General features: G+C 47.1%; 54 protein-coding genes and 1 tRNA gene (1 of these 55 running past the window's edge). 21 read left to right on the top strand and 34 right to left on the bottom strand.

All coding sequences use genetic code 11. From position 1 onward, the window contains the following. The 5 genes in view from urtE to UXZ23_RS14170 are tightly spaced (at most 23 nt apart) and all read left to right on the top strand, a layout consistent with a single transcriptional unit that may run on beyond the window. Nucleotides 1-307, top strand: the end of a protein-coding gene (gene urtE, locus UXZ23_RS14190; protein WP_320821208.1) for an urea ABC transporter ATP-binding subunit UrtE. The gene continues 383 nt to the left of window position 1, outside the view; the window shows 307 of its 690 coding nt (coding positions 384-690); the start codon falls outside the window, past its left edge; its stop codon occupies nt 305-307. Nucleotides 308-330: 23 nt separating this feature from the next. Next, nucleotides 331-1,377, top strand: coding sequence for an aliphatic amidase (locus tag UXZ23_RS14185; protein ID WP_320821207.1), 1,047 nt, complete (start codon nt 331-333; stop codon nt 1,375-1,377). Between the two features lie 16 nt (nt 1,378-1,393). After that, nucleotides 1,394-2,467, top strand: a complete 1,074-nt coding sequence (locus UXZ23_RS14180; protein ID WP_320821206.1) for an AAA family ATPase — start codon at nt 1,394-1,396, stop codon at nt 2,465-2,467. After that, on the top strand, nt 2,460-3,692 hold the full coding sequence (gene fmdA, locus UXZ23_RS14175; RefSeq protein ID WP_015487792.1) for a formamidase: 1,233 nt from the start codon (nt 2,460-2,462) through the stop codon (nt 3,690-3,692). The genes UXZ23_RS14180 and fmdA overlap by 8 nt, the downstream gene beginning before the upstream one ends. 15 nt (nt 3,693-3,707) lie before the next feature. Next, nucleotides 3,708-4,082: an FmdB family zinc ribbon protein gene (locus UXZ23_RS14170; protein WP_025264921.1), complete on the top strand. Its 375-nt coding sequence runs from the start codon at nt 3,708-3,710 to the stop codon at nt 4,080-4,082. Between the two features lie 366 nt (nt 4,083-4,448). Here UXZ23_RS14170 and UXZ23_RS14165 read toward each other — a convergent pair whose 3' ends face one another. Then, on the bottom strand, nt 4,449-6,332 hold the full coding sequence (locus UXZ23_RS14165; protein WP_320821205.1) for a DEAD/DEAH box helicase: 1,884 nt from the start codon (nt 6,330-6,332) through the stop codon (nt 4,449-4,451). A 247-nt stretch (nt 6,333-6,579) separates the two neighbouring features. Between UXZ23_RS14165 and UXZ23_RS14160 the strand changes: the two genes are divergently transcribed. Next, nucleotides 6,580-6,861, top strand: a complete 282-nt coding sequence (locus tag UXZ23_RS14160) for a pyrimidine/purine nucleoside phosphorylase (protein WP_015487795.1) — start codon at nt 6,580-6,582, stop codon at nt 6,859-6,861. A 24-nt stretch (nt 6,862-6,885) separates the two neighbouring features. Here UXZ23_RS14160 and UXZ23_RS14155 read toward each other — a convergent pair whose 3' ends face one another. Further along, on the bottom strand, nt 6,886-9,558 hold the full coding sequence (locus UXZ23_RS14155) for a putative bifunctional diguanylate cyclase/phosphodiesterase (protein WP_320821204.1): 2,673 nt from the start codon (nt 9,556-9,558) through the stop codon (nt 6,886-6,888). Nucleotides 9,559-9,857: 299 nt separating this feature from the next. Here UXZ23_RS14155 and UXZ23_RS14150 point away from each other — a divergent pair, with 299 nt between their 5' ends. Together UXZ23_RS14150 and UXZ23_RS14145 are read left to right on the top strand one after the other, a co-directional pair. Beyond that, nucleotides 9,858-10,115 (top strand): DUF3820 family protein, encoded by a 258-nt coding sequence (locus UXZ23_RS14150; protein ID WP_320821203.1) that lies wholly within the window; start codon nt 9,858-9,860, stop codon nt 10,113-10,115. Next, entirely contained in the window at nt 10,115-10,843 is a 729-nt protein-coding gene (locus tag UXZ23_RS14145; protein ID WP_320821202.1) for a glutamine amidotransferase-related protein, read from the top strand. Before UXZ23_RS14150 ends, UXZ23_RS14145 begins: the two co-directional genes overlap by 1 nt. A 71-nt stretch (nt 10,844-10,914) precedes the next feature. On the opposite strand, the gene UXZ23_RS14140 is transcribed toward UXZ23_RS14145, so the two are convergent. After that, entirely contained in the window at nt 10,915-11,160 is a 246-nt protein-coding gene (locus UXZ23_RS14140; RefSeq protein WP_320821201.1) for a GNAT family N-acetyltransferase, read from the bottom strand. A gap of 31 nt (nt 11,161-11,191) precedes the next feature. After that, the gene (locus UXZ23_RS14135) at nt 11,192-11,503 is read right to left on the bottom strand and encodes a DUF3301 domain-containing protein (protein ID WP_320821200.1); all 312 of its coding nucleotides are present in this window, start codon (nt 11,501-11,503) and stop codon (nt 11,192-11,194) included. A gap of 115 nt (nt 11,504-11,618) precedes the next feature. Here UXZ23_RS14135 and UXZ23_RS14130 point away from each other — a divergent pair, with 115 nt between their 5' ends. Beyond that, a complete protein-coding gene (locus UXZ23_RS14130) occupies nt 11,619-11,900 on the top strand; it encodes a peptidylprolyl isomerase (protein ID WP_015487801.1) in 282 nt (93 codons plus the stop codon). Nucleotides 11,901-12,098: 198 nt separating this feature from the next. On the opposite strand, the gene UXZ23_RS14125 is transcribed toward UXZ23_RS14130, so the two are convergent. Genes UXZ23_RS14125 through UXZ23_RS14115 form a run of 3 tightly spaced genes read right to left on the bottom strand, consistent with a single transcriptional unit; the run spans nt 12,099 to nt 15,352 of the window. Then, nucleotides 12,099-13,271 carry a sodium ion-translocating decarboxylase subunit beta gene (locus UXZ23_RS14125; RefSeq protein WP_320821199.1) on the bottom strand — a complete coding sequence of 391 codons (1,173 nt, stop codon included), beginning with the start codon at nt 13,269-13,271 and terminating at the stop codon, nt 12,099-12,101. A gap of 9 nt (nt 13,272-13,280) precedes the next feature. Continuing rightward, the gene (oadA, locus tag UXZ23_RS14120; RefSeq protein ID WP_320821198.1) at nt 13,281-15,047 is read right to left on the bottom strand and encodes a sodium-extruding oxaloacetate decarboxylase subunit alpha; all 1,767 of its coding nucleotides are present in this window, start codon (nt 15,045-15,047) and stop codon (nt 13,281-13,283) included. Nucleotides 15,048-15,106: 59 nt separating this feature from the next. Continuing rightward, nucleotides 15,107-15,352 (bottom strand): OadG family protein, encoded by a 246-nt coding sequence (locus tag UXZ23_RS14115; protein ID WP_025264914.1) that lies wholly within the window; start codon nt 15,350-15,352, stop codon nt 15,107-15,109. 234 nt (nt 15,353-15,586) lie between these two features. On the opposite strand from UXZ23_RS14115, the gene UXZ23_RS14110 reads away from it, so the two are divergent. Continuing rightward, complete coding sequence (locus UXZ23_RS14110; protein ID WP_320821197.1) at nt 15,587-16,564, top strand: tRNA dihydrouridine synthase; 978 nt, start codon at nt 15,587-15,589, stop codon at nt 16,562-16,564. Here UXZ23_RS14110 and cmoB read toward each other — a convergent pair whose 3' ends face one another. The 6 genes from cmoB to rpe form a co-directional block, all read right to left on the bottom strand. After that, a complete protein-coding gene (gene cmoB / locus UXZ23_RS14105; protein ID WP_320821196.1) occupies nt 16,565-17,593 on the bottom strand; it encodes a tRNA 5-methoxyuridine(34)/uridine 5-oxyacetic acid(34) synthase CmoB in 1,029 nt (342 codons plus the stop codon). A gap of 6 nt (nt 17,594-17,599) precedes the next feature. Then, nucleotides 17,600-18,325: a carboxy-S-adenosyl-L-methionine synthase CmoA gene (gene cmoA, locus UXZ23_RS14100; protein ID WP_320821195.1), complete on the bottom strand. Its 726-nt coding sequence runs from the start codon at nt 18,323-18,325 to the stop codon at nt 17,600-17,602. A gap of 80 nt (nt 18,326-18,405) precedes the next feature. After that, complete coding sequence (locus UXZ23_RS14095) at nt 18,406-20,199, bottom strand: GGDEF domain-containing protein (RefSeq protein WP_320821194.1); 1,794 nt, start codon at nt 20,197-20,199, stop codon at nt 18,406-18,408. Between the two features lie 248 nt (nt 20,200-20,447). Beyond that, a complete protein-coding gene (locus UXZ23_RS14090; protein WP_320821193.1) occupies nt 20,448-21,974 on the bottom strand; it encodes a DNA recombination protein RmuC in 1,527 nt (508 codons plus the stop codon). Next, the gene (gene gph, locus UXZ23_RS14085; RefSeq protein ID WP_320821192.1) at nt 21,967-22,692 is read right to left on the bottom strand and encodes a phosphoglycolate phosphatase; all 726 of its coding nucleotides are present in this window, start codon (nt 22,690-22,692) and stop codon (nt 21,967-21,969) included. Before gph ends, UXZ23_RS14090 begins: the two co-directional genes overlap by 8 nt. Further along, entirely contained in the window at nt 22,685-23,359 is a 675-nt protein-coding gene (gene rpe / locus UXZ23_RS14080; protein ID WP_320821191.1) for a ribulose-phosphate 3-epimerase, read from the bottom strand. Before rpe ends, gph begins: the two co-directional genes overlap by 8 nt. A gap of 132 nt (nt 23,360-23,491) precedes the next feature. On the opposite strand from rpe, the gene UXZ23_RS14075 reads away from it, so the two are divergent. Together UXZ23_RS14075 and UXZ23_RS14070 are read left to right on the top strand one after the other, a co-directional pair. Next, nucleotides 23,492-24,745: an alpha/beta hydrolase family protein gene (locus UXZ23_RS14075; protein WP_320821190.1), complete on the top strand. Its 1,254-nt coding sequence runs from the start codon at nt 23,492-23,494 to the stop codon at nt 24,743-24,745. A 145-nt stretch (nt 24,746-24,890) separates the two neighbouring features. Continuing rightward, the gene (locus UXZ23_RS14070) at nt 24,891-25,379 is read left to right on the top strand and encodes a hypothetical protein (RefSeq protein ID WP_320821189.1); all 489 of its coding nucleotides are present in this window, start codon (nt 24,891-24,893) and stop codon (nt 25,377-25,379) included. 51 nt (nt 25,380-25,430) lie between these two features. Here the strand turns inward: UXZ23_RS14070 and UXZ23_RS14065 are convergent, their stop codons facing one another. From UXZ23_RS14065 to UXZ23_RS14055, 3 genes are read right to left on the bottom strand one after another with little or no spacing between them, the layout of a single operon-like run. Beyond that, nucleotides 25,431-27,875, bottom strand: coding sequence for a xylulose 5-phosphate 3-epimerase (locus UXZ23_RS14065; RefSeq protein WP_320821188.1), 2,445 nt, complete (start codon nt 27,873-27,875; stop codon nt 25,431-25,433). After that, nucleotides 27,872-28,765, bottom strand: coding sequence for a ribose-phosphate diphosphokinase (locus tag UXZ23_RS14060; protein WP_320821187.1), 894 nt, complete (start codon nt 28,763-28,765; stop codon nt 27,872-27,874). Before UXZ23_RS14060 ends, UXZ23_RS14065 begins: the two co-directional genes overlap by 4 nt. Beyond that, nucleotides 28,765-30,282 carry a thymidine phosphorylase family protein gene (locus tag UXZ23_RS14055; protein WP_320821186.1) on the bottom strand — a complete coding sequence of 506 codons (1,518 nt, stop codon included), beginning with the start codon at nt 30,280-30,282 and terminating at the stop codon, nt 28,765-28,767. The genes UXZ23_RS14060 and UXZ23_RS14055 overlap by 1 nt, the downstream gene beginning before the upstream one ends. Nucleotides 30,283-30,425: 143 nt before the next feature. Between UXZ23_RS14055 and UXZ23_RS14050 the strand changes: the two genes are divergently transcribed. The 3 genes from UXZ23_RS14050 to UXZ23_RS14040 all read left to right on the top strand — a co-directional run bounded on the left by UXZ23_RS14050 (nt 30,426) and on the right by UXZ23_RS14040 (nt 33,071). Beyond that, nucleotides 30,426-31,796, top strand: coding sequence for an MBL fold metallo-hydrolase (locus UXZ23_RS14050; RefSeq protein WP_320821185.1), 1,371 nt, complete (start codon nt 30,426-30,428; stop codon nt 31,794-31,796). A 90-nt stretch (nt 31,797-31,886) separates the two neighbouring features. Beyond that, nucleotides 31,887-32,708: a PhzF family phenazine biosynthesis protein gene (locus UXZ23_RS14045; protein WP_320821184.1), complete on the top strand. Its 822-nt coding sequence runs from the start codon at nt 31,887-31,889 to the stop codon at nt 32,706-32,708. Between the two features lie 66 nt (nt 32,709-32,774). After that, nucleotides 32,775-33,071 carry a hypothetical protein gene (locus tag UXZ23_RS14040; RefSeq protein WP_320821183.1) on the top strand — a complete coding sequence of 99 codons (297 nt, stop codon included), beginning with the start codon at nt 32,775-32,777 and terminating at the stop codon, nt 33,069-33,071. Here UXZ23_RS14040 and UXZ23_RS14035 read toward each other — a convergent pair. Next, entirely contained in the window at nt 33,068-34,021 is a 954-nt protein-coding gene (locus UXZ23_RS14035) for a hypothetical protein (protein ID WP_320821182.1), read from the bottom strand. The two genes, UXZ23_RS14040 and UXZ23_RS14035, sit on opposite strands and share 4 nt — an antisense overlap. Nucleotides 34,022-34,494: 473 nt before the next feature. Here UXZ23_RS14035 and UXZ23_RS14030 point away from each other — a divergent pair, with 473 nt between their 5' ends. Both UXZ23_RS14030 and UXZ23_RS14025 read left to right on the top strand, forming a co-directional pair. Beyond that, on the top strand, nt 34,495-36,183 hold the full coding sequence (locus tag UXZ23_RS14030; protein WP_320821181.1) for a S8 family serine peptidase: 1,689 nt from the start codon (nt 34,495-34,497) through the stop codon (nt 36,181-36,183). Nucleotides 36,184-36,298: 115 nt separating this feature from the next. Continuing rightward, nucleotides 36,299-37,396, top strand: a complete 1,098-nt coding sequence (locus UXZ23_RS14025) for a TauD/TfdA family dioxygenase (protein WP_320821180.1) — start codon at nt 36,299-36,301, stop codon at nt 37,394-37,396. Between the two features lie 72 nt (nt 37,397-37,468). Here UXZ23_RS14025 and pnp read toward each other — a convergent pair whose 3' ends face one another. From pnp to rlmE, 14 genes are all read right to left on the bottom strand, one after another. Further along, the gene (pnp, locus tag UXZ23_RS14020; protein ID WP_320821179.1) at nt 37,469-39,571 is read right to left on the bottom strand and encodes a polyribonucleotide nucleotidyltransferase; all 2,103 of its coding nucleotides are present in this window, start codon (nt 39,569-39,571) and stop codon (nt 37,469-37,471) included. Nucleotides 39,572-39,772: 201 nt separating this feature from the next. Next, nucleotides 39,773-40,042 (bottom strand): 30S ribosomal protein S15, encoded by a 270-nt coding sequence (gene rpsO, locus UXZ23_RS14015; RefSeq protein WP_015487826.1) that lies wholly within the window; start codon nt 40,040-40,042, stop codon nt 39,773-39,775. 84 nt (nt 40,043-40,126) lie between these two features. Continuing rightward, nucleotides 40,127-41,101 (bottom strand): tRNA pseudouridine(55) synthase TruB, encoded by a 975-nt coding sequence (truB, locus tag UXZ23_RS14010; RefSeq protein WP_320821178.1) that lies wholly within the window; start codon nt 41,099-41,101, stop codon nt 40,127-40,129. Nucleotides 41,102-41,122: 21 nt separating this feature from the next. Next, nucleotides 41,123-41,521, bottom strand: coding sequence for a 30S ribosome-binding factor RbfA (gene rbfA / locus UXZ23_RS14005; protein WP_015487828.1), 399 nt, complete (start codon nt 41,519-41,521; stop codon nt 41,123-41,125). 88 nt (nt 41,522-41,609) lie between these two features. After that, nucleotides 41,610-44,147, bottom strand: coding sequence for a translation initiation factor IF-2 (gene infB / locus UXZ23_RS14000; protein ID WP_320821177.1), 2,538 nt, complete (start codon nt 44,145-44,147; stop codon nt 41,610-41,612). A 26-nt stretch (nt 44,148-44,173) separates the two neighbouring features. After that, on the bottom strand, nt 44,174-45,670 hold the full coding sequence (gene nusA, locus UXZ23_RS13995) for a transcription termination factor NusA (protein WP_320821176.1): 1,497 nt from the start codon (nt 45,668-45,670) through the stop codon (nt 44,174-44,176). Between the two features lie 22 nt (nt 45,671-45,692). After that, a complete protein-coding gene (rimP, locus tag UXZ23_RS13990; RefSeq protein WP_320821175.1) occupies nt 45,693-46,151 on the bottom strand; it encodes a ribosome maturation factor RimP in 459 nt (152 codons plus the stop codon). 268 nt (nt 46,152-46,419) lie between these two features. Further along, nucleotides 46,420-46,505 (bottom strand) — tRNA-Leu (locus tag UXZ23_RS13985). A gap of 20 nt (nt 46,506-46,525) precedes the next feature. After that, nucleotides 46,526-46,924 carry a preprotein translocase subunit SecG gene (secG, locus tag UXZ23_RS13980; RefSeq protein WP_015487832.1) on the bottom strand — a complete coding sequence of 133 codons (399 nt, stop codon included), beginning with the start codon at nt 46,922-46,924 and terminating at the stop codon, nt 46,526-46,528. A gap of 27 nt (nt 46,925-46,951) precedes the next feature. Then, nucleotides 46,952-47,695 (bottom strand): triose-phosphate isomerase, encoded by a 744-nt coding sequence (gene tpiA, locus UXZ23_RS13975; RefSeq protein ID WP_320821174.1) that lies wholly within the window; start codon nt 47,693-47,695, stop codon nt 46,952-46,954. Nucleotides 47,696-47,792: 97 nt separating this feature from the next. Further along, complete coding sequence (gene glmM / locus UXZ23_RS13970) at nt 47,793-49,127, bottom strand: phosphoglucosamine mutase (RefSeq protein WP_320821173.1); 1,335 nt, start codon at nt 49,125-49,127, stop codon at nt 47,793-47,795. Next, nucleotides 49,120-49,962, bottom strand: coding sequence for a dihydropteroate synthase (gene folP / locus UXZ23_RS13965; RefSeq protein WP_320821172.1), 843 nt, complete (start codon nt 49,960-49,962; stop codon nt 49,120-49,122). Before folP ends, glmM begins: the two co-directional genes overlap by 8 nt. Nucleotides 49,963-50,069: 107 nt before the next feature. Next, complete coding sequence (gene ftsH, locus UXZ23_RS13960) at nt 50,070-51,992, bottom strand: ATP-dependent zinc metalloprotease FtsH (protein WP_320821171.1); 1,923 nt, start codon at nt 51,990-51,992, stop codon at nt 50,070-50,072. A gap of 73 nt (nt 51,993-52,065) precedes the next feature. Further along, the gene (gene rlmE, locus UXZ23_RS13955) at nt 52,066-52,686 is read right to left on the bottom strand and encodes a 23S rRNA (uridine(2552)-2'-O)-methyltransferase RlmE (RefSeq protein WP_320821170.1); all 621 of its coding nucleotides are present in this window, start codon (nt 52,684-52,686) and stop codon (nt 52,066-52,068) included. A 98-nt stretch (nt 52,687-52,784) separates the two neighbouring features. Here rlmE and UXZ23_RS13950 point away from each other — a divergent pair, with 98 nt between their 5' ends. The 3 genes from UXZ23_RS13950 (at nt 52,785) to UXZ23_RS13940 (ending at nt 55,012) form a co-directional block, all read left to right on the top strand. After that, nucleotides 52,785-53,090, top strand: coding sequence for a YhbY family RNA-binding protein (locus UXZ23_RS13950; protein ID WP_320821169.1), 306 nt, complete (start codon nt 52,785-52,787; stop codon nt 53,088-53,090). Nucleotides 53,091-53,243: 153 nt separating this feature from the next. After that, nucleotides 53,244-54,362, top strand: a complete 1,119-nt coding sequence (locus UXZ23_RS13945) for a beta-ketoacyl-ACP synthase III (protein ID WP_320821168.1) — start codon at nt 53,244-53,246, stop codon at nt 54,360-54,362. 155 nt (nt 54,363-54,517) lie between these two features. Further along, entirely contained in the window at nt 54,518-55,012 is a 495-nt protein-coding gene (locus tag UXZ23_RS13940; RefSeq protein ID WP_320821278.1) for an acyl-CoA thioesterase, read from the top strand. Between the two features lie 14 nt (nt 55,013-55,026). Here UXZ23_RS13940 and UXZ23_RS13935 read toward each other — a convergent pair whose 3' ends face one another. Beyond that, nucleotides 55,027-55,254, bottom strand: coding sequence for a hypothetical protein (locus tag UXZ23_RS13935; RefSeq protein WP_320821167.1), 228 nt, complete (start codon nt 55,252-55,254; stop codon nt 55,027-55,029). On the opposite strand from UXZ23_RS13935, the gene UXZ23_RS15645 reads away from it, so the two are divergent. Continuing rightward, a complete protein-coding gene (locus tag UXZ23_RS15645) occupies nt 55,194-55,418 on the top strand; it encodes a fatty acid desaturase (protein ID WP_414491477.1) in 225 nt (74 codons plus the stop codon). The genes UXZ23_RS13935 and UXZ23_RS15645 overlap by 61 nt on opposite strands. A 78-nt stretch (nt 55,419-55,496) precedes the next feature. Here UXZ23_RS15645 and greA read toward each other — a convergent pair whose 3' ends face one another. Beyond that, nucleotides 55,497-55,973, bottom strand: a complete 477-nt coding sequence (gene greA / locus UXZ23_RS13930; RefSeq protein ID WP_320821166.1) for a transcription elongation factor GreA — start codon at nt 55,971-55,973, stop codon at nt 55,497-55,499. 32 nt (nt 55,974-56,005) lie between these two features. Next, nucleotides 56,006-57,671: carbamoyl-phosphate synthase large subunit (gene carB / locus UXZ23_RS13925; RefSeq protein WP_320821165.1), on the bottom strand; the 1,666-nt coding region annotated here is incomplete at its 5' end.

The following is a 57,671-nucleotide window of genomic DNA, read 5'->3' as shown; positions in this document are numbered from 1 at the left end:
CGGTAACCTTTCTGGTGGTCAACAACAGCAGCTGGCGATTGCACGTGCTTTAGCGAGTAACCCGAGCGTGTTGCTACTAGATGAACCAACCGAAGGTATTCAACCATCGATCATTAAAGAAATGGCACGAACTCTTAAAAAGATTCGCGATCAACGCAATTTATCCATTTTAGTATCTGAACAGGTACTGAGTTTTGCCCTTGATATTGCTGATCGCATTTTGGTCATCGAAAAAGGAAAAATTGTACACGACGTACCGATTGCCGAGGCTGACCACGCCAGTATTGCTAAGTATTTATCCGTTTAATTATTTACTTTTAGGAGCCCATCATGAGACACGGTGATATTTCTAGTAGTCCGGATACCGTAGGTGTTGCAGTTGTTAACTATAAGATGCCACGCCTACATACCAAGGAAGAAGTATTAGCCAACGCTGCCAATATTGCCGACATGATTGTCGGCATCAAGCAGGGGTTACCTGGCATGGACCTAATTGTATTTCCCGAATACAGCACGATGGGCATAATGTACGACCATGATGAAATGATGGCGACCGCAGCCACTATTCCTGGCGATGAAACGGCGATATTTTCTGCGGCCTGTAAAAAAGCTAATACGTGGGGGATTTTTTCGCTGACTGGCGAACGTCACGAAGAACACCCTCACAAAGCACCTTACAACACTCTAATTCTGATTAATAACGAAGGCGAAATCGTTCAAAAATATCGTAAGTGCATACCTTGGTGCCCAATTGAAGGTTGGTATCCAGGTGATCGCACTTACGTAAGCGAAGGCCCTAAAGGCATGAAAATCAGCCTTATTATTTGCGACGATGGTAACTATCCTGAGATTTGGCGCGACTGTGCGATGCGCGGTGCCGAATTAATTGTGCGCTGCCAAGGCTATATGTACCCCGCCAAAGAACAGCAAGTCATGATGGCAAAAACGATGGCTTGGGCTAATAACTGCTACGTTGCAGTTGCTAATGCCACCGGTTTTGATGGTGTATATAGTTACTTTGGCCACTCGGCCTTAATAGGATTTGATGGTCGTACTTTAGGTGAGTGTGGCGAAGAAGATATGGGCGTGCAGTATGCTCAACTTTCAGTGTCACAAATTCGCGACGCGCGTAAAAACGACCAATCACAAAACCATTTATTCAAATTACTGCATCGTGGTTATAGCGGCGTGCATGCCTCCGGTGATGGCGATAAAGGCATCGCCGACTGCCCATTTGAGTTTTATCGCACTTGGGTAATGGATGCAGAAAAAGCCCAGCGCGACGTCGAAGCGATGACCCGTGACACCATTGGCGTAGCTGACTGTCCCGTCGGAAACCTACCCGTAAGCGAGCGTGAGCAGGAGGCTGGCGAGTAATCGCCGGACGAGAGCCGTGGTATTTATCACCGATAAACTCGAACAAAATCGGCGTGCACAACCTTTGTGTACGTCGCGTTTTGTATTCGATCCTAGTGAGATCGAAGGCGCGCTGCGCGCTAGAATTATCGGCCAAGATGAAACCATCGCTCGCTTTAAACGTCAGCTCAGCGTGGTTAAAGCAGGACTTCAAGATGATCGCAAGCCACTATTAAGCACCCTATTTTTAGGCTCGACTGGTGTGGGAAAAACGGAATTTGTCCGCACCGTAGCTAAAGCCATTCATGGTAATAGCGAGGCTTTTTGTCGCATTGATATGAATACCCTATCGCAAAGCCATTACAGCGCAGCGATCACCGGTGCGCCCCCAGGTTATGTCGGCAGTAAAGAAAATTATTCATTATTTAATGAAGACCACATTGCCGGTACGAGTACCCGTCCCGGCATCGTTTTGTTCGATGAAATCGAGAAAGCAAGTGCCGAAGTGGTTCGTAGCTTAATGAATATATTAGATTCTGGCTCACTCACTCTCGCATCCGGTCAAAAAACGCTGAAATTCAATAATACTTTGATTTTCATGACCAGTAATATTGGCGCGAGCAAAACTAAGACATTCGTATCCAAAGCACGACAAAGCTTTTCTCAAAAGTCTAGAAAGGCAACTTTTATTAGAGCGTTAGAGCGTCATTTCGATCCTGAGTTTATCAATCGAATTGGCAGTGTTAATTGCTTTAACGACCTCAGCATGACATCCATTCCGGATATCATTGAAAACTTAGAAGCCGAACTTAATCAGCGCTTAAAAGTTCGTAATATTGCTATCGAACTTGACTCATCTGCGCGCACCTTAGTGTGTTCTGCTGGATTTAACAAACGCTATGGAGCACGAGATATTCAACGCCAGTTCCAAGCGTTTGTATTAGAGCCACTCGCTCAATTTTTACTCAGCACTGAAGAAGATCAATGTCGATTTATCTTCGGTACTGCTACAGCCAATAAAATTACGTTTCAACCGACCTTACTCAACGAATCTTCACGTACGAGTAAACCAGTGGCCTCTCGGCCGTCACAGGAGAAGACCCATGACTGATACCATTATTAAAATCGATTTAAGTAAATCAGCGTACGATCACGATAATGTTCACAATCGCTGGCACCCTGACATTCCTATGGTTGCTAAAGTGAAACCCGGTGATGACTTTATAGTCGAATGCTTTGACTGGACAGGTGGACAGATCAAGAACGACGACGATGCTTCTGACGTTCGTGATGTCGATTTATCTCAGGTTCACTTTTTATCCGGTCCTATTGCTGTTGAAGGCGCACAGCCAGGTGATTTATTAGAAGTCGATATTTTAGATATCGGTGCATTTACTGAACAGCAATGGGGCTTTAACGGCTTCTTTTCTAAAAAGAACGGCGGTGGATTTTTAGACGAACACTTCCCAGAAGCACAAAAATCCATTTGGGATTTTAATGGTATTTACACCAGTTCACGTCACGTACCGGGCGTTGAGTTTGCCGGTATTTTACACCCAGGCCTAATCGGTTGTTTGCCATCACGCGATATGCTGGATAAGTGGAACACGCGTGAAAAAGAATTGTTCGATACCGATCCAGATCGTACCCCAACACTTGCTTGCTTACCGTACGCACCCACCGCTCACATGGGTCGAATGCAAGGCGATGACAAAGCGGCAGCGGCTGCTGAAGGCGCTCGCACTGTACCGCCACGCGAGCATGGTGGTAACTGTGACATTAAAGACTTAACCCGTGGCGCAAAAATCTACTTCCCAGTATACGTAGATGAAGCCGGTCTATCAGTTGGCGATTTACACTTTAGCCAAGGCGACGGTGAAATCACCTTCTGTGGCGCGATTGAAATGGCAGGTTGGATTCACATGCGTGTGAATTTAATTAAAGACGGTATGGCCAAATATCAAGTTAAAAACCCAATCTTTAAACCAAGCCCGTTAGTACCTAAGTATGACGATTATTTAATCTTCGAAGGTATTTCTGTTGATGAAAATGGCAAACAACACTTCCTCGATACCACTGTTGCGTATCGCCAAGCCTGTTTGAACGCCATTAACTACATGGAGCTATTCGGATTCTCGCGTGCTCAGGCTTACGCCATTATTGGTTGTGCGCCGATCCAAGGTCACATTAGCGGCGTGGTCGACGTACCGAACTCATGTGCCACCCTCTGGTTACCAACGGATATCTTTAAATTCGATATTAAACCTAACGCTAATGGCCCGACCAAATTCCTCGACGGTTCGGTCGATATTCCACTAGCGCCTGATTTAGATTAATACGGGAGAATCACAATGCCTTTATACGATTATAAATGCACACAGCATGGGGTTTTCCAAGAGCTTGCGTCAATGGAACATCACGATCATCCGGCTAAATGCCCGCAATGCGCGCAGCTATCTGCGCGTGTTGTGATGATCCCACCGCATATTGCGGCCATGATTAAAGAGAAAAAAGAAGCCATGGAGCGTAATGAAAAAGCGCAACATGAACCCGATTTCATGACCTCAGCACAATTTCATGAACGGGAAAAAGAAAAGCAGGAACGCGCCGCGCACGGCAAACACAAAGGTTGTGGTTGTGCGCCGAAACGTCCGAGCAATTTATTGTGGACCGCTGACGGCAATAAAATGTTTCCGTCTATGCGCCCGTGGATGATAAGTCATTAATGTCTAGGGATTAGACATACCCCGCAATGCCCTTTGCCTCGGTTCGCCGGGGCTTTTTTGTTTTTTGCGGCTAACGCCGTAGGTTTTTTTTCCCGAGAGCAAGCCCAATATGAATAGAAAATGTATTCTTTTCTGTAGGAGTCACTCAGGGAGCGCCAGCGAGCAGTGACGAATTAATACGCGGAAAATTACATCGCGACTACGAACAAAAAGCGTTCGTTGAATCGCTCCTACAAATCAAAAATCCGCTTCGAATTCATCAAGCTTCAAGCATATCGTCTCGTGCGTCTGCGCCAGCAGCTAAAAAACCATAAACAGCACCCACAAAAAAGCGGCCCGAAGGCCGCTTAATTTAATTCACTCAAATTACGCTTCGCGACGCTTACGCTGCGGAGGGCGTGAATCACTACGCGAATCATTGCTGCTACGTGGCTTACCACGACCACCGGCACCACCAGGCTTGCCTGGACCACCCGCACGACGCGGTGGAGCAGAACGACCTGTAGACTCAGGAATTTCGCTTTCTTTGTAGGTTTTGATGCTCAAAGGACGACCACACACACGTGCTTTACGCAAAGTGTTCATCACTGGCTCTGGCATGCCCGCAGGTAAATCAATCACTGAGTAATTTTCGAAAATTTCAATGTGACCAATAAAACGGCTTTCTAAATCCGCTTCGTTCGCGATAGCGCCAACAAGGTTACCTGGCTTCAAGCCATCGTCGTAGCCAATGCCAACCATGTAACGTGCCATCGCCATATCAGGGTTACCTTTTAATGGCATAGGCGCAGCGCTGGCTGGCATTTTGCTACGTGGAGCACCACGTTCGCGTTCACCGCTGCGCTCACGACGCTCGCCACGTTCTGGACGGTCGCGTGATTCACGGCTATTTTGTTCTTGCGCACGTTTTTGTGCACGTGCATCTTCTTGTTCGTCGATGAACAATGGCTTATCGCCTTGCACCATTCGAGCAATCGCTGCTGCAACATCCATCGCATCCACTGGGTGTTCGCTTAAGATCTTTTCGATCATTTCGCGATACACTTTGTTTTTCTCTGGGTGCAGACTATCTAAAACGCGTGCTTGGAACATAACACGACGTTTTTCGTTAACCATTTCTGCCGATGGTAATGGCATTTCTTCAATAGGCTGACGAGTAGCACGTTCGATATCACGCAACATACGCTTTTCACGGCCACGAACGAATACAATGGCTTCACCATTACGACCAGCACGACCAGTACGGCCAATACGGTGAACGTAAGATTCGGTATCTTGTGGAATATCGTAGTTAATAACGTGGCTGATACGCTCAACGTCCAAACCACGAGCGGCAACGTCGGTCGCAATAATAATATCCAACTGACCCGCTTTTAAGCGTTCTACCGCTTTTTCGCGTTGTGCTTGTGGAATATCACCGTTTAATGGTGAACATTTAAAGCCGTTACTGACCATAAACTCTGCAACTTCTTCTGTTGCTTGTTTGGTACGTACGAACACCATCATGGCGTCAAATTCTTCGGTTTCAGCAATACGCAATAACGCATCATTTTTATGCGCGCCACCGACAAACCAATAACGCTGACGAATTTTATCGTTGGTCGTGGTTTTGGTTTCGATTTTTACTTGTACTGGATTATTCAGGTGAGTTTCAGCAACACGCTGAATCTCACGCGGCATAGTCGCAGAGAATAAAGCAACCTGACGGCTGGCTGGGGTTTGTTCCAGAATCCAGTTTACGTCGTCGATAAAGCCCATGCGCAGCATTTCGTCAGCTTCGTCTAGAACAACGGCTTTAATATCAGCCAAGCTCAGAGTACCGCGACGTAAGTGATCCATTACACGGCCTGGAGTACCAACAACCCATTGTGGGCCACGCTTTAAATCACGTAGCTGGCTGCCGTAATCGGCACCACCATAGATAGCAGTTACTTCAATACCCGGCATGTGACGGCTATAGGTTTTAACGGCTTCAGCCACCTGTTGCGCCAATTCACGCGTTGGTGCTAACACCAATACTTGTGGGCTTTTAAAGTCGGCTTGAGTGCGAGCCAAGATAGGCAGTGCGAACGCGGCCGTTTTACCGGTACCGGTTTGCGCCATACCCAGTACGTCTTTGCCTTCAAGCAATGGCGGAATACTGTGTTCTTGGATAGCAGAAGGAGTTTCGTAACCCAACTCTTCTAGAGTGCGAAGAATAGGAAAAGGAAGGCCCAGGCTTGCGAAGCCTGTGCTGATTGTATCGGTCATATTGTCACCTGTGTGCAGACGGGTAAGGGCTTTGCCGCTAACTGGTTAGCTCTGCTAACACGCTGCTGACACGGGTGAGCCCGACTCATCATTGTTCAAAAGGGCGCAAAGTATATAGGAAATTTTACGCCACTGCCCATGTTTTTTTCATGTAAACGAAATATTTACGTGATAACCCTACTCTGCCTCTCTGCAAAGCACTGCAGGATGCGTATAATCGCGACCTCACTTAATAGGAGTACGTATCGTGCTGAAAGTTAATGAATATTTTGACGGCAAAGTAAAATCAATCGCTCTGCAAACCGCTACTCTACCGGCCACTGTCGGCGTAATGGAAGCGGGTGATTATGAATTTGGCACGAGCCAGAAAGAAGTAATGACGGTTGTTTCAGGTTCAATGGATGCTTTGTTGCCAGGTGCCACTGAATGGGCAACCTTCAACCAAGGCGACTCATTTGAAGTTGCCGCCAACGTAAAATTCCAAGTACGTATGGCTGGTCAAACAGCTTACTTCTGCACTTACGAATAAGTAGTGTAAAAAACTAAAGGCTATTTAATGGCCTTTAGTTTTTTCTAACTTTAACTCTGTTACAGGCACGGGTTTACTAAAATAAAATCCTTGGTAACTTTCGCAACCATTGTCACGCAAGAAGTTCAATTGAGCTTCTGTCTCCACACCTTCTGCTAAGACCTGCAACCCGAGACCTTTTGCCATATGAATAATGGTTGTAGTAATGACGCGACCTTCGTCTTCGTCCTCGACGCTTTGCACAAAACTACGGTCGATTTTTAATTTATCAACACGATAACGATGCAGATACGCTAACGAAGAATAGCCCGTACCAAAATCATCAACGGCCAACATCACTCCAAGCTCTTTTAACCCATTAATAGTGTCGAGAACTTGAGTGCTTGGCTCTAGTAACGCTCCCTCGGTAATTTCAAGTTCCAGCCAACTAGGATCAATTTTCGTATCATCTAATAAACGTCGTAAGCGCTCTACCAAACCACCCGCGACAAATGTCGGTTGCGATATATTTACCGCAACGACCATAGGTTCGAAGTCTTCACTTTGCCAAAAGGCAATTTGATGGCAGGCGACGCGCAATGCCCAACTATCTAGCTCGGGCATTAAGCCATTGTCTTCAGCAACAGGTAAGAATCTGCCTGGCGCTATGATGCCCTCTTGTGGATGATGCCAGCGCATTAAAGCTTCAACCCCAACAATATGGCCATCAATTAGACATACTTGCGGTTGATAGTAGAGCTGTAACTCATTGTCATGCTGCAGTGCACCGCGCAATTGATTACCGAGTTCTAAACGATCAGATACCGCTTGGGTCATATCATTTGAATAAAACTGATAGTTGTTCCGTCCACGCTGCTTCGCTTGATACATAGCAACGTCGGCATTACTCAATAGTTGAGTAACATCGGATCCATGATCTGGGAACAAAGTAATACCTAGACTGGCACCAATATAAAGTTCTTGGCCAACGCCGACATCAAAAGGAGTTCGCAGTAAATTCAAAATAATATCGGCCACATTACTTACTTGTTCGTGAGAAATGACATTCTCTAAAACCACAACAAAATCATCGCCACCTTGACGCGCAACGGTATCACTATCGCGCAAGCGCTGGCGCATACGTTGTGCAAATTCCTGCAGCAACCGATCTCCGGCAGGATGGCCGAGACTATCATTAATATGTTTAAAATGGTCTAGGTCGATAGCAATAACGCCGACTTTTCGGCCTTTCTGCGTAGCAACATTAACGGCACCTTCAAGCCGACTTAACAGTAAGGCGCGATTCGGTAAATTCGTTAGTGAATCGTAGTTGGATAAATGCTCTAGCTGCTCTTCAGATTCTTTAATACGTGACATATCAGAAAAAACACCGACGTAATTGGTGATACGATTTTGCGCATCTTTTACTTCGGTGATCGTTAACCATTGCGGATAAACTTGGCCATTTTTTCGCCGATTCCAAATTTCACCGCGCCAATAACTACGATCCTGTATGGCCCTAGCAATACCATCATAAAATGCCCTGGAGTGACGACCTGAACTTAATAATGAAATTGATTGACCAAGAACATCGGCCTCTTCAAAGCCAGTGATGGAAGTAAATGCAGGGTTTATTGCTTCAACGCGATTGCGCGCATCGGTAATGACCACGCCTTCCATCGTCGATTCGAATACTGTCATCGCTTGTCGCAAACGATGCTCTTTCGCTTGTTGTTCGGTAATGTCCTGAATGGAACCTACCCGGCCAATTAGCTTATCATCATCATCAACAATGACGTCGGCACGACCATGAATAACTTTGATTGCGCCCGACTCAGTCACAATTCGGTATACCATGTCTGACGGTTTATGTTGCTGCATACTCTCGGTCAGAGTTTTCGCTACCCGCTCGCTATCATCAGGGTGCACATATTCAAAAAAGCGAGACAAACTGACTGTTGTTAGCGTTTCTTCTTGCTCAAAAATTATCGCAGCCTGTGGCGTTATATTAATGACGTCGTTAATCACATCATCTTGCCAGCTACCAATATTGGCTAAGCGCTCAGTTTGCCGCAGTAATTGCTCTCTCTCCTCTAGCTGGCTCATCATAGTAAGACGATCTTGGACTAAAAAACAAAGCTGCGCGAAGGTGGCTAGCAACGCCTGACGTCGGTTGCTCAGTGGCGGCTGATTTTGCTCAAAGCTGATCAATAAAAAACCAACCGCGCCTTCCTGACCACTCACTGGAAGTAAAATAGCATTATCGGAATCTAAAACATTTAATAGCTCAAGATCCGCTGGTATAGCAGCCGCACGTCTAAGCACTTTTGAGCCGCCCAATTCATAATGGCGCTCGGTATTTAAATCATTACGCCAGTAATTATTAAGGAGGTGTGGTAATTCCTCGACTGATTTTGCGCCGATACTTACCAATAATTCAGAAACAGAATTGCCATTGTCGGCAACGAAAACCAATGCGCTTCGCGCTTTCAAATAACGGGCGATATGAAGCAAAGCACCTTCAATGTCTGCGCGCAAAGTTTCTGTTCTAGTGGTTAAAAAAACACGCAAGCAACGTTCTAAAATTGTCTCTAGACGAATTTCGCCGCTTGCAGAACGCACCACACCTAGTGAAATTCCCTCTTCTGCTTCACGCTCAATCCGAGACCACCCTTCACTGATAGAAGGGGAATCTAAAACCGGTTTAACGGCAGTCATGCACTACTCCACGAATCTCACACTCACTATTGGGGGCTCTTCTACTCTGTGCCGACCTAGCCCTTACCTACATAGCAAAGGTTGAATAGACGGCCCATTGCTACGATGCATCATTGTCGTAGAAAAACAGTGTAGACCATCCGCAATGACAATTATAAAAATAGGCGCATCTTTGTCACTAAGAATGTCAAATTACGACATAAGCTATCCTGTAAGGTCGATATTTACCACCAATTTCGGCTTGCTTGAACAGCCAGCCCACCGCATCATAGTAGGCTACTATCGAGGGGTTACGAACCGTGTTTGATAAGAATGACCTGCTATTACTGATTACAACGACAATGCCGTTCGGCAAATACCAAGGTCGGGTCTTGATGGATATCCCAGAAGAATACCTACTATGGATGAATAATAAGGGCTTCCCCAAAGGACAGCTGGGCCAACTCCTAGCACTTGCGCTAGAATTAAAAATTCACGGGTTAGAGGATATTCTTACTCCCCTGAGGAAGAACAATCCCCCTCGCCATCAACACCCTATAGACGATACGCTGCATTAATGACTATGAAGTATCTTGGCCTGTTAGAAACAGACGACTTATATTCTGACCTACTAGAAGACTATAAAAGTTACGGCACCATGTTTCGGCATTTTTTTAGTCGTCTACCATCAAGTTCTCATGAACTCGATTTTCGCCACTATCGAGTTAAACAGGGTGAATTGCCACAGAGCTTCGATGAGTGCGATGCTTATTTAATTACCGGTTCCAAAACTGGGGTATACGACAATGAATGCTGGATTGAGCCACTCAGTCAGTGGATCAAAGCAGCTCATGAAATAGGCGCACCATTAGTCGGTATTTGTTTTGGTCATCAAATTATTGCGCATAGCCTAGGTGGACACGCCGAAAAAAGCAGCAAGGGATGGGGGGTTGGCGTGCACATGACAACCATAGAACACCGCCCCGCTTGGCTAAACGATCAACGCACTCATATGCGCCTCATTTATAGCCATCAAGATCAGGTAGAACAATTACCACCCAAAGCAAAACGCTTAGCAGGAAGTCGTTTTTGCAATAATGCCTCTTTTTTTATCGACGACCGAGTACTAACATTCCAAGGTCACCCTGAATTTACCGCAGAATACTTTGTACGTTTGTTAGACCGCCGCCGCGCCGCGATCGGCGATGAGATTTTAGATGCAGGATTTTCCAGCTTAAATCAGCCAACCGATGCTGACGATATTGGTGCTTGGATTTTGGAGTTTATTCGGCTACCCCGTGAATAGCTGATCGAGTACTAAAATACTCCGTAGTATTGAAATCGGTATAAAACAGAAAAGTAAAAATTACAGACCGATTAATTATCTTGAGGTAAAAACTTAGCAACGTACCAGCAACTTGCTTTAACGTTCAATTGCTCTGCATTAGCCCAAGCCAGTCCTACTTCAACTAGTTGCTCTGCTAAACCTTTGCCACGCAAACGGAAAGGTACATACGTATGGGTGAAATTAACATTCTGCCCCTCCAGCACATACTCAAGTAAACAGGTGTGTCCATCTTGTTCGATAATAAAACGAGCAAGCTCTGGCTGATGCAGAACCATAATAATCTCCCGTAAATAATAGCATTAGCTTCTATTGAACTCGGTGTGGCATAAGTTGCAACGAAGTAACGCGATAGCCTTCTAACTGTATGTAACCAGCGTAACGCTCATCACCGGTAGAAGTAAATTCGAAAGCGTAGCAGCGGCTTAGCACAGGCGTATTATCTTTACGCCACTTAAACCGCATACTTTCTAAAATGAGCGTGTCATCCAGTAGCTGCAAAGCATCGGCCTCACACTGACGTCTTACTCGGCCTAACGCTAACGAACGTGCTCGCTGCTGCCGACTCCAACCTAAATAGAAAACGGCAAATACTGCACACACAGCGATCAGCAACAACATGAAGCAACTCCTGCAAGGGGTAAAGACTATATCGGTATGAAGCGGCGTGTTTTCAAGACACGATACAAGCCATTGGCAGGTATAATACCTCAATTGAACTTACTCGGAGATTACTATGGCTCGTCGTGCCTGTGCTCGTCACATTCTGGTTAAAACGGTAGATGAAGCAAACGCCTTGCTCAAGCGACTTAAAGAAGGCGAGGACTTCGACAAACTAGCGCGCAAGTATTCAACCTGCCCTTCTAAAAAGAACGGCGGCTCGCTCGGTGAGTTTAGCCGCGGCGATATGGTACGAGCGTTTGATGAAGCCGTGTTTGAAGGACCCGTATTGAAAGTACAAGGGCCGATCAAAACGCGGTTTGGCTGGCATTTGATCGAAACGATTTATCGTCAGTGATTGCTGAAGTAGGGCGTCGACGGACGTTTTTTATTTTTACCTCCCGATTATGGCTTTGGGTTGTCATTCGGCACTGCTCGCTGGCGCTCCCTGAGTACCTCCTACAGAGAACAGGCCATTAAAAGCTAACAGTTCAGACCGCAAAAACTCCAAAAAAAACGGCCCACTAAGTGAGCCGTTTTTTCATCGCGCTAACGATTAACCGAAGTAGCTAATCATCACACCCGCAGCAACCGCCGAACCAATCACACCAGCCACATTAGGGCCCATAGCATGCATCAGCAGGAAGTTTTGAGGGTTAGCTTCTAAGCCCACTTTGTTCGATACACGAGCCGCCATCGGCACCGCCGATACACCCGCAGAACCAATCAATGGGTTGATAGGATCTTTCGAGAACTTGTTCATGATCTTCGCCATGATGACGCCTGCGGCAGTACCCATGCAGAAAGCAACCATGCCTAGAATCAAGATGCTTAGAGTATCGAAATTTAAGAACTTATCAGCGCTCATTTTCGAGCCAACACCCAGCCCTAAGAAAATAGTCACAATGTTGATCAATGCGTTTTGAGCGGTATCGCTCAAACGATCAACAACACCAGACTCTTTCATCAAGTTACCAAAACAGAACATACCCAAAAGAGGCGCTGCGGATGGTAGCAACAAGGCAACCAACACCAGCAAAGTAATCGGGAAAATAATCTTCTCACCCTTACTCACTTCGCGTAGCTGACTCATTTTGATCTTACGTTCAGATTCGGTGGTCAACGCTTTCATGATTGGTGGTTGAATCATAGGCACCAATGCCATGTAAGAGTATGCAGCAACCGCAATTGCACCCAGCAGCTCAGGTGCCAACTTCGATGCAATAAAGATCGAGGTTGGACCATCAGCACCACCGATAATGCCGATCGCAGACGCTTGTTGCAGCGTGAAGTCCATCACACCGATATCAGTGAAGAAAGCAGCACCAAACAAAGTACCGAAAATACCAAACTGTGCGGCAGCGCCTAACAATAAGGTTTTAGGGTTCGCCAACAAAGGTCCAAAATCCGTCATTGCACCAACACCCATGAAAATGAGTAGAGGGAATAAGCCGGTTTCAATACCCGCGTGGTAAATGTAATACAGCAAACCTGCCGGGCTATCGAGGTGACCGTCTGCAGCGATCACTGGGCCAGCATAAAAGCCAGCACCAGGGATGTTTACAAACAGCGTACCAATAGCGATTGGCAATAACAGCAAAGGCTCAAACTGGAACTTAGGATGGATAGCCAAAAATAACAGCAAACAACCAATGCAAAGCATTGCCAGTTGGCCTAGCTCCATCTGGTACAAACCAGTGTCGTGCCAGAGGTTAATCAAACTATGCATGACAGCTCCTTAACCTAGGGTATACAGAGTATCGCCCACTTTAACAGCAGTACCTTCTTTGGCAGAAACACTGCCAACGGTGCCGTCTTTAGGTGCGCGAATCTCAGTTTCCATTTTCATGGCTTCCAGAATCAGAACAACGTCGCCTTCAGCAACTTCATCGCCCGGTTGAACTAATACCTTCCAAATATTACCTGCCAATGGCGAAGTAATTGGATCACCGCCACCCGCTGCAACAGGTGCAGAAGATGAAGAAGCACCACCTATCGACATAGGTGCACCATTCACCGGAGCAAGGTTAGTTACATCACCACCTTCATTAACTTTTACAACGTACTCGTTGCCATCAATGTTGATCGTGTATGTATCGGCACCAGCAGCACTTGGAGCTGGCTCGAATGCATCTGGGTTACCACGATTAGCCAAGAACTTAGGCGCTACTTGCGGGAACATAGCCAGAGTCAATGCATCGTCGATGGCGTTTTCAGCCAACTTGAAGCCTTTCTCTTCTGCCAGTTTCTTCACGTCAGCCAGAACTTGATCCATTTCGTTATCGATCAAGTCTGCAGGACGACAAGTAATGGCTTCTTTGCCTTCTAGAACACGAGCTTGCAGCTCGGCATTCATAGGCGCAGGCGCAGCACCGTATTCACCTTTAAGGATGCCTTGAGTCTCTTTCGAGATCGACTTGTAACGCTCGCCAGTCAATACGTTTAGTACTGCTTGAGTACCAACGATCTGAGAAGTAGGCGTGACTAGAGGGATAAAGCCGAGATCTTCACGCACGCGTGGGATTTCTTTTAATACTTCATCGAACTTGTCAGAAGCACCCTGCTCGCGCAGTTGATTTTCCATGTTGGTCAACATACCGCCCGGTACTTGAGCAACCAAAATGCGAGAATCAGTACCGCGAAGAGCACCTTCAAACTTAGAATATTTCTTACGAACTTCGCGGAAGTAAGCGGCAATTTCTTCCAGCAACAACAAGTCGATACCTGTGTCACGATCAGTACCAGCTAATGCAGCCACTACTGATTCAGTTGCCGTATGGCCATAGGTCATCGACATAGAAGAGATTGCGGTATCAACACGGTCAATACCCGCTTCAACTGCTTTCAAAATGGTCATATCAGATAAGCCAGCCGTCGCGTGAGCGTGCAGCTGAACTTCTAGATCTGTCTGGCCTTTCAGGCGAGAAACCAATTCGTAAGCATCATATGGAGTCAGAACACCGGCCATATCTTTAATGGCGATAGAGTCTGCACCCATATCTTCAATTTGTTTCGCCAAGCTTACCCATGCTTCCAGCGTGTGAACTGGGCTAGTGGTATAAGACAAGGTCGCTTGTGCATGACCGCCGTTCTTTTTAACTGCCTTTAAAGCAGTCGCAAGATTGCGCGGATCATTCATTGCATCGAACACGCGGAATACGTCTACACCATTGGTAGCAGCTCGTTCTACGAATTTCTCCACAACATCGTCAGCGTAGTGACGATAGCCCAGCAGGTTCTGGCCACGAAGCAACATTTGCTGCTTAGTTTTTGGCATTGCCTTTTTGAACTCGCGGATACGATCCCATGGATCTTCACCGAGGTAGCGGATGCAAGAATCAAACGTTGCACCGCCCCAAGATTCAAGTGACCAGTAGCCGACTTGATCGAGTTTGGCAGCAATAGGAAGCATGTCGTCAATACGCATGCGAGTGGCCAGAATAGACTGGTGTGCGTCGCGAAGAACGACGTCTGTGATACCTAAAGGTTTCTTAGAATCGGACATGGATGATGGCCTTTTCTTCCGTTAACGTTGTAAACGTATGGGTTGTTATATACCGCATGCTACTTTTGGCGCGCGCGATGCTCTTTTACCGCAGCTGAAAGTACTTTCAACAATTGCGGATCTACCCCTGACTGCTTCTTAGTTACCACTTTAGCGGGAACGATGACAGGCTCAGGCGTAAGTTTAGTTACCAGCTTGGACATGAATCCCGTTACGAACACCAGCATCGTCAAAAAGACGAATACTACGCCCATACCGAAGATCATCAGCTCCAAACCCTGTGAGACGAGGCTAGGCTCAGACATGCAGGGGGCTCCTTATGATGTCATGTTTATACTTGTTCTAGTCTTTTCATCAGGGCACAAAAAACCCTGCCAATAGGGCTGACAAGCCGGCGTAGATTACTGAAAAGACCAATTTAAAGCAACTGCCATAAAGAAGCCAAAGCGCATGGTTATGCCGCTTAGAAGAGTGAGTGGCTAGCGATAAAACGCTCAGGTGCGTATACTCTCGCGCCTCCACTTGTAATACGTACCACCATGTTTACTGGCACACTCCCTTTTTCTCTAGAAGGTCGACCTTACATTGCGCTAGCGCCGATGGAAGGCCTTATGGATGGAGAATTTCGTGAGTTATTGACCGCTGTTGGCGGCATAGATCACTGTGTGACTGAATTCATTCGTATTACAACTCAAGTGCTACCAGCAAAAGTTTACTATCGCCTTTGTCCTGAGCTGCATAATAGCGGCAAGACATTCGCTGGGACTCCGGTGCATGTGCAGCTACTTGGTAGTGATCCCGACGTAATGGCAGCGAATGCGGCGGTTGCGGCAAGCTTAGGTGCGCCCGCCATTGATCTTAATTTCGGCTGCCCCGCCAAAACGGTCAATCGCAGCATGGGTGGCGCAGTTTTACTACAGTTCCCCGATTTACTGCACCGCATTGCTACCCAAGTGCGGGCTGCCGTGCCAAGCCACATCCCCGTCAGTGCCAAAATGCGATTAGGCTTTAACGACAAAACCTTAGCAATAGAAAATGCTCAGGCTCTCGCTAACGGCGGCATCCAATGGCTCACCGTGCATGCGCGCACCAAAACCGAAGGCTATAAACCACCGGCCTACTGGGATTGGATAAAACAGATAAAAGATGCAGTTACTATACCTGTGCTCGCCAATGGTGAGATCTGGACGCCGGCACAAGCCGCACAATGCCAACAAGAAAGTGGCTCCGATGTATTAATGATTGGCCGAGGCTTAGTTTCGACACCGGATTTGGCCCTGCGCATTAAGCAGCCAGATCATGTACCGATGACATGGCAACAACATTTAGCGCTACTGCCTATATTGGCGAATAAGCTACCGGACATTACCGATAAGCAATTGGTGGATCGAATGAAGCAATGGCTGCATTACTTTTCGATCCAATCAGCTGAGCTAGCTCAGGTATTCGAGGATGTGAAACGCGAGCGCGACAGAGCTGCGTTTTTTGCGGCCTTGCAGGAAAGAATCGACAGCTAATTAAGCTTCTGCAATCACAACGGCGCGTAGCGGTGCCGGATAGCCTTCAGCAGTTTTGTTGATATCACTAGGATCGAGAAAATCCTTTAGCGAATTAAACGTCATCCAATCAGTGGAACGTTGTTCCTCTAGCGATGTTTGGTTCAAATCGACGATGCGCGCATTCTTGAAACCTACTCGACGACACCACAACAACAGAGTTTCAGGCGAAGGTAAAAACCAAACATTACGCATCATGGCGTAACGGTCTTCGGGCATTAGTACTTCACCTAAAGGGCCATCAATAACTAAGGTTTCCAACACCAACTCACCACCGGGCCGCAAGGTATCACGCAGCTCCTGCAGATGATCAATCGGCGATTTACGATGATATAAAACACCCATCGAAAATACCGTATCAAAGGCTTTTAATCGTGGCGGCACGTCCTCCATTTTTAACGGCAACAAGTCAGCCGGTAATTTACCCAATGCCGCTTCAGCGTATTTTTTTAGTGCTTGGAACTGCATTAAAAATAACCGCGACGGGTCAACACCAATCACGCGCGCAGCACCATCACCCAGCATGCGCCACATGTGGTAACCCGAACCACAACCCACGTCGAGCACCACACGTCCATGCAATGGCGATAAATGTGGCGCTACACGATCCCATTTCCAATCGGAGCGCCATTCGGTTTCTATGTGTGTATCAAAGAATTGAAATGGGCCTTTACGCCAAGGAATCAGCCCTTTCACCGCGGCTAAAACCGCCGCTTGTTGTTCTCTGGAAATATCAGTACTCGTCAGAGCCAAATCATGCGCCGTTAAATCACAATTCACTTGTTCCAGATCGGGCAAGGAGTACAAGGCATCTAACCAACGACGCTGATCACCATGTTCGTTATCGTGTAATACACCCTGTAATTGTTGTTCAACAACAGCACCCCAAGCCGCAAACTTACCTTCATTTAAAAAGGAACGTAGTTCGTCAAACCAAGGCAATAAAGACTCAGAGTTCGCAATATCAGCTGTTATTACATCGGTGTTCATAATAAATTATTTAATCGCTAAAAATGAGGCAAAGTTAAAACACTGATACCAGCGAATGACTTGCGAAAAACCGGCAGCTTTTAAGCGCTCAATATGGGCTTCTTCTGTTTCCGGAATCAATACGTTATCAATGGCACTACGTTTCTGCGCAATTTCCAAATCGGAATAACCATTGGCGCGTTTGAAATCCAAATGCAGAGCATCCTGCACCGGTTGCTCATTGACATCAAAAGCCAGTTTCTCCGACAAAATTAATGCACCACCAGGTAAGGTGGCAGCGGCAATATCTTTTAATAATTCTAGACGATGCTCTAAAGGAATAAATTGCAGCACAAAATTCAACGCGGTAACCGAGGCATTTTCCAGTGGATAATTACAAATATCCTCACAAACAAAACTGACCGGTGCGTGCGCATCATCTAAGGCTAAATAATGCTCGGCACGCTCTAACATGGATGCCGAATTATCAATACCTATAATTTGGCAATTTGCGGCTCGCAGACCATGACGCATCGCCAATGTGACGGCACCAAGTGAACATCCTAAATCATACAAGTTGGAGTTAGCTTGCGCGTATTGCCCGGCGATCACCCCAGACATAGCAACGGTTTCGGCATAGCCCGGAACAGAACGACGAATCATATCGGGAAATACGCGCGCTACTGCGGCATCAAAGGCAAAGTCTGCTACTTCGGCATGCGGTGCTTGATAGATGTTGTCGCGTTCGCTCATAGGTTAGCCTAGCTGTACAAAAGGGCGCCATTCTAGCCCAAGCACACTACGACAACCAGAACCTGCGAAAGGATTGCCAATTAATTCATATCATGGCGTTCATTGACAACGACACGATTGCGACCGGTATTTTTTGCTACGAATAGACTGTTGTCTGCACGCTCTAAACAATGCTCTAACTTTTCGCTAGGTAAACGAACCGCCACGCCTAAGCTGCAAGTAATATGAATTGTTTTGGTTTTATGCGGGAAGAGGTAGCTTTCAATGCGCATACGAATACGCTCGGCCAGCATGCGAACATGAGGCAAAGACGCGCCAATGGTAACGATCACGAACTCTTCACCGCCATAGCGGTATAAGGAATCGGAATAACGCAAGCTATCCTCGACCTCTCGGGCAAAATCACTGAGGATAGAATCACCAGCAGCATGACCAAAACGATCATTTACTTTTTTGAAATGATCGATATCAACCATGATTAGCGCCACCGCTTTCTCAGATCTTGAGCCATAAGCATTTAGCTCATCCATTCGTGCATCCAAGCTGCTGCGATTGCCGACTAAGGTAAGATGATCGGTGCGAACTTTATGCCGTAACTGTTCCATTTGCCGCTCAATCATCTCGCCATTGAGGAGCAAAACACCAAAACCATTGTCTTTCGCTTCGGATAGATAACCAACACTGGCAAGAACAGGAAATTCATCACCACTGGCATTACGGGCACTGATACGAAAAGGCTGATGAGTGTAATGCGTACGATTTTCGCAATTAATAAAATTATCGAAATGTTTATCAAAACTTTCATGGGCTGATGATGCAAGCAGTTCACGTATGTGTCGCCCTTGCAAATACTCAACAGGGAATTCAAATAATTGCGAAGCACCGTCGTTAGCTAACTTAATTTTGCCGTCTCTACCCACGAATAATACGCCTTTAGATATAGTATCTAGCAGCATAGTTAATTGAGATTGCGCACCCACGCGCGCTTCAATTTCTTGATTCAAAGAATCAAACCACTCATCTTCGCGCCGCGAGTTCCATAAAAGAACAGAAACAATGGTCAAGCAAAAACCGGACGCCATGATGGCCAAACCAAATGATGCGGTTAAATACTCTTGGTTCACCAGTTGGTGCAGGACAGCTCCCGTACCTAATGGGATAAATAAGGTTGGCAAGATGAGACGTCTAAACTGGCGAAAACCCGGACCATCATCTGGGTAATGATCTGCTCTGTTACGGCGCCCTACTCCCATAGCAACGGCCATATACAACAAGATGAACGACACACTCGTGTGGATCGCCATGGTCGAAAAGGCGTCAACTTTGGCTAAGTCAGAATAATCATAAATATATATGACTGCCCCAGTGGTTGGGGTGAGAGCACCCAAAATAATCAAGGCGATTACTAGATTGTGAGAATGACGTCTAAGAATACTCCCGACCATCATCAACCCTGATAACAGCATGAAGGTCCAGCAGGTTGACGGAGACGAGCGTAAAGACAAAGGATCGACTGAGTTATCCGACCAAAACCATTCATCAATACCGAATGACATATCAAGCCAGTATTGCAGCAGAGTCAGCGCGGATAAAACAAAAACAATTGTCCCCGTTATTTTGCTACAAAAACCAAAGACGACATGGCGATCGCATATCAAACCTAAACTCAATAGAGCAAAAAACAGCGCGGTATTGAACACCATCGCAGGAAAATCATCAGCAAATCGAGTAATCGTCGGAATAGCTGCAATCCAGCCGAGTAATACCGCAGCAGCAACCGCCAACACCAGCACAGCCAAAGCTCTAGCGCCTAGATTCTGGAACGCTTGCCAATTTAGATTTAAGGCTTGCCGTGGTGGAGGCGATATATCCATATAAATGAGCGCGGATTAGATCCAATAGTTAGACAAAAGGTCAGAAACGTTCTCTTCTCAAACAGCACAAATGTGAGAATATGTGTGTTTTTGAGTCTAGTAGTTAACTGAAACAGCGCCAGTTCAGCTATTGAATGGTTACGAATGACTACAAAAGGCCTAGTAGGATAATAGGTGATCATGCCAACTAGGACATGCCTTATTAGACGCAGTTGTTGGCAATAACAACGCAGGTTAACGGCAGGTGATCAATCATCACCGTCCACGACGAGAGGCTTAAGACGCATAGATTCGTGCAAATCATGTTCGTCATTGGCTTCCTCTACGAGGTTTTTTGCCAACTCCTTCTTAACCCTGACACCCAACTTCAAAAACTGATCCGCTTGGCTAAACAGATTGCCACGCCCCGTTTTTAATGAGTTCCAAGCACTATCCCAAGTGCCTTGTGCGGTATTCAACTGTTTGCCTAGAGTTTCCATACGATCCACAACAATCGTTAACTTGTCATAAATCTTGCCTGCTTGCTCAGCAAGTTTCTCAGTGCTCTTGTTACGGCGTTCTATTGCCCAAATACTGGCAACCGTGCGCAACGTCGCTAACAAGGTCGTTGGTGTAACGACCACGATACGACGCTCAAACGCATCATTGAATAGACTTTCATCATGCTGAAACGCCAACATAAAGGCGGGTTCAATCGGCATAAATAAGAAGACAAAGTCTGGCGAGTTGATACCTTCCAGCTGTTGATACGCTTTTTCACTCAAACTACGAATATGATTGCGAATAGCATCGGTATGACGGCGTGCCGCAAGTGCTCGCGCCTCATCAGTTTCTGCTGCGACATAATCGGTATAGGCATTCAGCGATACTTTAGAGTCGATAACGATGTGCTTACCTTCAGGCAAGTTAATAATCACATCGGGACGAAAACGTTGGCCTTCATCATTCTGCATGCTCTGCTCGCGTTGATACTCTTCGCCCGCGCGTAAACCGGAACGCTCAAGTACTCGTTCAAGTACCATCTCGCCCCAGTTACCTTGAGTCTTTTTCTCGCCGCGCAGAGCGGTCGTTAGCGCATGAGCTTCTGTGGTCATCTGCTTATTAAGCTGATGCAGCTCGGTAATTTGTGCTTTTAACGTCGTTCGATCACGTACGTCGTCTATATGTACATCTTCGACTTTCTTTTTTAGCCCTTCGAGCTGCTCTTTAAACGGTGTTAATACCGTATCCAAACCGACGCGATTTTGTTCAGTAAATTGTTTGGTTTTTTGCTCGAAGATTTTTTGGCTAAGCAATTCGAACTCTTTTAACATGTCTTCTTTATTGCTTTGCAGCAGGGCTAACTTTTCTTCGGCATGCTGTTGTTGTTGCAGACGAGTTTCTTGCTCGGTCGCCAATTGAGTTTGGCTTTGCTGTAACTGCTGCTGCATTTCACGCAGAGTGTGTTCTAACTGCTCTAATTTCGCTTGTTGCTGTGCTAATTGCTGCTGCTGAGCTATAACTCGCTCTTGCTGACGCGCTTCTTCCACCTGATAACTTTGCAATTGCGCCAATTGTTGCTGCGACGCTTGCTGCAAGGCTTGATGTAGCGCTTGCTCTTGCTGGTAGTCTTGCTGAACTTGAGCCAACACCTGTTGCACGCGTTGATGCTCTTCAACCATGCGCGCAACCTTGCGACCACGCAGCAGATAACCTAAGCCACCAGCCGCAATAAATCCAAACACCAGCAAGGCAATAGCGATCTGACTTGGGTACTGATTAAACCATTCAGGCATTCTTTGGCTCCATTAAATCGAACAGGCTATTCAGTAAATAATCAGGGTGGCTAAGCGCAATATCATCGCCGTGGTTATAACCATAAGTGACGGCTGCAGAACAAATAGCTGCTGCTTTCGCCGCTCCAATATCATGGCGTGAGTCGCCAATCATCAGCGCATTACTCGGTGTCACATCCGCAAATTCACAGGCTTTGAATAACGGCATTGGCGAAGGTTTTTTTTCGCTGAAGTCATCACCACAAATCAGCCTAGCAAAATGCCCCGTCCAACCCAGTGAATCAATGAGCGGCACGGTAAATAAACGTGGTTTATTGGTGATTAAAATCTTCGGCGTCGTAACGCGCTCTAACCAGTCCGAGACACCAGGAAAAACACCTGTAGCATGATGCAAGGTGGATAAATAGGCCGTATCAAACAATTGACGCGGGATCAGTAATTCACTGGCAGTTAATGCGTTAGCGGCTTCTTCGTCACCACAACTGAGTGCGCGCCGAATAAGCATATCAGCACCATTGCCAATCCAATGACTTACTTGTTGTTGACCTGCAGGCTCTCGCCCCAAAGCCACCAGCATAGTATCCACCGCCGCAGCTAAGTCAGGCACGCTATCGATTAACGTACCATCCAGATCCAGCAGCACTAGTTCAGGGCCAGTATCGCCAAAGCGCTGACGAACAGCGCTATTCCATTGGACGGAAAAATCACGATCAGGCATTAACGCTGGCGATCTCAGAACGCATTTTATCAATCACGGTTTTATAATCCGGCGCATTAAAAATCGCAGAACCGGCAACAAACATATCGGCGCCCGCCGCGTAGATTTCGGCGATATTGTCAACCTTAACGCCACCATCAATTTCTAAACGAATATCGAAACCCGACGCATCAATTTTCGCGCGCGCTTCACGCAATTTATCTAACGTATTAGGGATAAACGACTGACCACCAAAGCCTGGGATAACCGACATCAGCAGCACCACATCGAGCTTATCCATGACGTAGTCCATATAATGCAGCGGCGTTGCCGGATTAAATACTAAGCCCGCCTTACAACCTGCCGCTTTAATCAGCTGCAAGCTACGATCAATATGTTCAGAGGCTTCAGGGTGGAAAGTAATATAGGTCGCGCCGGCTTCGGCAAAATCGCCAATCATCTGATCGACTGGCTTGACCATCAAATGCACATCAATCGGTGCCGTAATGCCATGATTCCGTAGCGCCTTACAGACCATAGGTCCGATGGTAAGGTTAGGGACATAGTGGTTATCCATAACGTCGAAATGAACCACATCCGCACCGGCGGCTAATACGTTTTCTACTTCTTCGCCTAGGCGCGCAAAATCCGCAGACAAAATAGACGGAGCAATCAAGCATTCCTTCATGAGGGCAAACCTTTCGATAACTGAGCGTTGGGGGCATTGTAATGCCTTGGCGTCAGACACACTACCGCCGTCGTAGGAACACTTCTTGCTGAGTACAAACATCTAGCCCAGTTTTAAGTGGAAGATCGCCCTATGTCTGCCATGACTCGTGTCACTCGAAAGCCTACTTGTTTAGTATTAGCAGCCCTGACTGTCCTGCTAATGGCGGGAACCTGCGTGTCTCAACAGAGTTACGGTGAGGAAACTCCCACAAGTGATACCTCCACGAACACCAACAGTAACGATTCGACAACCGACGGTGAAACATTGCCGACAGAAGACGAGACAGCGGCAATACCTGCCAGCATGCGCGTCGTTCCCTACCCCGATGCCAACAGGCACCGCAGTGTTCTTTCTTACTTATCCTTACATCAACGAGATAACGAAGCCATCATGCTAGTGGCTGGAGAACGCTCATTTTATGGGCTCTACTTGCCCGAACGAAACGGTAAAGCTCAGGGTGGCATACTGATACTTCACGATATCGATCAGCACGGCCAATGGCCAACCCTCATTACGCCACTGCGTGAGCAGTTGCCTGACTACGGCTGGAATACCTTGGCGATTGAAATGCCGATGACACCCAGCCCCGCCATACAGCCCCGCAGTGAGTACTCTGCGCCTAGTACCGAAACGACTGCCGCTATAGATGATCAGAACAGCGACGATAGCGCCAGCGAATCCCCAGCCACCAGCGCAACTGATACAACGGCAAATCCACAAATAAAGCCCGATCCCATAGACTCAGCGGGTATCAGTAAAAGCGATGCATTGGATACCACACCGCAAGACTTAGCGGCAGAGAACAATGCGCCACTACCTCGGCTAGAACGTCTACCGGCCTTACCACAGTCGGCAACACCAGTTGAAGATGATGCGACAACAGAACCAAGCGCCGATGACCGCTACCGACAACAAGTGCGCGAACAAATCCAAGCCGGAATTAATTTTTTAAATCAACGCGGACAACTCAATATTGTCGTTATCGCTTCCGGTGAAAGCGCACCTTGGGCGGCTGACTATGTGCAGCAACAGCAACGTGATTCGAATAATGCCAAAGGCATCACTCTCATTATGGTGGATGCGCGCGAACATCGTTTGAGCCCTATTCGGTTAAACCAGCGTCTCGAAAGCTTAGACATTCCTATGCTCGACCTAGTAACCGCCGACAGTCGCGAAACGCCATTTCAGTTACAACAACGCGCCGGCGCTATGGCCCATAAACATATGCGAAAGTATCAACAGATCATCTTGCCCACATCGGCCAACAACAGCGATCTTGCGACACGTCGCATTCGTGGTTGGCTAAAAACCCATGCTGCGGGTACGGAAATCTCGTCGCGCTAAGCACAACCTTGAAATGACTCCTATACTGCTACCACCGACAGCAAAACGCCTGTCAAAGGGGGGACTGTGTCCGCACCTGTTTTTATTACTGTCGCAGCAATTTCAGCAGAATTGCATCAGGCTATGCTGGAAGCGCGAGGATTGGGTGTGTACCCAGAATAGCCGCTATCAAAGCTCACTAACGGGCAGTATTGATGAATGCAAAGCGAAGCAGCGTGCGCTTTCGATTGAGCTACAAAAAGGCATTAGCTTGCTAACCGATCAACTCGAAGAAAGCCGTAAACAAATTCGCACAGCTAACCTCATCGCAACCTCTAGTCACGTAGAGGCATCCTCGGCAGGTGAATTCCGTCGTCAATTAGAAGTTATTGCCAATAACATTCGCGCAACTGCAGGACAAATTGGTACTCATTTATGGGTGGATTCGATGGAACGTCACGCACCGAAAATGCGTAAATTCCACCAACGCTGGATGCCCTCTAACGAAGCCAAGTTAGATCGGATTCGTCGGGGGCGCAGACTTGATATTAATATTATGGCACCGCAGCATGGTCCCTTATTTAAGCCACCATTTGTGCATGAATTCCTCGACTGGTTTGAAGCGTTGCCCGTTGGCACTGCCATTCGGGGTTAGCCACAGCCATTCGGGGGAACGCGTTAGCCCCCTCGTTATTCGTATCCAGCATTACTCTGCTGGATACGGATCACGAATAACTGCATATGGATCACCTTCACCCCGTATAGCCGCTTGCTCTTCATGGCTTAACCAATCATCTGACTTATGATTAGAAATTCTCGCCAACGTCATTAATGCGTCAGCCCAAGTGCAGCGATTAGCAAATAATAATCCGTCGGAATCTAAGGTTCCGCCTTGATTAACATAACCTAATGCAACACAACGACGGGGCCCTAAATCTAAAGAGCGCGCATGCCCCAAAAATACTTCTGGGCGAATATGCGACAAAATAATCCGTGCCTGAACCGTGTGGGGGAAAAGAGATGAGGTTACTTCCTCGTTGGCAATAACCTCGGCTTCATAGCCATCACGCGGTAAGCGAAAACGTCCAGGTTCTAACACATACACCAGCGAATGAGAGACTCCGCGCTCTTGTAAGCGCTCACTCGCACGCAAGGCCTGTTGCAATTGAAAAGCGCCACAAGCCACTAACTGCAAGGGTGCACCACAATGACCAACAACACATAAAGCGCCGTCTCTGACCAGTTGCGCTGATTGTTGCGCACTGAATACCGCAGGCATCACCGACTTAGGCACGACCAAATTCCAAACACTACCAAGATCGCCATAACATGCTTTTAAACAGGTCATGGCACTATTCGCATCCGCAGGAAATACCACGCGGGCCATGTCCGTCATTTCTCCCAGCAAAGCCTCGGCCAAAACCGGATCTTGATGCGACTGTTCATTTTTACCATTTTCCCAAACATGGGAAGTGCTGATCACAGGCAATCCCAGCCAACCGGCAGGATCACCCTGTTCTTTTTGATGTCGGGAAAAAATTAATGCTTGGCGCAATGCTCCTAGCATTTTTGCCGCGAACGCTTCGTACGACACCACTAAATTTAAGCCGCCTTGGTTCGCTAAACAGGCGCTGACAACAGCTTCTTCGTTGAGTGCGGTAATAACACAACCGTCGATTGCTTCTGGATTGCCAACCTCGGGGGTCGTCACGCGATGCTTTAATAAATCAAGCGTTTGGTTCATGCGATTAGATGATAATTCATCCGGATTACCAACGCGTACACGCAATTGCGGATTCACTTCCACCAAGTCAACAAAATAGCTGTCTAACGCCGCCATGGGCGAAATAGCTTCGTGATGCCAGTGCGGGTCGTTGCGATTAACCGTAACCGCTACAGGACGTATTGGTCGCCGAGGCTGGACCAAACGTGCGGCTGCCAGTTCCCACGTCTCTCTTGGTTGAAATAATGCGCGCGCACCTTGCTGAAAAAAACGTAATGCATCGCGATCACGACGTGGATTGCTACCTAACGGCAAACCATGCGCAGCATTGGTTCCGGCTCCAGGAAATCCAAAACCTTTTATAGTTTCGGCAATGCAATACGGCAGTGGCACCGGATAAACAGCACCTCCTGCCTTTACCGCACTACCTGCCTGCTCTAACGCCTGCTCCATATTATAAATAGCGCAAACAAAAGCAGCTGGGTCGCGGCCATCAATAACAAAAGGCGCAAAACCTTGATGCCGTAAATGCTCGCACAGCCAATCGCTCCCGCCTTGCTGATCAACCGTCGTCCGTTGATCAATACGACGACCATTAGCAATCATAATTGGTGACACTAAACCGCTATCTTCGGCACGCCACCAACGCGCGGCCCAATCGCTACCGCGCTGCTCCTCAAACGCACCGTCACTTAAAAACGCCACTAAACGTTCACCGGGTAATGGCTGATGCACATATTGCAAACCGGCAAAGCCTAAATATCCACCTTCCATGCGTGCACCAGCGGTATTCACATTGACATGACTTCCCAAAGGCGACGCAGGCTTACCGTCCGGCGCTACGCGGTAATTATAAAAATCCTGCACAAATGCCGACAAACCATCATCCGTTAACGGATAACGACGACGGCGTTCAGGAAGCGCCGTTGCCGTTAATAACTGCAGAGCATCTACCGCCGCAATACAGTGCCCTTGGCCCATCAACCAATCACGATGTTGGCCAGTTAAGGTGTTTAAAGCCATCATGGCAGCGTAGGCCGGCACCATATTTAATGATCCGCCGGTATGCCCTTGAGGGTCACGTTTAAAATCATCAGCTTGCAAATCACGGCCATCTAAATAAATATTTTTTGCATAGGTCATGTGCACCACTAACCACAAGCCTTGATTTACGATTTCATCGAGGGCAATTAAGGTTTCGTAGCATTCTTGTTTATTATTTATCTTTCCAGTTTCTTCTAAATTAGCTGCCAATTCGAAAACCGCTAATTGCGTTGCCGCTGTATGCTCAATAACACCACAACCTTGAGACCATTGATCAAACACGGCATCATGGCGGCGATGCTGCTGCACTCGCATCATATCCGCGTGGTGTTGATAGCCGTCGGCACTTTGTTGCGGATACCCTGTACTAGAAATATGCGTCATAGAATTATCTCCGCCATTATGGCTGTTATTGCAGGCGCTATTAATTGCGAAACATCAATGGCATTACTTGCATGTGGAATGGTATTGCAACTTAACCAATTAGCAATGGCGGGATTATTTAACGTTTCTTCCGCACCCTCGGCTAATACCGAATGAACTCCAATACAAATTGCAGGGCGTAAACCAGCCACAACTAAACCTTCAGCCGTTTCCACTAACGTTCTTCCGGTTGAAATAATATCATCCACCAACACCGGCTGAGCATCGGCATAACAGCTAAGGTCAGGCATGGAGACGCTGACATCACGATCGCCTTTACGTGTTTTTTCAAACACTAAAAACTCACACTGAGCCGCTGCGGCAACACCTTCTGCCCATTGTGCGCTTTCAGCATCGGGGCCAATAATCAAGGCGTTAGGAATCATTTTTTTAATGTATTCTCCAATGATATTCGTCGCATGTAATGCACGATTAGGAATACGATAAATTTCATCAAGGCGATGATAGCGGTGCAGGTGCGGATCAATGGTAACTAAATAATCGAACGCGTTATTAATAAGGCCGGAAAAATAGCGTGATGTAATGCACTCACCGTCTTTAAAGCGAATATCTTGGCGCATGTAAGCTAAGTAAGGAGCAATGAGACCTACGCTCTTTGCTCCCATATCTCGTAGATGTCCAGCTAAAAACAATAGGCCTATGGCCTTTTCATTAGGTTGGTTTAAATGCGAAATTAGCACGACATCTTGCTCTGAAAAATCAACATCCATGCGATAATAATGCTCGCCATCAGGAAATAAACGATGCTCAGGAATAATCACTTCCGCATGCAATAATTTACCTAACGAATTAGCTAACTCTAGATGGCCATCAACACATATCAGTTTCATTAAACCATCTCCCGCTCAATGCGAATAACATCGGTATGACCATCTAAAAAGTCTAAAGCGTACGCAAGTTCACCCGGCGCTTCGGCATATAAGGTAAATAAGGGATCACCTTGGTTAATATCGTCGCCGAGCCTTACATGCATATCCATACCGGCTGTCGGCGCATTTGGCGCTCCCGCAAGCGACGCCAGACGCGCGATAAACCGATTATTAATATACGCAACCACACCACCCGATGTGGCGCGCACACAATGACTAAAATCGGCGCTCTCGATCGTTTTTAAGCCACCCTGAGCCATACAAATCGCTCTGAATTTTTCCCATGCTTGACCACTAATCAGGGTGCTTTGTGCCAAGGCTAAACCATGACCGACCTCTGCTTTGCCACCCATTTCTAATAAGTGCGCAGCCAACAATAACGATTTATCACGTAAATCTTGTGGAGCATGACCATCATCTTGCAATACTTGCAGAACATCACGAGCCTCCAGTGCAGGGCCTATACCTCGCCCTACTGGCTGCGACCCATCCGTAATAATAGTACGTACATCCAAACCTAACGCTCGGCCAGTACTTTCTAGTAGTTGGCGTAAACGTTGTGCTTTTTCGGCAGAACGCACTTTAGCGGTAGGACCAACAGGAATATCTAGCAGCACTTGCTTAGCACCTGCGGCTACTTTTTTCGAAATGACTGAGGCGACTAACTGACCCTCGCTATCCAAATCCAGTGCCCGCTCAACACGAATTATCATGTCGTCCGCAGGGCTCAAACTCACAGAACCGCCCCATGCCAAACAGGCGCCTTCTTTTTGCACGACCTCGCGCATCAATTCAAAGCTTAAGTTTACGTTGGTCAGAACCTCCATCGTGTCGGCGGTTCCCGCAGGTGATGTAATCGCACGACTTGAGGTTTTTGGCATCACTAAGCCATTGGCGGCAACAATAGCGACAACAATGGGGGTTGTGCGATTTCCAGGCAAACCACCAACGCAGTGTTTATCTAACACTTGATCAATGCCCCAATCGAAATGCTCACCGCTAGCGACCATAGCGTTAGTTATCGCAATGGTTTCATCTAAATTTAAGCGATCCCCTGCACATGCAGTGACATAGGCCGCGAGTTGGATATCGCTGTAACGACCCGCGCGAATATCGGTAATGATGTCTCTCGCACTGGAGGACGTTAGCCTATGACCGTATAGCTTGCCACGTACTTGCGACATAGAATCGACCGGCTGAGCGTGATGAAACCATGCCGACTCGCCGTCGGCTGGGCAGTTTAATAAACGCCATGCCGCCTCCGACAATCCCGCCTGCTGATGGGATAACAAATCTGAACAAACGAGAACGAGTGTCGCGATAATACTGGTCTGCGCCGTATTCACACGGATACGACTCATGGCATTAAAGCCTTCCGAGGTTGCAACATGACAGTCGCGGCGCATGTAAACGACAGGCTCCTGATGGGTATCTATTCCCATCCGATGCAATTGTAAAAAATCGAATTGTGTTTCCATAACCACTGCCAACAAATTTCGATGAATAGCGACCCAGTCTAACCAGTGCAATCCGAGCTAGCCTTGCCCTGCATCAACGAACGGTTCGGCAAATCATTCTATGGTGGGGTTTCTGACTTATTAGCGAATCGATAAGGATGCTTATGCAATCTCCCTTTCAAGTACAATTTATTGGCGCAACCGGTACCGTTACCGGATCGAAATACTTGGTTAAGTATGATCGCTATAAGATTCTGATTGATTGCGGCTTATTCCAAGGCGTTAAGAACGTTCGTCGACGTAACTGGAGCGAACTCCCGTTTGAAGCTTCTGACATTGATGCGGTATTACTAACTCATGCCCATATTGATCACTCTGGCTATTTACCAGCACTCATGAAGCACGGTTACCATGGCCCGATTTATTGTAGTGTCGCGACAAAAGCCTTATGTAAAGTGTTATTACCAGATGCCGGTTACTTGCAAGAAGAAGACGCGCGCTATGCAAATTACAAGCATTTTTCTAAACATGAACCAGCCGAGCCTTTGTACACCGAAGAAGATGCGCGCAAAGTTTTAAAACAAATTAAAGATATTGCTGCCGATGAGATTCTCGACCTACCAGGAGGTATGACTGCTCAATTAATTCCGGTGGGACACATTCTAGGAGCGTCCGCTATTCGCCTTGAATATCAGGGTAAAAGTATAACGTTTAGCGGCGACGTCGGGCGCGAAAATGATCTTATCCAATACCCGCCTCAACCTCTACCGGCAACCGATTACTTGGTCTTAGAATCCACCTATGGTGATCGTTTGCATGAAAAAATTGATGCCGAACAAGCCATTGCCGATGTGATAAATAAAACCATGTCGCGCGGCGGTATCGTATTAATGCCAGCCTTCGCCGTGGGGCGTGCCCAACTAGCACTGCATATTATTGAGCGATTAAAACATCAGCATCGCATTCCAGATGTGCCGATTTATTTAAATAGCCCGATGGCCATTCGTGCTACTGAGCTGTTTTACAACTTCCACGATCTGCATAAGTTGACCGAGGACGACTGTCATCGCATCGACGAAATGACGCACTATGTAAAAACTGTAGAAGAATCGATCGCATTAAATCAACGTAAATATCCTGCGGTTATTATCTCTGCCAGCGGTATGGCCAGCGGTGGACGTGTACTGCATCATTTAAAAACTCTATTAGGCGACCATAAAAACAGCGTCTTATTTTTAGGTTATCAAGCAGTAGGAACCCGAGGCGATAGCCTGACTCACGGCGTTACAAGTGTGAAAATTCACGGCCAGTACGTTGGTGTGAAAGCCGAGGTACATAACCTAGATGCACTATCGAGCCATGCCGATTATGCCGAAATGACACGCTGGTTAGAAAAAATGCCCGGTAAACCAAAGCAGGTATTCATTACCCATGGAGAAGCCAGTGCATCGGATTGCTTCCGCCGCCATTTGAAAGATCATTTCGCTTGGCACGTTGAAGTTCCAGAATATTTGGATGTCGCACTTCTGGATTAGAAAGCGATAAAAGAAGGACTTTCAAACATACCTACGAGGGTAAATCTGATAGCATGCGGCCTACTTTTTTAGCTGATCGGATGGCCGCACATGGATTTACCTCTCTATCAGGTCGATGCCTTTATCCTTCCTGACGTTACCCGCTTCAGTGGTAACCCTGCGGCTGTTGTGCCCCTACGCGAATGGATTAGCGACGCCGCCATGCAGGACATCGCCGCCGAGAATAATTTGGCAGAAACCGCCTTTTTTGTTCTGGATCAAGACGATACCTACCACATACGGTGGTTTACACCGACGACGGAAGTAGATTTATGTGGGCACGCAACGCTAGCTGCGGCACATGTAATTGCACTAGCCTTAGGCGATGAACGCGATCAAATTCCCTTCCGCTGTTTGGCTGGAGAGCTAGTGGTTAATGTGCTCGATGACGTCGAACCCACATTTGAACTCGACTTTCCACGACGCGATCCCACTCTAGTGACCGACCAAGCACTTATTGCGCAATTGGAACAAGCGTTAGGCCAAACCGTTGTCAGCGTTAGTGCCTCGCGCGATACCTTAGTTCAACTTGAGAATGAAGCTGCCGTAGCCGCTTGTGTTCCTGACTTCGCCTTGCTAGCCAAGATAGATAGCTTTGCCGTAATGGTGACCGCGCCAGCAGATGACGAGGAATTAGATTTTGTCTGCCGATTTTTTGCGCCGCGCCAAGGCGTGAATGAAGACCCTGTTACCGGCTCTTCTTATTGCACCTTAGCTCCGTATTGGGCTGAGCGCTTAAACAGCGATGTAATGAAGGCGCGTCAGCTATCCAAACGTGGTGGTGAAGTTAGCTTAGAAGTTATTGATGCACGTGTGCTGATTAGTGGTCAAACCTACCATTATCTGCAGGGTGTTATACGCCTGCCGAGCTGACCCCATCAGCAAAACATTTAGGTAGAGACACTTTGCGCCCTGATAAGAGCCAGCTATAGTGACTCCATGAGCGACCGTATTATTTCGCTACCTTTCAGTAGCCCTTCTCCGATTAATCGTTCTGGAATCGTGCCAGAGGATCGTTCACGTCCGGTCGAGCAACCGAGTAACCGCAATACGACAAAAGCTCCGTCACCGGAAGCTGAATATTTACCGGCACGGCCCGACAATGAAACGCTAGAAGCTTTGTATCAACAACGAAGCAGCAACGACGGACGTCGCTCCCCCACTGATGCATTTATGCAAACAGCAGCCCAAGGCGGCGAATCTCGCCGCGGGCGCTTCGTCGATATTCAAGTTTAAGGCGCGTTATCTCGGGACTTAAATGGGGCTAGGACGAAGTAAGGCTGCACTGAATCACCAATACCCAACGGAGCCGACTGGCGGTCAGGAATCAAACGAACCTGGAGATCTCGCAAGACCAAATTAGCTTGAAGATGACTAGGAGTTATCAAGGAAGAGCGTATGTGAATCAACATAGTGCCTGATTCGGTCATATGCTCACGGCTGTTTAAGTGTGTAATCAAGTCTCCGGTCTCATCCGTTAAACTAGACGACAAACTAATCACACCGCGTTGATTAACATGCAAAGTCACAGGTATGAGCCACTCGTCATTCTTAAAATACGCTTGCTCAGTCCCAGTGATGGTTGCCGCAGGACTGAATAACTCCATATCTGCTTTTTGGCGTAATGCTTGTTGGCCGGCATTGGTCACAGTAGCGACTATTTGTAGGCGGTCGGGCCAAGAATCATCAGGCAACACGGACACCATCCCGTGAAGCCGGGTTTTATCACGCGTCCACGGTGGCGTAATATCGCGCAAAGTATTGCCTTGCTCTGTCGTTAAGCGCAAAGAGACATCTTCGATGTCGGCGATAGCATTAACATCAGCACTGCTCAATTGCAAAAAAGCAGCGACCGGCTCACTGCGACGGAAACGAAATTGTGGAATTTGCAGCCTTAGCGTTACTGTATTGCCAGCAATAACAAAATCTTTATCGATAATTAAACGACTATCACTGCCCCCCAGACTGTGCTGACTCGCTTCAGTACTCCAATCAGGGATATCGGAAGGATCGTAAAATTCTCGTCCGTCAGCGCCAATAATAGCTTCCCCTGCGGAAGTCGCAGGTAGCTGCAGCACATCAGAAGTGGGAGTCGTTTGTTGCCACAAATATTGGCCCAACCACACTAATACAGCAGGAAAAACCAATAGTGCAACAAGCAATGGACTATTGCGGATTGAAAACATAATAAACGCCTTTTTATTGTTTTTATCTTGTCCGCCGGGGCGTCAAATTCAGCGTTGTACTTGATCCCCTGGGGCATCAATACTGCGTAACCACTACGCTTTTCTAACGAGAGTAATATCTAGTAATGCGGCGGTGCCTATTAATCATAGTCTCGAACGCTTGTTTCTGCCGATTGTAGCATAGGACATGGGCGGCCAATGTGTAATCTAAGCCAAATCACCTACTTTTTCAGCCAAACTATTCACCTATTTCGTTAGAATACTGAATTACAATCTTTGATCTTGGATTTTAAGCTAATTCGCACATTGTAAAGATGAACCAGTCCGCAAAATGCAATGAAAGCCTTGCTGCAGGCCTGATTGGCTCAAAATGAATATGTACTTAACGGCTTAGAACGAGTGTTATTGCCACCGAAAATTCAGCACTTGCGTTGAATCTTCATAATCTATTTTTGAAGTAACAGGATGTCTCAATGCAAAATACGATTAAGTCTTCGCGTAAACTGCTATGCGCAGCACTCGTCATCGCAGCTGCTGGCGTATCAGCGACCAGTCATGCGGGTCAGTTGATCATCACCACTAAACATGGCGAAAGCCAACTAGCCGATCGACTAATAGCCGATTTTCCAACCCTAACGGTTAAGCGTCAAATGCTTGATGCGCGTCGCTGGGTAATCGACGTGCCCGATAGCGATGCAAAACTCAATAATTTGATTACCCGTCTGCAAGAGTTGCCGTTCGTTGACTACGTTGAAAATGACATTCGTGTTTACGCATCCTTAGTACCAAACGACACGTATTACAGCCAGCAGTGGGCTTTATTTGAGGATGCGGCTGGTATCAATGCGCAAGCATCGCAAGATATCACTACGGGAAGCGGTGCCGTCATTGCTGTCGTGGATACAGGTTATATTGATCACCCAGATTTAGATGCCAACCGCTTGGCTGGTTACGACATGATATCTACAGCCAGTACCGCCCGAGATGGCAATGGGCGCGATGAAGATGCCCGCGACGAAGGCGACTACTCCAACTATCGGATGTGCGGTTACACCAGTGATTCATCGTGGCATGGATCTCATGTTGCCGGAATCGCGGCGGCTATTAACGATAACGCAACCGGTATTAGCGGTGTCGCTCCCGATGCTAAGTTCGTTCCCGTGCGTGCTTTAGGCGCTTGCGGTGGTTATTTATCGGATATCGCCGATGCGGTTATTTGGGCATCCGGTGCAGCAGTTGCTGGAACAACTATCAATAGTCAGCCTGCCGATGTCATCAACCTGAGCTTAGGTGGCGCAGGTAATTGCTCGACGTATATGCAAGATGCCGTTAATGAAGCCGTTAATGTCGGTGCTGTCGTCGTCGTTGCCGCAGGCAATGAAAACGTTAATGCCAGCGGTTCTACCCCTGCTAACTGTAATAATGTGATTACAGTGGCGGCGGTTGGACGTGATGGTGCGCGCGCAAGCTACTCAAACTACGGTGATATTGTTGATATCGCTGCACCAGGTGGTAGTGGCAATTATGGTATTTTAAGCACGATAGACAGTGGAACTCGTACAAGCACAGGCGCCACCTACGCAGAGTATCAAGGCACATCAATGGCAACACCCCATGTCGCTGGTGTTGTCGCACTGATGCGCTCAGCCAATCCGAACGCAACAGTGACAGAAATTACAGATGCGTTACAAGCAACGGCACGGGCATTTCCTGGCACATGTTCTGGTTGTGGCGCCGGTATTGTCGATGCAGAAGCCGCTGTAAACTATATTTCTGGAGGAATAACTCCAGTCGAGACATGGGAAACAGTAAGCTACAGGACATCAGGCGTAACTGCTTTAGCCGATGCCCGCAGCACACCATGGCGCAACATTGATGGCGTGACCAACGTAAATATTACGACTAATAACGACGGTCAGAATATTGAGTTAGTGGTCATCATTGATCATCCTAACCATGCGGAGTTATCCGTGGTTGCTAAAACGCCTGATAATGCGCAGTTCACCTTAACTCGCATGGGACAAAACGGTACTACCTCTGCTTACCGTGTGACAGGTGCCGCTGCATCTGCCGGAACTTGGACATTAACCGTCACCGATAGCGTTGTAAGTAATCGCGGCGCAATGATTGGCGCGACATTGCAGCAGGAAGAACTGCAATAAAATGAACACTTGGGTGGATGAAATACTCTACCCATGCAGGTTCACTAGCGACTGACGTTCGGTCGCGGTGAACTAATAATACTAATAAAAATATGATCACCCATAGGAAACCAATATGAGCTCTACTGACTTGCCACTTCAATCCTTGGTAAAAGAAGACAACAGTCACGAGTTTTTAACCATATTTACGCCACAAAGTACTGACTATAAAGATCAACTTTTAACGATATTGCAGAATCACAAAGCGTATTTTGAGGCAAAGATCACTGAACGTGGTGGCATCTTGTTTCGTGGTTTTTCGAAAGCATTACTCGATGAAGATTTTCACAATTTAGTAACCCAAGGAATGGGATTCGAAGCATGGAATGCTTTTAATGCTAAAGGCACGCCAAAATTCATTGCCAATTGTTTAAGAAAATACTCAGAAAAACTACTCGGTGCTGGCGACTACCGTCGTTATTTAGGTACAGCGACGGTGCAACTTGGGCCGGTTCAGGACACGATTCAAGGTCCGCACGTTGAAGGCGGTGGCTTAGTAGAGCGATCACGTTATCTTGCCCTGTGCTGCTTTGAGCCATCTCCCTACTTGGCCGAAACGGGTATGGTGGATCTTGCCTCTGTGTATGAGAATTTATCGGAACCACTGAAACAAAAATTCCGTCAGGGTTGGAATACGTTTTCCTATGTCAGTGCGCGTAAATTAAATTGGTTTGATCGCCAACTATTAAAGCAAAGCCCATTAAAAGTAACGCTGCGCTCGGATGGTTATGCTGTCATGACATCAAAGCCTTGCCCTGCCGCATGCAAAATACCTAATACCGAGACTATTTGTGTTCAACCGTGGGCGTTTGCGCGCAACACGAATACCCAAGTACATGCTGCGGCGAAGGAAATATTCACGAACCGTGGCGACTTTAAAAAAGATAACGTTGCTGAAAGCATGAATCTCACTTGGGATTTAGCTAACGAAGCAGGCGACTCACTGAATTGGACGGAAGCAGAACAATACGAGTTCTTTGCTAGCATCTTTAATCGCGCAACGCTGATGGAATGGGAAAAAGGCGATGTCGCCTTTATTGATAACGTTCGTATTGGTCACTGGCGTATGAACGGCGAACAAGGCAACCGTAAGCTGGTACAAATTCAAGCGAACCCATTCAACTCCACCGAGCACATGGTTGAGCAAACATTGAATGGCCAAGCCGTAGCGTAAAACTCTCAGCCATTATTAAGTAGGCATAAAAAAACCGCCACTAGGGCGGTTTTTTTCATGCGAGCGTTAAACTTATTGTTCAACACCCTTCATGGTCAACTTAACACGACCTTTTGGATCAACGTCCATGACATGAACTTTCACCATTTGGCCTTCAGTTAAGAAGTCAGCCACGTTCTCTACACGATCTTCGCTGATCTGAGAGATGTGCAGCAAACCATCTTTACCAGGAAGTACGGTAATGTAGGCACCGAAATCAACGATCTTGCTGACTTTACCTTCGTAAGTAATACCGACTTCGATTTCAGCAGTGATCGCTTGGATCATAGCAATAGCGGCGTCTGCGCTAGCTTTATCAGCTGCGAAGATTTTAATAGAGCCGTCATCGCTGATATCAACTGATGCACCGGTTTTCTCGGTGATATCACGAATAGTCGCACCACCTTTACCGATCACGTCGCGGATCTTGTCTGACGGTACGCGCATCGCCGACATCGTCGGTGCGTTGGCAGACAATTCTGTGCGAGGCTCAGCAATAACAGCGTTCATTTGCTCAAGGATGGTCAAACGCGCCGCTTTTGCTTTTTCTAGAGCGATTTCCATAATCTGCTCAGTGATACCTTCGATCTTGATATCCATCTGCAATGCAGTGATACCTTCATCTGTACCAGCAACTTTAAAGTCCATATCACCAAGGTGATCTTCGTCACCCAAGATGTCGGTAAGAACTGCGAACTTATCGCCTTCCTTGATCAGACCCATCGCGATACCAGCAACAGGAGCTTTGATCGGTACACCAGCATCCATCAGCGCCAAAGATGCACCACAAACAGACGCCATTGAAGACGAACCGTTAGATTCAGTAATCTCAGATACGATACGAATGGTATACGGGAATTCATCATGTGACGGCATCATGGCTTGAATACCGCGACGAGCCAAACGACCGTGACCGATTTCACGACGACCCGGAGGGCTCATACGACCACACTCACCTACTGAGTAAGAAGGAAAGTTGTAGTGGAACAAGAATGGATCAGTCTTAGTGCCATGCAGGAAGTCGATCATCTGCGCATCACGCGATGAGCCAAGCGTCGTCGTAACGATTGCCTGAGTTTCACCACGGGTGAACAATGCAGAACCGTGAGTGGTGTTAAGAACACCCGTCTCGATGGTTAAACCACGAACAGTATCATTATCACGACCATCGATACGTGGATGACCATCAACGCTACGTTGACGTACGATTTCGTACTTCAATTCGCCAATCATGTCAGCGATTTCATCAGCAGAGAAACCTTCTTCGCCTTCAGCCGCTGCTAATTTAGCAACCGCTTCTTTCTTGATTTCATCTAGCTTGCCGTAACGCGCCATCTTGTCAGAGATAGTATAGGCTTCGCTGATTGCAGCAGCAGTTTGAGCTTTAACAGCGTCATACAACGGCATGTTTTTAGCTTCTGCAGTCCAATCCCAGCGCTGTACATTCAATTCAGCAGTCCATTCAGCAATCGCTGTAATGGCAGGCTGGAATGCGTTATGTGCGAACAATACTGCACCTAGCATTTCATCTTCAGTCAGTTCGTCGGCTTCAGATTCAACCATAAGAACGGCGTCTTTCGTGCCCGCTACAACCATGTCTAGTAATGAATCTTCTAGCTGGCTGTATGTTGGGTTTAACATGTAGCCTTGATCTTCAACGAAGCCAACGCGTGCGCCAGCGATAGGACCATTGAAAGGTACACCAGAAATAGACAAGGCTGCAGAAGCTGCAATCATGGCACAGATATCTGGATCAACGTCTTTTTCAGAGGCCATAACGGTCAGGATAACCTGAACTTCGTTCATGAAACCGTCTGGAAATAAAGGACGAATTGGACGGTCGATCAAACGAGAAGTCAGAGTTTCTTTTTCTGATGGACGCGCTTCACGCTTTAAGTAACCACCAGGAATACGGCCAGCGGCGTACATTTTTTCTTGGTAGTGAACAGAAAGAGGGAAGAAATCTTGACCAGGTTTGGTCGATTTTGCTGCAACAACAGCAGCTAATACTTGAGTCTTACCGATGCTTGCCAATACTGCGCCGTCTGCTTGACGGGCGATACGACCAGTTTCTAGCGTGACGGTCTGACCGCCGAATTCGAATGTTTTAATGTTTGCGACAGGTTTGTTGCTCATTAATAAAGGCTTCCTTTGGATTAAAGTCTTTGCGCTACTGCCGGTACTTCTACCTATGATTTCTTACGAAGAAACTATAGGTAGAAGCACCACCACAATCATTTGTGGGGTTGGCACCACAGTCTACGCGATTAAATAAATAGTTGAGTCGTGATAAGCCAGAAACAACAAAAGCCCCGAGGGGCTTTTGCTGAAGGCATCTTAGCGACGCAGACCTAGGCGCTTGATCAGCTCTAAGTAACGGTTCGCATCTTTACCTTTCAAGTAATCCAGCAACTTACGACGCTGGTTTACCATGCGGATCAAACCGCGCTTTGAGTGGTGATCTTTCTTGTGGTCTTTGAAGTGACCTTGTAGGCCGTTGATGTTGAACGTCAACAAAGCAACTTGAACTTCTGGAGAACCAGTATCACCTTCAGCAGTTTGATACTCTTTTACGATTTCAGCTTTCTTTTCAGCAGATAATGCCATCTGTCATAACTCCTAAGAATGTGCGTTTCATTACATCACCACCGTGCACATTAACAGTGGTATGCAGTCTGCCTACGGCAGAGGTCAGTCTAGTTTAGGAATTCGTTCCTGCAACAAGCGTTGCGGGCGAATCCCCTTGTTTTTGATGCGGCCAATGCCAAGCAATTCAGAAACACCAGATCCAACGGCCCATAATTGTACTGAAGGCGTGTCCTTTAAGCCAGTACTGACGGCTTGTCCATGTAGGATTTTCGTGGCATCGGCTTCATTTAGTTCAATTTTCGGCCAACTTTCTGGCAACGCCGTATAAGCCGGTAGAAGTAACGCGTCTAAAGCGGCTTCGCCACCTTCTTCAGCGATACGCTCCAACTCCTCCAACGTCACCATTTGCTCAGCATGATAAGGGCCTGATTGAGTGCGATGTAGGCGGCTCACATAAGCACCTGAACCAATGGCTTCACCGATATCTTCAACCAAGGTACGTATATAAGTACCCTTTGAGCACTCCACCGATAGCTGAATCGTATCCGTACCGAACTCATTTAAGACTAGGGAGTTAATCTGAATCGTGCGGCGTTTCTTTTCAGCAACGGCACGCATTTCCTCATCGCTCATCACGCCTTTACGGGCGAGCTTATATAACGGCTTACCATCCAATTTGAGTGCCGAAAACATCGGAGGGACTTGTTCAACATCGCCACGGAATTTGGTCAATATTTCTTCAATATCGTCTTCAACCAACACCGGAATTGATGCTTGTTTTAGCACCTCGCCTTCGGCATCACCGGTGCTACGGATTTCACCTAAGGTCGCGGTAGTGTCGTAAGCTTTATCGGATTCCAATAACAGCTGCGAAAACTTGGTTGCCTCACCTAAACAGATAGGCAACAACCCTGTTGCTAACGGATCAAGCGCACCTGTATGGCCGGCTTTATTGGCGTTGAACAGCGTTTTTACTTGCTGCAGTACGTTATTTGAACTCGCCCCATAAGGCTTATTCACCACGATAATACCGCTAATATCACGGCCTTTTTTGCGTCGAGAGCTGTTTCTGCCCATGCCTATCCTAAACGTATTTCGTTAATCTTTATCGCTGTCTTTTTCGTGCAGCGCATCTTCTGCCATTGCACGTTTAATCAGACCCGTTAAATGGTGGCCACGATCCATACTTTCGTCGTAATGGAAACGTAATTGCGGTGTGACACGCGTGGTTAAAATACGCGCTAGCTCGCTACGCAAATAACCGGCGGCATCATTTAAAATACGTGAGGTTTGAGTACGAATTTCAGCATCCGATTCGCCGCGAGCGCCCATTACCGTGAAATACAAATCGGCATACCCTAGGTCTTTTGCAACTTTTACATAGTTTAAAGTCACCAAGCCAAGGCGTGGATCTTTCATATCGAATTGAATCATACGCGCTACTTCACGTTGAATCTGTTCACCCAGACGCGAGGTACGACTGAAGTCTTTTGGCATTTTTGGTTTTCCTTGCAGAGCTTTAACTCTGTCATTCAGAGACACCAAAGCCCGGCATGGCCGGGCTTTGGTTTACAACAACCGAGTGTTATAGCGTACGTGCGATTTCACGCACATCGAACACTTCGATCTGATCGCCAGGGCGAACGTCTTGGTAGTTCTTCACGCCGATACCACATTCCATGCCGTTACGTACTTCTTGTACATCGTCTTTATAACGACGTAGCGATTCCAATTCGCCTTCATACACAACTACGTTGTCACGTAGAACACGGATTTTCTTGTTACGATAGATAGTACCATCCGTCACCATACAGCCAGCAATCTGACCGAACTTAGGTGAGTTAAATACATCACGCACTTCCGCAATACCGGTAATTTCTTCACGCAACTCAGGTGCCAACAAACCAGCCATAGCTTGTTTAACATCATCAAGCAGATCGTAAATTACGCTGTAATAACGCATATCAATGCCGCTGTTTTCAACGATACGCTTCGCTGCATTATCAGCACGTACGTTAAAACCAAACACCACTGCGCTCGAAGCAACGGCGAGGGTTACGTCAGTTTCAGTGATACCACCGACACCAGACGAAACAACATTCACTTTAACTTCACTAGTACCTAGCTTCTGCAAGGAACTAATCAAGGCCTCTAGCGACCCACGAACGTCTGCTTTTAGCACCACGTTCAGGCTTTCAACTTTGTCGGCACCCATACCACTGAACAAGGCATCCAACTTAGCAGCTTGCTGGCGCTGTTGAACAATCTCTTTCATGCGAGATTCGCGGAATTCAGCTACTTCACGTGCCTTCTTCTCACTTTCAACAACCATAAAGTTGTCACCCGCTTCAGGCGTGCCGTTCAATCCCAAAATTTCTACTGGGATTGATGGACCGGCTTCAGCAGTTTGTTCGCCATTCTCGTCCAATAATGCACGAGCGCGACCATAGCAAGTACCCGCTAAAACGATGTCGCCTTTCTTCAGCATACCGTTCTGTACCAACAGAGTAGCTACTGGACCGCGGCCTTTATCAAGACGCGATTCAACAACAACACCTTGGCCTGGGCCTGTAAAGTGCGCTTTCAATTCTAGAATTTCAGCTTGCAGTAAAACGGCTTCTAACAATTCGTCGATGCCCATACCGGTATGCGCTGATACTGGAATGAATGGCACAGTACCGCCCCAGTCTTCTGGCAATACATCGCGACCGGCCAGTTCGCTCTTTACGCGTTCTGGATCGGCGCTCTCTTTATCCATTTTGTTGATCGCAACAACAATCGGCACGCCAGCCGCTTTCGCATGCTGAACGGCTTCTTCTGTTTGTGGCATCACGCCGTCATCGGCGGCAACAACAAGAATAACAACGTCAGTTGATTGAGCACCACGAGCACGCATAGAGGTAAACGCCGCGTGTCCTGGAGTATCCAAGAAGGACACCATGCCGTGATCAGTTTCAACGTGGTAAGCACCAATATGCTGGGTAATACCGCCCGCTTCGCCGTGTACAACACGGGTACGACGAATGTAATCCAATAATGACGTTTTACCATGGTCAACGTGACCCATTACCGTTACGACAGGAGCGCGAGGTAACTCGTCACCGCTGTAGTTAACCGATTCAGTTACGGCTACTTCTAAAGCGTTATCAGCAATTAACTTAGAAACAGTGTGACCCATATCTTCAACCACTAAGGTTGCAGTGTCTTGATCAAGCGTTTGGTTAATGGTCGCCATAACGCCCATCTTCATCAGCACTTTGATCACTTCACCGGCTTTAACCGACATCTTAGATGCCAGATCGCCAACCGTAATTGCTTCTGGTAATTCAACTTCTTTCACAACCGGTGCGGTAGGACGCGTAAATGCGTGCTCATTATTCGCATTTTGGTTATGACGTGAAGATGAACTACGGTTGCTCTTAAGCTTAGTTTTAGCACGACGCGGACGATTCTTGTCTTGGCTGCCACCGTCGTTGAAACGACTTTCTGGCTTATCATCAACACGTTTCTTTTCGCCGCCCTTGGCTTTTTTACGTGATTCTTCCAAACGCTGTTGAGCAAGTTCGGCTTCGGCACGCTTCTGCGCTGCATCTTCAGGTGCAGGCGCTTTTTCTTTCGCTTTAACTTTCGCTTTCGCTACTGGCTCTGATGCTTTCGTCGCTGGCTCAGCCGCTACTGGCTTATCAGCAACTACTGGAGCTGCTGTTGTTTTAGCATCTTCTGCTGCCTTTTCTACGGCCAATACTGCTGCTTTCGCTGCGGCTTGTGCTTCTGATGCTAAACGCGCTTCGTCTTCTAAGCGCGCTTTTTCAACTGCAGGATCGACTTCATCACGCTTCATGTAAGTGCGCTTCTTGCGAACCTCAATAGAGACCGCTTTTTTGCCGCCCTGACCCGTTTTTAACGTGGTCGTTACTTTACGCTTCAAAGTGATTTTTTTAGGTTCACCTGATTCTTCGCCGTGGCTCTTTTTCAGAAACAGCAACAGTGACTGCTTCTGCTCGTCTGAAACCTTTTGGTTTTCAGCCGTCTGTGGCAACCCCGCTTCTTTCATCTGGGACAATAAGCGCTGTGCGCTAGTCCCTACCACGTCGGCGAGTTCTTTTACCGTTACTTCAGCCATACGTATCTCCTATGCCGAGCGAGTGATTAGTCGTTGCCTTCGAACCAAGGCGCGCGTGCTGTCATGATCAGCTTCGCAGCCTGTTCTTCAGTCATCGCCTCAATATCCAGCAGGTCATCGATGGATTGCTCGGCAAGATCTTCCATCGTACAAATGCCTTTACTGGCAAGTACCAACGCTAAATGCTTATCCATACCTTCCATTGTAAGAAGGTCTTCTGCAGGCTCTGCAGATTCCAATTTTTCTTCAGAAGCAATTGCTTGAGTCAGCAGCACATCTTTTGCGCGATTACGCAATTCAGTAACAACGTCTTCATCTAAGCCATCAATGGAGAGCATCTCTTCCATTGGTACATAAGCAATTTCTTCTAAAGTGGTGAAGCCTTCTTCAACCAACAAAGTGGCGAAGTCTTCATCCAAATCCAGCACATTGATGAAGTTATCGATGAAACCAGAGGCTTCTTCGTTTTGCTTCTCAGAGGCTTGCTCTTCGGTCATGACGTTGATTTCCCAGCCAGTCAGCTCGGATGCCAAACGCACATTTTGACCGCCACGGCCGATGGCTTGCGCCAAGTTATCGGCAGCCACTGCAACGTCCATACTGTTCGTTTCTTCATCCATAATGATGGAAGTAACGTCAGCAGGTGCCATCGCATTGATAACCAACTGCGCTGGGTTGTCGTCCCAAAGGACAATATCTATACGCTCATTACCACCAAGTTCATTGGTAACAGCTTGCACACGACCACCGCGCATACCAACACAAGCACCGACTGGGTCGATACGTTTATCGTTAGATTTAACAGCGATTTTGGCGCGTGAACCTGGATCACGAGCAGCACCTTTAATTTCAATCACTTCTTCAGCGATTTCAGGCACTTCAATACGGAACAATTCGATTAACATGGCCGGCACTGTGCGGCTTAACATTAATTGAGGACCACGATTTTCTGGGCGAACAGAATGCAAAATGGCGCGAACACGATCGCCCATGCGCATAATTTCGCGACCAATTAAATGTTCTTTTGGTAATAGGCCTTCGGCGTTATTACCCAAATCAACAATCACGTTATCGCGTGTTACTTTTTTCACGGTGCCGTGAATCAGTTCACCTTCGCGATGCTGGTATTGTTCAACAATTTGCGCACGTTCAGCTTCACGTACTTTCTGTACGATAATTTGCTTTGCCGCTTGGGCAGCAATACGGCCGAAATCTGGATTATCCACAAGAGTTTCGTAGGTATCACCAGGTTGCAGATTTATATCAATTTCGTGTGCTTCCTGCAGGGTCAATTCATCACCCAATCCAGGAACTACATCATTACTAACCACTAACCAACTACGGAATGTTTCGTAATCGCCGGTTTTACGGTCAATATCAACGCGGATGGTAGCGTCTTCATCGTCATAACGCTTCTTGGCAGCCGCTGCCAGGGCCGATTCAATTGCTTCAAAAATAATTTCTTTTGAAACGCCCTTCTCATTGGATACCGCTTCCGCGACCAGGAGAATTTCTTTGCTCATCTTCTAGCCTCGCTCTGCAACCTTAGTCCTTGAATTGTGGAACAACATTAGCTTTATCGATTAGTTCGATAGGTAGCAAATATTCATGATCGTCTACACGCATCACGATATCTTGCTCTTCGATACCAACCAACTGACCTTTAAATTTACGACGGCCATCAAACGGCATACGCAGGCGCACATCAATAATGTGACCTGTATAAGCAACGTATTGCTCTATTGTGAACAGTGGACGATCCATACCAGGAGATGATACCTCTAGGGTATATTCCTGCGTAATAGGATCTTCAACATCCAAGACGCTACTAATTTGCCGACTGACGCTCGCGCAATGATCAACGTTAATGCCATCTTCGTGATCAATAAAAACACGCAACAGCGAATGACGGCCCTGAGCTGAAAACTCAAGTCCCCAGTAGACAAAACCCATAGATTCGACCACCGGGCCAATCATTTCTGTTAACTGTGTATCTTTTGACAAGCCTAACTCCTGCGGGAGAAATTCTCTCCCAACACAAACAAAAACTGGGCAACATGTGCCCAGTCCGCTACTGCTTTTACGCAGACTGAAGCCCGCTTAACGCAGACTTCTGTGACGTTTCACCGCTATCCGGTTTTTTGAGTCACCGGGAAGTGCATTTACTAAAAAGCCCCTGACTGGAGGGGCTCTTTGATATGCTCTTCAAAGCTGGCGCATTATAGGCGTATTAAACAAAAAAAGCGAACTAGGTTCGCCTTTTTAGAATAATTGGTGCGGATGGCGAGACTCGAACTCGCACAAGCTATGCTCACCACCCCCTCAAGATGGCGTGTCTACCAATTCCACCACATCCGCACTGCAATCCTGCTAGACGATTACTTCGTCTGTTCAGGCGTCTCTACTTCCGGCGCCTCGCCAGATACTGATGCGTCTAATTCCGGCGCATCAACAGACGGCGCGTATTCTTCCACAACAGGGGTATCTTGCTCAAGTGTTTCTATCACTTCTTGGCTTGGAATACCTAAATCAGATGCTTTTGTTGCATGCTGCTTAGCAAATACAGCTAAGCCCAAGCTCGTCACAAAAAATGCGGTCGCTAGGATCGCAGTTGAGCGGCTTAAAAAGTTACCGGAACCTTGGCTACCAAACACGGTTTGCGATGCACCACTGCCAAAAGAAGCACCTGCGTCCGCACCTTTACCTTGCTGAATCATCACAAAAAAGACGATACCAAGCGCCAATACAATGTGAACGATTAAAATAATTTGTTCCATAACCTACCTATTTATCGTTATCGAGTTTTATTTAGCTCGACAAATTCCAAGAAATTCATTGGCATCCAACGAGGCACCGCCGACCAATCCACCATCAATATCCGGTTGGGAGAATAACTCCGCCGCATTAGCAGCTTTTACGCTGCCGCCATACAAAATCTGTGTTTTATTCGCAATATCAGCATTACGCTGCTGCAACAAGCTACGAATATAGCGATGCATCGCTTGTGCTTGTTCTGGCGTTGCTGTTTCACCCGTGCCGATTGCCCATACTGGCTCATACGCCAACACAACCGACTGCCATTGCTCATCTGATAATTCATCAAGTAGCAAACGCAATTGCGCTTCAACCACTTCACGCTCATGACCACCTTGGCGCTCTTCTAGCGTCTCGCCGATGCACACAACCGCAGTCATACCTTGCTCAAGTACACGCAATGTCTTCAACAAAACAATTTTATCTGTTTCGCCGAACAGGCTGCGTCGCTCAGAATGCCCAACCAGTACCATAGCAACCTGAAATTCAGATAACATCGATACCGCAACTTCGCCCGTAAACGCGCCACTTTGTTCTAGGCTGCAAGTTTGTGCACCCAAACCGATTGGCGCTTCGGCGATGGTACTTTGAGCCAAGGCTAAGTAAGGGAATGGCGGAAAAACAGCCACATCACACGTGTCGATCGCGGCATCACGGATCGCGGACAGCAAATGCTCAGTCATGGCGACAGAGGCATTCATTTTCCAGTTACCGGCTACCAGTAAACGACGCATGGGGTCCCCTCAAAATTCAAAGAGCGCAGATACTATCTAAGATGCCCCTCATAGACAAGCCAGAGCCGCTAATTGGAGCATCTTAGGGTGAAAGTAGTTAGGCTAATGCCCGCTCAACCACTTCTGCCAACTCTTGTGCTAACAATTGGGTAACCACTGGATCTTCCCCTTCGACCATAACGCGAACCAACGGCTCAGTGCCTGAAGGGCGCAATAATACGCGCCCGCGACTGGCTAGCTTTTTCTCAGTAGAAGCAATCGCTGCCTGAATCGTTGCATCGCTCATCACATCAATATTGCGACTGCGATGCACGTTGATCATGGTTTGTGGCATTTTACTCATACGTTTTTGCCACTCGTGCAAACCAATTCCGGTATCACGTAATGCCAGCAACACCTGCAACGCTGAAACAATACCATCACCCGTGCTATTCGAATCCAAGCACAATAAGTGACCGGATGATTCACCACCATAACGCCAACCATTTTCTGCTAGCATTTGCATGACGTAGCGATCACCGACTTTCGCACGCAAGAACTCAACACCTTGCTCTTTTAGGGCTAATTCAAGACCTAGGTTACTCATTTGCGTACCAACCACACCGCCTTTTAAACGGCCTTGCTCTTGAGCATGAGTAGCTACAATAAACAGCAATTGATCGCCATCGACTAACTCACCCAGATGATCGACCATCATAACGCGATCACCATCACCATCGAAGGCAATACCAAGGTCGGCTTTTTCTTCCAATACCTTAGCGCGCAACCCTTCTGGCGACGTTGAACCGACACCATCGTTGATATTCATGCCATTGGGCTGATTACCAATCGTGATAACAGTAGCCCCTAATTCAGAAAATACGGCCGGTGCAATTTGATAAGTAGCACCATGGCTGCAATCCAGCACCACGCGTAGGCCGCGTAAATTGAGGGAGTTCACTGTGCCTTTGCAAAATTCGATATATCGACCCGCCGCATCATTGATACGCACGGCCTTGCCCAATTTATCCGACTCGACACAGTCCATCGGCAAATCAAGGTAGGACTCAATTTGTAATTCAGTTTCGTCTGGCAATTTAGTGCCGTCACCCGAAAAAAACTTAATACCATTATCGTAATAAGGATTGTGCGAGGCACTGATCACAATACCGGCTTGCGCACGGAAAGTCCGGGTTAAATAGGCAATACCTGGCGTTGGAATAGGCCCCAATAAACCGACATCAACGCCAGCCGCCGAAAGCCCAGCTTCTAAAGCAGACTCAAACATATAGCCGGAAATTCGCGTGTCTTTACCAATTAAAATGCGGCTTTTGCCTTGCTGCGCAAACACCTTACCCGCAGCCCATCCCAGATGCATAATAAATTGCGGAGTAATCGGCGCAACGCCAACTCGACCGCGAACGCCATCTGTACCAAAATACTTTCTACTCATTGCCCTCTCCTAGAGTGGCTTGCAATACACTGACAGCATCGGCTGTCGCTTTTACGTTATGCACACGAATAATCCGCGCACCTTTTAATACACACAACAACGCTGCTGCTGCACTACCAATATCCCGATCTTCTGGACTAGAATGTCCACCAATAGCTGCAGCAATCATGCGCTTGCGCGACAATCCAGTAAGCAGTGGATAACCAAGCGCTGTAATCTTTTCTAATTGATTAAGCAGCTGATAATTATGCTCATAGGTCTTAGCAAAGCCAAAACCGGGATCTATTAAAATACGATCCTTACTAATCCCAGCCTGCTCACACTCATCTGCACGTTGCTGCAAAAAATCAGCAACATCACTCACCACATCATCGTAATGGGGATTATTTTGCATATTCGTTGGCTCACCCACCATATGCATTAAACACACCGGTAAACCACTGGCAACGGCCGCCGCTAACGCACCATCACGACGAAAAGAACGCACATCATTAATTATGTGCACTCCAGCCGCTGCGCTTTCACGCATCACAGCGGCGCTACTAGTATCAACCGATATGGCAACATCAAATTCACGAGCAATCGCTTCTATCACGGGAATTACGCGCTGCAATTCCTCGGTCGTCGTAACCGGTTCGGCTCCCGGACGAGTAGATTCGCCACCGACATCGATAATCGCCGCACCATCAGCGATCATTTGCTCAACATGTCGTAACGCTTGCTCAGGGTGAACAAACAAACCACCGTCAGAAAACGAATCAGGGGTAACGTTTAAAATACCCATTATTCGCGGCGCTGATAAATCCAGCTGCCGCTGGCCACACTGTAAGCGCAATGTATCGTCCTTCTTGAATTAGCTAATTCGAATAGTTAAGGTGACTTATACAATCGAAGCCAACAAAAAAGGCGGCTTAAAAGCCGCCTTCTTCAGCCAACAACTACTTAGCTTTGCTCACTCGCCGGATCACCGACCGAATCATCGTCTTCTTTAGCCATATCGCGACTTGCCTCTGCAGGAGCAGACGGACCGGAACCCGTATCTGTCCATGATTTAGGCGGACGAGGCTTGCGCCCTTCCATGATGTCGTCGATTTGGTCAGCATCAATGGTTTCATATTCCATCAAAGCATCTTTCATCATCTCTAACTTCTCGCGATTTTCCTCAAGAATCTTCACCGAACGTTGATAACACGTGTCGAGAAGATTTCGGACTTCTGCATCAATGATACGCGCCGTATCATCAGACAGGTGAGACATCTGACCGCCACCCGCGCTACCCAAATAACTGTTTTGCTCATCTTCGCTATACAACTGAGCACCTAGTTTGTCGGATAGGCCCCACTTGGTAACGTAATTACGAGCGTATTTCGTTGCACGTTCAATATCGTTAGAGGCACCAGTTGTCACCCCGTCTTTGCCTAACGTCATCTCTTCAGCAATACGACCGCCGTACAAAGAACAAATATTGCTTTCGATACCACGTTTACTGATTGAGTGACGATCTTCTTCCGGTAAGAACATAGTCACACCAAGGGCGCGGCCACGAGGAATAATCGACACTTTATAAACCGGGTCATGCTCAGGCACGATACGACCAACAATGGCATGACCTGCTTCGTGATACGCCGTGTTGGTTTTCTCTTTTTCCGACATGACCATGGTTTTGCGCTCGGCCCCCATAAGGATCTTGTCTTTTGCTTGTTCAAATTCTTCCATACCAACGGTGTTGCGGTTGGCACGAGCAGCAAACAAAGACGCTTCGTTAACCAAGTTGGCTAAATCTGCACCCGAAAAGCCTGGCGTGCCACGTGCCAATACAGAGGCATTAACATCATCACCAATCGGCACTTTACGCATATGTACTTTCAATATTTGTTCGCGGCCACGAATATCCGGTAAGCCTACAACTACTTGACGGTCAAAACGACCAGGGCGCAACAACGCAGGGTCTAGAACATCAGGACGGTTAGTGGCGGCAATAACAATGATGCCGTCGTTAACTTCAAAACCATCCATCTCAACCAACAATTGGTTCAGTGTTTGTTCACGTTCATCGTTACCACCGCCCATGCCGACACCACGTGAGCGGCCTACGGCATCGATTTCGTCGATAAAAATAATGCAAGGTGCTTGCTTCTTAGCTTGTTCAAACATGTCACGCACACGAGATGCACCGACACCAACGAACATCTCTACGAAATCTGAACCCGAGATAGAGAAGAAAGGAACGCGCGCTTCACCAGCAATCGCTTTTGCCAACAAGGTTTTACCTGTACCCGGTTGTCCCGCCATCAATACACCACGTGGAATCCGACCACCAAGACGCTGGTACTTGCCGGGATCGCGTAAAAATTCTACCAATTCTTTTACATCTTCTTTGGCTTCATCACAGCCAGCAACATCATCAAATGTCGTTTTAATCTGATCTTCGCTCAGCAACTTAGCCTTGCTTTTACCAAAGGCCATTGGGCCACCGCGTCCAGAACCACCGCCCTGCATTTGACGCATGAAGATCATAAACACGGCAATAATGATGAGAATCGGCAACGACGCCAATAAGAGTTGCGACAAGAAACCTTGCTTCTCTGGCTTTTCGCCGACAACGTCAACATTATTTGCCAACAAGGTATCCATCAGCTTGTCATCAAAGGCTGGTAAAACAGTCTCAAAACGCTGATCCGTCGATTTCTGTTTGCCCGTGATGGACTGACCAGAAATGGTGACAGATTGAACCTGACCATTTTGGACGGCTTTCATGAAATCAGAATACGACAGCTCAGTTCCGCGAGTCGTTGGGTTAAAGCTTTGAAATACCATCATTAAGACAGCAGCTATAACTACCCACAATATGAAATTCTTTGCCATGCGCGGCACCACCTCTTTAGTCTGGCTGGAACAGCCCCAGCCGATTTATTGCCCTTAGCTTAGCAAGCATTCGCTAAGGACGGAAACCTTTACCCACAATGTACACCTCACGCGAACGTGGGCGCGATGCTTTCGGTTTACGAATCAACACTTTTGTAAAACAAGAGCGAACATCCGTAAGGTATTCATCAAATCCTTCACCTTGAAACACTTTGGCAACAAAAGTGCCATTGGGCTTCAAAACCTGACGCGCCATATCGAGCGCAAGCTCTACTAAATACATAGCGCCTGGTTGGTCAATGGAGGCCATACCACTCATATTGGGTGCCATATCAGAAATTACAAGGTCCACAGGGCGGTCATTAATCGCCGTTAATAACTCAGCAAAAACCTCATCTGTGGTGAAATCCCCCTGAATAAAGGTTACATCAGCGATAGCATCCATCGGTAGGATATCCGACGCGATCACTAACCCCTTATCACCAAGGCGCTGTGCGACTACCTGCGACCAACCGCCAGGAGCCGATCCTAGGTCAATTACGGTCATGCCCGGGCGCAACAACTGATCGCGGTCATCTAATTCTATTAACTTATAACTGGCACGTGTGCGGTAACCATCTTGCTGAGCTTTTTGCACATAAATATCGTCCATATGCTCTTTTAGCCAGTCTGCACTCGTTTTTGATCGCGCCATAGCGGTGTTTGCTCCAGGGTCAGGTATACTATCGGGCCGTAGCGGCCCCGACGTCGCAACAGGATTCTAACACCGAACCACATAGCGACCGAATCGATATGGCTATAAGCAACGAACAACGTAAAGCATACCGGGCCATTGGCCACCAGTTAAACCCGATTGTGACCATCGCCAGCAATGGTCTGACGGAAGGTGTCATCGAGGAACTTAATCGTGCTCTAAACGACCACGAACTGATTAAAATCAAAGTTTCTGTTGGTGACCGCGAATTAAAGAAAGAAGTGATTGCCGAAGTACTAAAAATTTCGAAAGCAGAATTGGTACAACAAATTGGTAACACGGCGTTACTCATACGTCGTAATCCAAAGGCAAAACCGAATCTTTCGAATTTAAAACGCTTATAAAATATTGCTGTTACAATTATCAGCATTAACGAGGTGAGCGCTGGTGCGGCGCATCCCTCATTTTAGGACAACTTCCAGCACTGACGGCAATGAGTGTTGGAACCCCGTTCAGTTCGGGGGATAATGCATTAAAAATAAAGGTTTCCTATCGTCATGTCTCAGATTGTTATTTCCGGCTCAGGCCTATTCATTCCGCCTTACACCGTCACCAACGATGAATTAGTTGATGCATACAACAGCTATGTCAATCGCTTCAATGACGAGCATGCGGGACAAATCGAGATGGGCAAAGTAGAAGCCTTGCCAACATCAAGTAGCGAATTTATTGAAAAAGCATCTGGTATCAAATCACGCTATGCCATGCATAAAGAAGGCATGTTAGATCCAACGGTGATGCACCCGCGCTTCAAACCAAGCTTTGAAGGCGATGAACCAGAATGCGTGACGATGGGGATTGCCGCAGCAAAAGAAGCGATGGCACAAGCGGGTAAAACTGCCGCCGACATCGATATGCTGATTGTGGCAACCACCAATCACCAACGCGCTTATCCTTCAATTGCCGTTGAAATTCAGGAAAAACTAGGAATTAAAGGTTTTGCGTACGATATGGGAATTGCCTGTTCCTCAGCAACCTTTGGTTTGATCTCAGCTTACGCATCGGTAAAAGCGGGACTGGCGAAATGTGCCATCGTAGTAAATCCAGAATTCACCACACCACAAGTCAATCTAAAGTCGCGCGATAGCCACTTTATTTTTGGTGATGTTGCTACTGCTGTGATTATTGAGTCTGAAGAAACCTGCACTTCAGATAGCGCTTTCCGTATTTTAAATACCAAGCAATTTACTCAATTTTCCGACAATATTCGCTGCGACGGCAACTATACCGACCATTGCTTCGATAATTTGCCAGAAGATCGTGCGTTTTTCAGCCAACAAGGCAAGCGCGTATTTAAAGAGCTACTACCTCTAGTCACTAACTTTATTTCTGAGCAACTCGCTGAAAACCACTTAGACGCTAGCCAACTCAAACGCATGTGGTTACACCAAGCTAACCTAACTATGAACATGTTTGCGGCTAAGAAATTATTAGGCCGTATGCCCGAGCCGGAAGAAACCCCCATTGTGCTGGATGAATTTGCCAACACCGCTTCATCAGGCTCAGTGATTGCCTTCCATCGAAACAAGGCGGATATCCAAAAAGGTGAGAAAGGCTTGATCTGCTCATTTGGTGCTGGGTATTCAATCGGTAGTTTACTAGTAGAAAAAGTTTGATCCATAAGTCGATCAATGTCCCAATTTAGGGGCATTTTTCGCAGACATTCTAGACATAAGTAAAATAAACCTTTCAACCTGTAAAAAACTTGTCAAAATCCGCGCTCTCAATCACCTCAGGAGATGTCGCTGTGGGGCAAATTATCCAAACTGAAATGACCGAATTGGTCACACCTGATATGGCCAACTTTTCTGGCAATATGCACGGTGGCGAATTACTTAAGCTCCTCGATAAAGTTGCCTATACCTGCGCAATGCGTTTTAGCGGTCAATACGCTGTAACCCTGTCGGTCGATAACGTACTCTTCAAACAACCAATTCATATTGGTGAAATGATCACCTTTCTTGCGACTATTAACTACACCGGTCGTACTTCAATGGAAATTGGTATCAAAGTGATCGCAGAAGACATTCGCCAAAAAACAGTAAGGCATACGCATACCTGTTATTTCACGATGGTGGCGATGGACGAGAACAATACGCCAACACCAGTCCCGGAATTAGAACTTAAAGACGAAACTCAAATTCGTCGCTACAACAAGGCAGTTAAACGTCGCCAAGCGCGTCAGCGTCTACAAGAAATGATGAAGGTCATTGAGCGCGACGATGGTTCAGATTTAGATGACCTACCTATGGTGCGCTGCCCTTAAACTTGCCTAAGATGCTAGTCGTTGCCAACCTTGTCTATGAGTTCCGACCAAATAGCCCTGCCAACAGCGTTAAAATGAATCATGGTTTCGATCATGTTTTGGCGACTAGCACTATTGATCATTTCCCCCGGTAAACGGGGGTCATAAGCAATTTCGTGCAATACTTTATCACCGATCAAGAATGACTCTCGGGCTGCGTCCTGCAAATTTTTCGACGCATAATCGTCAAGCCACGAGAGCACTATTTGCCCCCTTCAATGTCAACTTCCATATTGAACACCACGCACTCGTTTCGGTGCCTTACTGGCAACTACCTAGACTACATCGCTTATTGCAACAGCATAAAGCGGTGCCAAATCCTCCGTCATATTGGCAAGTAATGCGTTTAGCCGCATCCAATAAATAAGCGACTAGCAAATAAACTCGCTCAAAAATCTCAATAAAAAAGCCCGCATAGCGGGCTTTTTTATTCAACACATCAACATTAGATATGCTGTACTTCTTCGATTTCGTACTCGACTGTGCCACTCGGAATCGTCACTGTCACAACATCGCCTTCCTCTTTACCAATCAAGGCACGCGCAATTGGAGAAGAAACAGAAATACGATTCGCTTTAATATCCGCTTCATCTTCACCCACAATGCGATACACCACAGAGGCATCAGTCGCACAGTTGATAATGGTGATAGTAGTACCAAACAAAACCTTACCACTGTGAGGAATCGATTTAATATCAATTACCTGAGCGTTAGACAGCTTGCCTTCGATATCCTGAATACGCCCTTCGATAAAACCTTGCTGCTCACGCGCAGCATGATATTCGGCGTTTTCTTTTAAATCACCATGCTCACGAGCTTCAGCAATTGAAGCGATAACCCGTGGACGATCAATCGTCTTCAGACGTTGTAGCTCGGCACGCAATGTTGCTTCGCCTTCAACTGTCATGGGATATTTCTGCATTGTGCTCTCCCTTTAAAATATCGCAGCAACCATCAAACGATGGTTGCATGCAGCTCTTGTAAACGATGGACTTCTTTCAAGCCATCAGAACGCAGACCTTCTACAACCGCTTCAGCACCAGCCAATGTGGTGGTGTAGTAAACCTTGTGTTGTAGTGCGCTGCGGCGAATATCCGCAGAGTCTGCAATTGCTTGTGAACCATCAGTGGTATTCACGATTAATGCGATTTCATCATTTTTAATCATGTCGACAATGTGTGGACGACCTTCGGTCACTTTATTCACACGGCTACACTCAACACCAGCAGCCTTCAGCACACGACATGTACCATCGGTACAAATCAGAGAAAAACCACGTTCGATAAAGCCTTTAGCGACTTCAACCACACCCGCTTTATCTGCATCACGCACCGATATAAAGACGCGACCAGTGTTTGGCAAGCTTGCGCTAGCACCCAACTGTGCTTTGAAGAAAGCTTCGCCGAAGGTCTTACCAACGCCCATCACTTCACCGGTCGATTTCATTTCAGGGCCGAGGATTGGATCCACGCCTTGGAACTTATTGAACGGGAACACCGCTTCTTTTACTGAGAAGTAAGGCGGCACGATTTCTTTGGTAAAGCCCAATTCTTTCAAAGTCTTGCCCATCATTACTTTCGCAGCAATAGCTGCTAATGACAGACCAATACACTTCGACACGAACGGCACAGTACGTGATGCACGAGGGTTAACCTCAATCACATAAATCTCACCGTCCTGCCAAGCCAACTGAGTATTCATCAAACCAACGACACCCAATTCCAATGCCATAGCAGCAACCTGCTTACGCATTTCGTCTTGAACATCAGCTGGTAGGCTATACGGGGGCAAAGAACACGCAGAGTCACCAGAGTGAATGCCCGCTTGCTCGATGTGCTGCATGATGCCACCGATCACGACTTGCTCGCCGTCGCAAATAGCGTCGATGTCGACTTCCACTGCGCGATTCAAGAAGTAATCCAACAACACTGGCGATTCATTTGATACTTTCACAGCTTCGGTCATGTAACGACGCAACGAGGCTTCGTTATTGACGATTTCCATGGCACGGCCACCCAGTACATAGGACGGACGAACAACCAATGGATAGCCGATCTCAGCAGCCTTAATAACGGCTTGATCTGCTGACGTTACCGTCGCGTTAACCGGCTGCTTCAAACCTAAGCGTTGAATCATTTGCTGGAAACGCTCACGATCTTCTGCACGGTCAATCGACTCTGGAGACGTACCAATGATAGGTACACCATCAGCTTCTAGTTCTTCGGCTAATTTCAACGGCGTTTGACCACCGTACTGAACAATTACGCCTTTCGGTTTTTCTTTATCAACAATTTCAAGCACGTCCTCTAAGGTAACAGGCTCAAAATATAGACGATCAGAAGTATCGTAATCAGTAGATACCGTTTCAGGGTTGCAGTTCACCATGATGGCTTCGTACCCTTCTTCCTTCGCTGCCAATGCTGCGTGTACACAGCAATAGTCGAATTCAATACCTTGACCAATACGGTTAGGACCGCCACCCAGTACGATGATTTTTTCGCGATCCGTTGGATTCGATTCACACTCTTCTTCGTACGTTGAGTACATGTAAGCAGTGTCAGTGGCGAATTCAGCCGCACAAGTATCCACACGCTTATAAACTGGGCGAATACCCATTTTT

The organism is Thalassolituus sp. (assembly GCF_034111725.1).
Classification (GTDB): domain Bacteria; phylum Pseudomonadota; class Gammaproteobacteria; order Pseudomonadales; family Oceanobacteraceae; genus Thalassolituus.
Note: the sequence above shows the minus strand (reverse complement) of the source record. Positions and strands in the feature narration are given on the sequence as shown.

Bases quoted from the DNA above. Each gene is read 5' to 3' on its own strand.
- UXZ23_RS14170 (WP_025264921.1), top strand. From the start codon at position 3,708: ATGCCTTTATACGATTATAAATGCACACAGCATGGGGTTTTCCAAGAG.
- UXZ23_RS14130 (WP_015487801.1), top strand. From the start codon at position 11,619: ATGGCTCGTCGTGCCTGTGCTCGTCACATTCTGGTTAAAACGGTAGAT.
- rbfA (WP_015487828.1), bottom strand. From the start codon at position 41,521: ATGCCAAAAGACTTCAGTCGTACCTCGCGTCTGGGTGAACAGATTCAA.
- UXZ23_RS15645 (WP_414491477.1), top strand. From the start codon at position 55,194: ATGACTCTCGGGCTGCGTCCTGCAAATTTTTCGACGCATAATCGTCAA.
- UXZ23_RS14185 (WP_320821207.1), top strand. From the start codon at position 331: ATGAGACACGGTGATATTTCTAGTAGTCCGGATACCGTAGGTGTTGCA.
- UXZ23_RS13950 (WP_320821169.1), top strand. From the start codon at position 52,785: ATGGCTATAAGCAACGAACAACGTAAAGCATACCGGGCCATTGGCCAC.
- pnp (WP_320821179.1), bottom strand. From the start codon at position 39,571: ATGAGCAACAAACCTGTCGCAAACATTAAAACATTCGAATTCGGCGGT.
- truB (WP_320821178.1), bottom strand. From the start codon at position 41,101: ATGGGCAGAAACAGCTCTCGACGCAAAAAAGGCCGTGATATTAGCGGT.
- UXZ23_RS14140 (WP_320821201.1), bottom strand. From the start codon at position 11,160: ATGGTTCTGCATCAGCCAGAGCTTGCTCGTTTTATTATCGAACAAGAT.
- infB (WP_320821177.1), bottom strand. From the start codon at position 44,147: ATGGCTGAAGTAACGGTAAAAGAACTCGCCGACGTGGTAGGGACTAGC.
- rlmE (WP_320821170.1), bottom strand. From the start codon at position 52,686: ATGGCGCGATCAAAAACGAGTGCAGACTGGCTAAAAGAGCATATGGAC.
- gph (WP_320821192.1), bottom strand. From the start codon at position 22,692: ATGCCTGATCGTGATTTTTCCGTCCAATGGAATAGCGCTGTTCGTCAG.
- UXZ23_RS14025 (WP_320821180.1), top strand. From the start codon at position 36,299: ATGAGCTCTACTGACTTGCCACTTCAATCCTTGGTAAAAGAAGACAAC.
- UXZ23_RS14165 (WP_320821205.1), bottom strand. From the start codon at position 6,332: ATGACCGATACAATCAGCACAGGCTTCGCAAGCCTGGGCCTTCCTTTT.
- secG (WP_015487832.1), bottom strand. From the start codon at position 46,924: ATGGAACAAATTATTTTAATCGTTCACATTGTATTGGCGCTTGGTATC.
- UXZ23_RS14115 (WP_025264914.1), bottom strand. From the start codon at position 15,352: ATGTCTGAGCCTAGCCTCGTCTCACAGGGTTTGGAGCTGATGATCTTC.
- tpiA (WP_320821174.1), bottom strand. From the start codon at position 47,695: ATGCGTCGTTTACTGGTAGCCGGTAACTGGAAAATGAATGCCTCTGTC.
- greA (WP_320821166.1), bottom strand. From the start codon at position 55,973: ATGCAGAAATATCCCATGACAGTTGAAGGCGAAGCAACATTGCGTGCC.
- UXZ23_RS14110 (WP_320821197.1), top strand. From the start codon at position 15,587: ATGTTTACTGGCACACTCCCTTTTTCTCTAGAAGGTCGACCTTACATT.
- UXZ23_RS14050 (WP_320821185.1), top strand. From the start codon at position 30,426: ATGCAATCTCCCTTTCAAGTACAATTTATTGGCGCAACCGGTACCGTT.
- oadA (WP_320821198.1), bottom strand. From the start codon at position 15,047: ATGTCCGATTCTAAGAAACCTTTAGGTATCACAGACGTCGTTCTTCGC.
- UXZ23_RS14095 (WP_320821194.1), bottom strand. From the start codon at position 20,199: ATGGATATATCGCCTCCACCACGGCAAGCCTTAAATCTAAATTGGCAA.
- UXZ23_RS14075 (WP_320821190.1), top strand. From the start codon at position 23,492: ATGTCTGCCATGACTCGTGTCACTCGAAAGCCTACTTGTTTAGTATTA.
- nusA (WP_320821176.1), bottom strand. From the start codon at position 45,670: ATGAGCAAAGAAATTCTCCTGGTCGCGGAAGCGGTATCCAATGAGAAG.
- ftsH (WP_320821171.1), bottom strand. From the start codon at position 51,992: ATGGCAAAGAATTTCATATTGTGGGTAGTTATAGCTGCTGTCTTAATG.
- UXZ23_RS14040 (WP_320821183.1), top strand. From the start codon at position 32,775: ATGAGCGACCGTATTATTTCGCTACCTTTCAGTAGCCCTTCTCCGATT.
- UXZ23_RS13945 (WP_320821168.1), top strand. From the start codon at position 53,244: ATGTCTCAGATTGTTATTTCCGGCTCAGGCCTATTCATTCCGCCTTAC.
- UXZ23_RS14155 (WP_320821204.1), bottom strand. From the start codon at position 9,558: ATGACTGCCGTTAAACCGGTTTTAGATTCCCCTTCTATCAGTGAAGGG.
- UXZ23_RS13940 (WP_320821278.1), top strand. From the start codon at position 54,518: ATGACCGAATTGGTCACACCTGATATGGCCAACTTTTCTGGCAATATG.
- glmM (WP_320821173.1), bottom strand. From the start codon at position 49,127: ATGAGTAGAAAGTATTTTGGTACAGATGGCGTTCGCGGTCGAGTTGGC.
- UXZ23_RS14145 (WP_320821202.1), top strand. From the start codon at position 10,115: ATGACTATGAAGTATCTTGGCCTGTTAGAAACAGACGACTTATATTCT.
- UXZ23_RS14065 (WP_320821188.1), bottom strand. From the start codon at position 27,875: ATGACGCATATTTCTAGTACAGGGTATCCGCAACAAAGTGCCGACGGC.
- cmoA (WP_320821195.1), bottom strand. From the start codon at position 18,325: ATGAGCGAACGCGACAACATCTATCAAGCACCGCATGCCGAAGTAGCA.
- UXZ23_RS14060 (WP_320821187.1), bottom strand. From the start codon at position 28,765: ATGAAACTGATATGTGTTGATGGCCATCTAGAGTTAGCTAATTCGTTA.
- UXZ23_RS14125 (WP_320821199.1), bottom strand. From the start codon at position 13,271: ATGCATAGTTTGATTAACCTCTGGCACGACACTGGTTTGTACCAGATG.
- rpsO (WP_015487826.1), bottom strand. From the start codon at position 40,042: ATGGCATTATCTGCTGAAAAGAAAGCTGAAATCGTAAAAGAGTATCAA.
- UXZ23_RS14045 (WP_320821184.1), top strand. From the start codon at position 31,887: ATGGATTTACCTCTCTATCAGGTCGATGCCTTTATCCTTCCTGACGTT.
- UXZ23_RS14090 (WP_320821193.1), bottom strand. From the start codon at position 21,974: ATGCCTGAATGGTTTAATCAGTACCCAAGTCAGATCGCTATTGCCTTG.
- fmdA (WP_015487792.1), top strand. From the start codon at position 2,460: ATGACTGATACCATTATTAAAATCGATTTAAGTAAATCAGCGTACGAT.
- cmoB (WP_320821196.1), bottom strand. From the start codon at position 17,593: ATGAACACCGATGTAATAACAGCTGATATTGCGAACTCTGAGTCTTTA.
- UXZ23_RS14135 (WP_320821200.1), bottom strand. From the start codon at position 11,503: ATGTTGTTGCTGATCGCTGTGTGTGCAGTATTTGCCGTTTTCTATTTA.
- UXZ23_RS14035 (WP_320821182.1), bottom strand. From the start codon at position 34,021: ATGTTTTCAATCCGCAATAGTCCATTGCTTGTTGCACTATTGGTTTTT.
- UXZ23_RS14030 (WP_320821181.1), top strand. From the start codon at position 34,495: ATGCAAAATACGATTAAGTCTTCGCGTAAACTGCTATGCGCAGCACTC.
- UXZ23_RS14055 (WP_320821186.1), bottom strand. From the start codon at position 30,282: ATGGAAACACAATTCGATTTTTTACAATTGCATCGGATGGGAATAGAT.
- rpe (WP_320821191.1), bottom strand. From the start codon at position 23,359: ATGAAGGAATGCTTGATTGCTCCGTCTATTTTGTCTGCGGATTTTGCG.